This is a genomic window from Pseudarthrobacter sulfonivorans (assembly GCF_024391045.1).
GTDB classification, from domain to species: Bacteria; Actinomycetota; Actinomycetes; order Actinomycetales; family Micrococcaceae; genus Arthrobacter; species Arthrobacter sulfonivorans_B.
Genome location: NZ_JANFCZ010000013.1, coordinates 1 through 56,278, shown reverse-complemented (window position 1 = coordinate 56,278; position 56,278 = coordinate 1). Strand labels below are relative to the sequence as shown.

General features: G+C 65.4%; 54 protein-coding genes and 3 tRNA genes (1 of these 57 cut by a window edge). 40 read left to right on the top strand and 17 right to left on the bottom strand.

Annotated elements, in window-relative coordinates; genetic code table 11:
- The 4 genes from NQJ30_RS10540 to NQJ30_RS10525 all read right to left on the bottom strand — a co-directional run.
- Positions 1 to 98, bottom strand: the 5' end (the start) of a protein-coding gene (locus NQJ30_RS10540; protein WP_255769867.1) for a C40 family peptidase. Its footprint begins 1,378 nt before the window's first position; 98 of the gene's 1,476 nt are visible here — the first part of the coding sequence; the start codon lies at positions 96 to 98; its stop codon lies off the left edge, out of view.
- Positions 99 to 297: 199 nt separating this feature from the next.
- Entirely contained in the window at positions 298 to 1,218 is a 921-nt protein-coding gene (locus NQJ30_RS10535) for a cation diffusion facilitator family transporter (protein ID WP_255769866.1), read from the bottom strand.
- A 9-nt stretch (positions 1,219 to 1,227) separates the two neighbouring features.
- On the bottom strand, positions 1,228 to 1,656 hold the full coding sequence (locus NQJ30_RS10530) for a metallopeptidase family protein (RefSeq protein WP_255769865.1): 429 nt from the start codon (positions 1,654 to 1,656) through the stop codon (positions 1,228 to 1,230).
- A gap of 40 nt (positions 1,657 to 1,696) precedes the next feature.
- Positions 1,697 to 2,656, bottom strand: a complete 960-nt coding sequence (locus NQJ30_RS10525) for a DMT family transporter (RefSeq protein ID WP_255769864.1) — start codon at positions 2,654 to 2,656, stop codon at positions 1,697 to 1,699.
- A 143-nt stretch (positions 2,657 to 2,799) separates the two neighbouring features.
- Between NQJ30_RS10525 and NQJ30_RS10520 the strand changes: the two genes are divergently transcribed.
- Positions 2,800 to 3,513: a DsbA family protein gene (locus NQJ30_RS10520; protein WP_255769862.1), complete on the top strand. Its 714-nt coding sequence runs from the start codon at positions 2,800 to 2,802 to the stop codon at positions 3,511 to 3,513.
- A gap of 31 nt (positions 3,514 to 3,544) precedes the next feature.
- On the opposite strand, the gene NQJ30_RS10515 is transcribed toward NQJ30_RS10520, so the two are convergent.
- On the bottom strand, positions 3,545 to 4,564 hold the full coding sequence (locus NQJ30_RS10515) for a PHP domain-containing protein (RefSeq protein ID WP_255769861.1): 1,020 nt from the start codon (positions 4,562 to 4,564) through the stop codon (positions 3,545 to 3,547).
- Positions 4,565 to 4,731: 167 nt separating this feature from the next.
- On the opposite strand from NQJ30_RS10515, the gene NQJ30_RS10510 reads away from it, so the two are divergent.
- From NQJ30_RS10510 to NQJ30_RS10475, 8 genes are all read left to right on the top strand, one after another.
- Positions 4,732 to 4,804 (top strand) — tRNA-Glu (locus NQJ30_RS10510).
- Between the two features lie 91 nt (positions 4,805 to 4,895).
- Positions 4,896 to 4,969: transfer RNA gene (locus NQJ30_RS10505), tRNA-Asp, on the top strand.
- 48 nt (positions 4,970 to 5,017) lie between these two features.
- A tRNA-Phe gene (locus tag NQJ30_RS10500) sits at positions 5,018 to 5,093 on the top strand.
- 239 nt (positions 5,094 to 5,332) lie between these two features.
- Positions 5,333 to 5,860, top strand: a complete 528-nt coding sequence (locus NQJ30_RS10495; protein WP_255769860.1) for an Asp23/Gls24 family envelope stress response protein — start codon at positions 5,333 to 5,335, stop codon at positions 5,858 to 5,860.
- Positions 5,857 to 6,048, top strand: a complete 192-nt coding sequence (locus tag NQJ30_RS10490; protein WP_131133405.1) for a hypothetical protein — start codon at positions 5,857 to 5,859, stop codon at positions 6,046 to 6,048. Before NQJ30_RS10495 ends, NQJ30_RS10490 begins: the two co-directional genes overlap by 4 nt.
- Entirely contained in the window at positions 6,045 to 6,425 is a 381-nt protein-coding gene (locus NQJ30_RS10485) for a hypothetical protein (protein ID WP_255769859.1), read from the top strand. The genes NQJ30_RS10490 and NQJ30_RS10485 overlap by 4 nt, the downstream gene beginning before the upstream one ends.
- A gap of 74 nt (positions 6,426 to 6,499) precedes the next feature.
- Positions 6,500 to 7,069: a DUF6286 domain-containing protein gene (locus NQJ30_RS10480; RefSeq protein ID WP_255769919.1), complete on the top strand. Its 570-nt coding sequence runs from the start codon at positions 6,500 to 6,502 to the stop codon at positions 7,067 to 7,069.
- Positions 7,066 to 7,677, top strand: a complete 612-nt coding sequence (locus NQJ30_RS10475; protein ID WP_255769858.1) for a hypothetical protein — start codon at positions 7,066 to 7,068, stop codon at positions 7,675 to 7,677. Before NQJ30_RS10480 ends, NQJ30_RS10475 begins: the two co-directional genes overlap by 4 nt.
- 13 nt (positions 7,678 to 7,690) lie before the next feature.
- Here NQJ30_RS10475 and NQJ30_RS10470 read toward each other — a convergent pair whose 3' ends face one another.
- Positions 7,691 to 9,511: a glycoside hydrolase family 13 protein gene (locus tag NQJ30_RS10470; protein ID WP_374113244.1), complete on the bottom strand. Its 1,821-nt coding sequence runs from the start codon at positions 9,509 to 9,511 to the stop codon at positions 7,691 to 7,693.
- A gap of 123 nt (positions 9,512 to 9,634) precedes the next feature.
- Between NQJ30_RS10470 and NQJ30_RS10465 the strand changes: the two genes are divergently transcribed.
- The 5 genes from NQJ30_RS10465 (at position 9,635) to NQJ30_RS10445 (ending at position 14,273) form a co-directional block, all read left to right on the top strand.
- A complete protein-coding gene (locus NQJ30_RS10465) occupies positions 9,635 to 10,918 on the top strand; it encodes an ABC transporter substrate-binding protein (protein ID WP_255769857.1) in 1,284 nt (427 codons plus the stop codon).
- Between the two features lie 6 nt (positions 10,919 to 10,924).
- Complete coding sequence (locus NQJ30_RS10460; protein WP_255769856.1) at positions 10,925 to 11,962, top strand: carbohydrate ABC transporter permease; 1,038 nt, start codon at positions 10,925 to 10,927, stop codon at positions 11,960 to 11,962.
- On the top strand, positions 11,959 to 12,855 hold the full coding sequence (locus tag NQJ30_RS10455; protein WP_255769855.1) for a carbohydrate ABC transporter permease: 897 nt from the start codon (positions 11,959 to 11,961) through the stop codon (positions 12,853 to 12,855). The genes NQJ30_RS10460 and NQJ30_RS10455 overlap by 4 nt, the downstream gene beginning before the upstream one ends.
- Positions 12,852 to 13,121: a hypothetical protein gene (locus tag NQJ30_RS10450; protein ID WP_255769854.1), complete on the top strand. Its 270-nt coding sequence runs from the start codon at positions 12,852 to 12,854 to the stop codon at positions 13,119 to 13,121. Before NQJ30_RS10455 ends, NQJ30_RS10450 begins: the two co-directional genes overlap by 4 nt.
- Positions 13,122 to 13,220: 99 nt before the next feature.
- On the top strand, positions 13,221 to 14,273 hold the full coding sequence (locus NQJ30_RS10445) for a LacI family DNA-binding transcriptional regulator (RefSeq protein ID WP_255769853.1): 1,053 nt from the start codon (positions 13,221 to 13,223) through the stop codon (positions 14,271 to 14,273).
- Between the two features lie 37 nt (positions 14,274 to 14,310).
- Here NQJ30_RS10445 and NQJ30_RS10440 read toward each other — a convergent pair whose 3' ends face one another.
- The 3 genes from NQJ30_RS10440 to NQJ30_RS10430 all read right to left on the bottom strand — a co-directional run bounded on the left by NQJ30_RS10440 (position 14,311) and on the right by NQJ30_RS10430 (position 18,031).
- Positions 14,311 to 15,246, bottom strand: a complete 936-nt coding sequence (locus tag NQJ30_RS10440; protein ID WP_255769852.1) for a hypothetical protein — start codon at positions 15,244 to 15,246, stop codon at positions 14,311 to 14,313.
- A 34-nt stretch (positions 15,247 to 15,280) separates the two neighbouring features.
- Positions 15,281 to 16,087, bottom strand: coding sequence for an exodeoxyribonuclease III (locus tag NQJ30_RS10435; RefSeq protein ID WP_255769851.1), 807 nt, complete (start codon positions 16,085 to 16,087; stop codon positions 15,281 to 15,283).
- Positions 16,088 to 16,162: 75 nt separating this feature from the next.
- On the bottom strand, positions 16,163 to 18,031 hold the full coding sequence (locus NQJ30_RS10430) for an AMP-binding protein (protein WP_255769850.1): 1,869 nt from the start codon (positions 18,029 to 18,031) through the stop codon (positions 16,163 to 16,165).
- A 161-nt stretch (positions 18,032 to 18,192) separates the two neighbouring features.
- On the opposite strand from NQJ30_RS10430, the gene NQJ30_RS10425 reads away from it, so the two are divergent.
- Positions 18,193 to 19,326, top strand: a complete 1,134-nt coding sequence (locus tag NQJ30_RS10425; protein WP_255769917.1) for an acyl-CoA dehydrogenase family protein — start codon at positions 18,193 to 18,195, stop codon at positions 19,324 to 19,326.
- A gap of 100 nt (positions 19,327 to 19,426) precedes the next feature.
- Here NQJ30_RS10425 and NQJ30_RS10420 read toward each other — a convergent pair whose 3' ends face one another.
- The 4 genes from NQJ30_RS10420 to NQJ30_RS10405 all read right to left on the bottom strand — a co-directional run bounded on the left by NQJ30_RS10420 (position 19,427) and on the right by NQJ30_RS10405 (position 22,514).
- Entirely contained in the window at positions 19,427 to 19,630 is a 204-nt protein-coding gene (locus NQJ30_RS10420; RefSeq protein WP_013599688.1) for a cold-shock protein, read from the bottom strand.
- Positions 19,631 to 19,881: 251 nt separating this feature from the next.
- Positions 19,882 to 21,066 (bottom strand): acetyl-CoA acetyltransferase, encoded by a 1,185-nt coding sequence (locus tag NQJ30_RS10415; protein WP_255769849.1) that lies wholly within the window; start codon positions 21,064 to 21,066, stop codon positions 19,882 to 19,884.
- Positions 21,063 to 21,770 (bottom strand): CoA transferase subunit B, encoded by a 708-nt coding sequence (locus NQJ30_RS10410; protein ID WP_255769848.1) that lies wholly within the window; start codon positions 21,768 to 21,770, stop codon positions 21,063 to 21,065. Before NQJ30_RS10410 ends, NQJ30_RS10415 begins: the two co-directional genes overlap by 4 nt.
- 27 nt (positions 21,771 to 21,797) lie before the next feature.
- Complete coding sequence (locus NQJ30_RS10405) at positions 21,798 to 22,514, bottom strand: CoA transferase subunit A (protein ID WP_255769847.1); 717 nt, start codon at positions 22,512 to 22,514, stop codon at positions 21,798 to 21,800.
- A gap of 186 nt (positions 22,515 to 22,700) precedes the next feature.
- Here NQJ30_RS10405 and NQJ30_RS10400 point away from each other — a divergent pair, with 186 nt between their 5' ends.
- From NQJ30_RS10400 to NQJ30_RS10380, 5 genes are all read left to right on the top strand, one after another.
- Positions 22,701 to 23,501, top strand: a complete 801-nt coding sequence (locus NQJ30_RS10400; protein ID WP_255769846.1) for an IclR family transcriptional regulator — start codon at positions 22,701 to 22,703, stop codon at positions 23,499 to 23,501.
- 93 nt (positions 23,502 to 23,594) lie between these two features.
- Entirely contained in the window at positions 23,595 to 25,094 is a 1,500-nt protein-coding gene (locus tag NQJ30_RS10395; RefSeq protein ID WP_255769845.1) for a CoA-acylating methylmalonate-semialdehyde dehydrogenase, read from the top strand.
- The gene (locus tag NQJ30_RS10390; RefSeq protein ID WP_255769844.1) at positions 25,094 to 26,182 is read left to right on the top strand and encodes an enoyl-CoA hydratase/isomerase family protein; all 1,089 of its coding nucleotides are present in this window, start codon (positions 25,094 to 25,096) and stop codon (positions 26,180 to 26,182) included. Before NQJ30_RS10395 ends, NQJ30_RS10390 begins: the two co-directional genes overlap by 1 nt.
- The gene (mmsB, locus tag NQJ30_RS10385) at positions 26,175 to 27,098 is read left to right on the top strand and encodes a 3-hydroxyisobutyrate dehydrogenase (protein WP_255769843.1); all 924 of its coding nucleotides are present in this window, start codon (positions 26,175 to 26,177) and stop codon (positions 27,096 to 27,098) included. The genes NQJ30_RS10390 and mmsB overlap by 8 nt, the downstream gene beginning before the upstream one ends.
- Positions 27,099 to 27,143: 45 nt before the next feature.
- Positions 27,144 to 27,923, top strand: a complete 780-nt coding sequence (locus NQJ30_RS10380) for an enoyl-CoA hydratase (RefSeq protein ID WP_255769842.1) — start codon at positions 27,144 to 27,146, stop codon at positions 27,921 to 27,923.
- 98 nt (positions 27,924 to 28,021) lie between these two features.
- Here the strand turns inward: NQJ30_RS10380 and NQJ30_RS10375 are convergent, their stop codons facing one another.
- The 3 genes from NQJ30_RS10375 to NQJ30_RS10365 all read right to left on the bottom strand — a co-directional run bounded on the left by NQJ30_RS10375 (position 28,022) and on the right by NQJ30_RS10365 (position 30,535).
- Positions 28,022 to 28,528, bottom strand: a complete 507-nt coding sequence (locus NQJ30_RS10375; protein ID WP_255769841.1) for a MarR family winged helix-turn-helix transcriptional regulator — start codon at positions 28,526 to 28,528, stop codon at positions 28,022 to 28,024.
- Between the two features lie 102 nt (positions 28,529 to 28,630).
- Entirely contained in the window at positions 28,631 to 29,452 is an 822-nt protein-coding gene (nadE, locus tag NQJ30_RS10370; protein ID WP_255769840.1) for an ammonia-dependent NAD(+) synthetase, read from the bottom strand.
- Between the two features lie 66 nt (positions 29,453 to 29,518).
- Positions 29,519 to 30,535 carry a LacI family DNA-binding transcriptional regulator gene (locus tag NQJ30_RS10365; RefSeq protein ID WP_255769916.1) on the bottom strand — a complete coding sequence of 339 codons (1,017 nt, stop codon included), beginning with the start codon at positions 30,533 to 30,535 and terminating at the stop codon, positions 29,519 to 29,521.
- Between the two features lie 217 nt (positions 30,536 to 30,752).
- On the opposite strand from NQJ30_RS10365, the gene NQJ30_RS10360 reads away from it, so the two are divergent.
- The 19 genes from NQJ30_RS10360 (at position 30,753) to NQJ30_RS10270 (ending at position 54,470) form a co-directional block, all read left to right on the top strand.
- The gene (locus NQJ30_RS10360) at positions 30,753 to 31,613 is read left to right on the top strand and encodes a sugar phosphate isomerase/epimerase family protein (RefSeq protein ID WP_255769839.1); all 861 of its coding nucleotides are present in this window, start codon (positions 30,753 to 30,755) and stop codon (positions 31,611 to 31,613) included.
- Positions 31,610 to 32,623, top strand: a complete 1,014-nt coding sequence (locus NQJ30_RS10355) for a Gfo/Idh/MocA family protein (RefSeq protein WP_255769838.1) — start codon at positions 31,610 to 31,612, stop codon at positions 32,621 to 32,623. The genes NQJ30_RS10360 and NQJ30_RS10355 overlap by 4 nt, the downstream gene beginning before the upstream one ends.
- Positions 32,624 to 32,838: 215 nt before the next feature.
- Positions 32,839 to 34,368, top strand: coding sequence for an ABC transporter substrate-binding protein (locus tag NQJ30_RS10350; RefSeq protein WP_255769837.1), 1,530 nt, complete (start codon positions 32,839 to 32,841; stop codon positions 34,366 to 34,368).
- A 96-nt stretch (positions 34,369 to 34,464) separates the two neighbouring features.
- Complete coding sequence (locus tag NQJ30_RS10345; RefSeq protein ID WP_255769836.1) at positions 34,465 to 35,406, top strand: ABC transporter permease; 942 nt, start codon at positions 34,465 to 34,467, stop codon at positions 35,404 to 35,406.
- On the top strand, positions 35,403 to 37,250 hold the full coding sequence (locus tag NQJ30_RS10340) for a dipeptide/oligopeptide/nickel ABC transporter permease/ATP-binding protein (protein WP_255769835.1): 1,848 nt from the start codon (positions 35,403 to 35,405) through the stop codon (positions 37,248 to 37,250). Before NQJ30_RS10345 ends, NQJ30_RS10340 begins: the two co-directional genes overlap by 4 nt.
- Positions 37,247 to 38,158, top strand: coding sequence for an ATP-binding cassette domain-containing protein (locus NQJ30_RS10335; RefSeq protein WP_308215188.1), 912 nt, complete (start codon positions 37,247 to 37,249; stop codon positions 38,156 to 38,158). The genes NQJ30_RS10340 and NQJ30_RS10335 overlap by 4 nt, the downstream gene beginning before the upstream one ends.
- Positions 38,159 to 38,206: 48 nt before the next feature.
- Positions 38,207 to 39,076: a sugar phosphate isomerase/epimerase family protein gene (locus NQJ30_RS10330; protein WP_255769834.1), complete on the top strand. Its 870-nt coding sequence runs from the start codon at positions 38,207 to 38,209 to the stop codon at positions 39,074 to 39,076.
- Between the two features lie 43 nt (positions 39,077 to 39,119).
- Positions 39,120 to 40,286, top strand: a complete 1,167-nt coding sequence (locus NQJ30_RS10325; protein WP_255769833.1) for a Gfo/Idh/MocA family protein — start codon at positions 39,120 to 39,122, stop codon at positions 40,284 to 40,286.
- 106 nt (positions 40,287 to 40,392) lie between these two features.
- Positions 40,393 to 41,451 carry a LacI family DNA-binding transcriptional regulator gene (locus NQJ30_RS10320; protein WP_255769832.1) on the top strand — a complete coding sequence of 353 codons (1,059 nt, stop codon included), beginning with the start codon at positions 40,393 to 40,395 and terminating at the stop codon, positions 41,449 to 41,451.
- 86 nt (positions 41,452 to 41,537) lie between these two features.
- Positions 41,538 to 42,944: a glucuronate isomerase gene (uxaC, locus tag NQJ30_RS10315; protein WP_255769831.1), complete on the top strand. Its 1,407-nt coding sequence runs from the start codon at positions 41,538 to 41,540 to the stop codon at positions 42,942 to 42,944.
- A complete protein-coding gene (locus tag NQJ30_RS10310) occupies positions 42,941 to 44,383 on the top strand; it encodes a mannitol dehydrogenase family protein (RefSeq protein WP_255769830.1) in 1,443 nt (480 codons plus the stop codon). The genes uxaC and NQJ30_RS10310 overlap by 4 nt, the downstream gene beginning before the upstream one ends.
- 322 nt (positions 44,384 to 44,705) lie before the next feature.
- Positions 44,706 to 46,124, top strand: a complete 1,419-nt coding sequence (gene uidB / locus NQJ30_RS10305; RefSeq protein WP_255769829.1) for a glucuronide transporter — start codon at positions 44,706 to 44,708, stop codon at positions 46,122 to 46,124.
- Positions 46,125 to 46,169: 45 nt separating this feature from the next.
- Positions 46,170 to 47,399 carry a D-mannonate dehydratase ManD gene (manD, locus tag NQJ30_RS10300; protein ID WP_255769828.1) on the top strand — a complete coding sequence of 410 codons (1,230 nt, stop codon included), beginning with the start codon at positions 46,170 to 46,172 and terminating at the stop codon, positions 47,397 to 47,399.
- The gene (locus NQJ30_RS10295; RefSeq protein ID WP_255769827.1) at positions 47,389 to 49,749 is read left to right on the top strand and encodes a gluconokinase, GntK/IdnK-type; all 2,361 of its coding nucleotides are present in this window, start codon (positions 47,389 to 47,391) and stop codon (positions 49,747 to 49,749) included. The genes manD and NQJ30_RS10295 overlap by 11 nt, the downstream gene beginning before the upstream one ends.
- Positions 49,750 to 49,880: 131 nt before the next feature.
- Positions 49,881 to 51,158, top strand: coding sequence for an FAD-dependent oxidoreductase (locus NQJ30_RS10290; protein WP_255769826.1), 1,278 nt, complete (start codon positions 49,881 to 49,883; stop codon positions 51,156 to 51,158).
- Positions 51,159 to 51,168: 10 nt separating this feature from the next.
- Entirely contained in the window at positions 51,169 to 51,741 is a 573-nt protein-coding gene (gene pyrE, locus NQJ30_RS10285) for an orotate phosphoribosyltransferase (protein ID WP_255769825.1), read from the top strand.
- A 105-nt stretch (positions 51,742 to 51,846) separates the two neighbouring features.
- Complete coding sequence (locus tag NQJ30_RS10280) at positions 51,847 to 52,605, top strand: GAF and ANTAR domain-containing protein (RefSeq protein ID WP_255769824.1); 759 nt, start codon at positions 51,847 to 51,849, stop codon at positions 52,603 to 52,605.
- A gap of 94 nt (positions 52,606 to 52,699) precedes the next feature.
- On the top strand, positions 52,700 to 53,338 hold the full coding sequence (locus tag NQJ30_RS10275) for a hypothetical protein (RefSeq protein ID WP_255769823.1): 639 nt from the start codon (positions 52,700 to 52,702) through the stop codon (positions 53,336 to 53,338).
- 82 nt (positions 53,339 to 53,420) lie between these two features.
- Positions 53,421 to 54,470 (top strand): alpha/beta fold hydrolase, encoded by a 1,050-nt coding sequence (locus NQJ30_RS10270; RefSeq protein WP_255769822.1) that lies wholly within the window; start codon positions 53,421 to 53,423, stop codon positions 54,468 to 54,470.
- Here the strand turns inward: NQJ30_RS10270 and NQJ30_RS10265 are convergent.
- Positions 54,467 to 55,297 carry an HAD-IIA family hydrolase gene (locus NQJ30_RS10265; RefSeq protein ID WP_255769821.1) on the bottom strand — a complete coding sequence of 277 codons (831 nt, stop codon included), beginning with the start codon at positions 55,295 to 55,297 and terminating at the stop codon, positions 54,467 to 54,469. The two genes, NQJ30_RS10270 and NQJ30_RS10265, sit on opposite strands and share 4 nt — an antisense overlap.
- 52 nt (positions 55,298 to 55,349) lie before the next feature.
- Here NQJ30_RS10265 and NQJ30_RS10260 point away from each other — a divergent pair, with 52 nt between their 5' ends.
- Complete coding sequence (locus NQJ30_RS10260; RefSeq protein ID WP_374113243.1) at positions 55,350 to 56,042, top strand: TrmH family RNA methyltransferase; 693 nt, start codon at positions 55,350 to 55,352, stop codon at positions 56,040 to 56,042.
- Positions 56,043 to 56,278: the final 236 nt, after the last annotated feature.

The window sequence follows — 56,278 nt, the reverse complement described above, 5'->3', positions numbered from 1 at the left end:
GCGGAGGGCGATGCCTGTGCGGGGAGGGCTAGTGTTCCGGAAAGAACGACGGCGGTACACAGCACGAGGGCCTTCAGGCCGGACCCGGACAAACCCATTCGCAGAACCTCGCAGGACAGTAAGGCTGGGGAGCGAGGTCTGGTGGCGGCACAACGGCCCCTCTGCTGATCTCCCAGCAGTCAGAGGCTACGTGACATGTTGCACTTTAGCAACAGGAGTCACATCAATAACATAAACAACAAGAGTGTGATTCCGGCGTATCCCGGGTCGGCGTGTCGGGTCACCGCTGCTTGGCCGTCAGGCGTGCTGGTGGGATTCGTGTTCGGAGTGACTGGCCGGTTCGAGTTGGAAGGTGCAATGCTCGGTGTCGAAGTGGGAGCCCAGGCAGGCGGTGAGTTTGTCCAGCACCTGGTCTGCGCCCCGGGCGTTCAGCACTCCGTCCTCCACCACCACGTGGGCGGAAAACACCGGCACGCCCGAGGTGATGGTCCAGATGTGGATGTCGTGGACGTCCACCACGCCGTCGACGCTGAGGATGTGCTCACGGATCATCTGCACCTCAACACCCTTGGGAGTGGCCTCCAGAAGCACGTCCACCACATCGCGGAGCAGGCTCCAGGCCCGTGGCAGGATCATCAGGGCGATCAGGACCGACGCGATGGTGTCGGCTGCCTGGAAGCCGGTGAACATGATGATCAGGGCCGCGGCAATGACGGCGACGGAGCCCAGCAGGTCGCCGAGCACTTCAAGATATGCGCCCCGCACATTCAGGCTGTCCTGGTGCGCGCCGTGCAGGATGAGCAGCGAGACCAGGTTGGCCACCCCGCCCAGGATGGCAGCGAACAGCATGATGTCCGTGTGGACTTCGGGCGTTGCTCCGATCCGCCGGATGGCCTCGGTGAAAATGACCACGGAAATGACAATCAGGATCAGGGCGTTGGCCAGGGCGGCCAGGACCTCCGCCCGCTGGTAACCGTAGGTGCGCTGGTCGCTGGCAGGCCGTCCGGCGATCCAGGCCGCCAGCAGCGCGATGGTCACGCCCGCCGCGTCGGACAGCATGTGGCCGGCGTCGGCCAGCAGCGCCAGCGAGCCGGACAGGGCCGCGCCCACCACCTGGACCAGGACAACGGTCAGGGTGATGGCGAGGACGGCGATGAGCCGCTTGCGGTGCCGGCCAGTCGCCGTGATTCCGTGCGTGTGGGTGTGGTCGTGTCCCATGATTACAGGCTAGTCCCAGCCAAGCTCGTGCAGCCGGTGGTCGTCGATGCCGAAGTGATGGGCGATCTCGTGGACCACCGTGACGGCGACTTCCTGGATCACCTCGTCCCGGGTTGCGCAGATCTCCAGGATGGGCCGGCGGAAGATGGTGATCCGGTCCGGCAGAGACCCAGCATCCCACCACGAATCCCGCTCCGTCAGCGGGACGCCCTCATAGAGGCCCAGCAGGACAGTGTCCGGGTCTTCGCCGGGGGCCGGGACGTAGTCATCCTCGACAAAGACGGCCACGTTGTCCATGGCGGCGGCAAGCTTTGGCGGGATCAGGCCGAGGGCGTCGGTGACGGCAGCCTCGAAGTCATCCGCGGACATGCCGAAGGGAAGCGGCTCGTGCGGGCCCTCCGGGATGATGGGCAGTCCGGGCGGTAAATTGGCGGGCATCTCCCGACTGTAGCGCGGAATTCAGGCCGGCCGCCCGCGCTCAACGTCGGACCACGATGCCGGGCCGGCGGCGGGTCAGGCCCACGCCCAGTAAGCAAACCACACCGCCCACCAGGCCCCACACCGACGGAACCTCACTGAGCAGCAGCCACGAAATCAGGATGGTGGTCCCGGGCACCAGATAGGTGGTGGCAGCCAGCTTCCCGGCGTCGATCAGCGACAACGCGTAGGCCCAGGTGGTGAAGGCAATGGCCGTGGGAAAGACACCGAGATACACCAGTCCCAGCGTTGCGGAGACGGGTGCCGCCTGGACTTCAGCCGCCAGCTGTCCGCCAAAGGGCAGGCAGCAGATGGCGCCCACCATGATGCCAAACCACGTGGCCTGCGCTGCCGGAATCTTCCGCAGCACGGGCTTCTGGATGATCACGCTGACGGCGGCGAGCACAGCGGCAAGGAGGCACAGCAGCACACCCGCAACATCCGCCGTCGAACGTTCACCGGAAGCCGGCCCGGACCCGAGCGCAATCAGCGCCACCCCGCCGAACGCCACCAGGCTCCCGATGATCAGCCAGCGCGGAAAGCCTTCCTTCAGGAACAGGCCGGCCATGATGGCCACGAGGATGGGGTTGACGTTGATCAAAAGGGCCGCGGTGCCGGCGTCCAGGAGGTGCTCGGCGGCGTTCAGGGCCACGTTGTAGCCGCCGAACCACATCACGCCGTAGCCCAGGATGGGCCACCATCCACGCCCCTGCGGCAGTGCCCTGCCCCTCGCCAGTTGCGGCACCACCAGCGCACCGAGCACGACGGCGGCAACCGCCAACCTGCCCAGTGTCAGGGAACCGGGGGAAAAGTTTGGACCGATGGCCCGGATGCCCACGAATGCCGATGCCCACAACACCACGGTGACCAGGACAGCGGCGATTCCGCGTGCGCTGATGCGGCCCGATCGGGTGGGACGTGCGTCGGACGGGGCGGAACTGGTAGGGGAAGTTGAAGCCATGCTGCCAATCTAGCCCGCTGCAACCTTCGGGGCTGGCGGAAATCGGACACCTCTCAGCGGGTGCCTGCCGTGGGCGGGGGCCCGTAATGGCACAGTGGCCCGTAATGACACGGTGGCCGCGTGGCTCGGTTAGGATGCGTTGCATGCTCACAGCCACACCTTCCCGCGGATCCGCGCCGGATCCGGCCAAACGGATCCGCCTGGTCATCTGGATCCTGCTCGGTGTCATCGTGGTGGCCGGTGGTGCCTGGTACGCGGTACTGACGATGAGCAAGCCCGCGCCCGCGCCTGCAGCGGTGCCCGGGACAACCGCGGGTGCCGCGGGCGCTGAACAGCTGGTCCGCGCGGACAGCCACCGGCTCACCACGCCGGCTGTCGAAAAGGCGCAGCTGGTGGAGTTTCTGGACTTTGAGTGCCCGTCCTGCGGTTCGGTCCATCCGGTGGTGGAGGAGCTAAAGGCCGAGTTCGGCGACCGGATTACCTTCGTGAACCGGCATTTCCCGCTCTCTGCCCACCCCAATTCCGGCCAGGCGGCGCTCGCCGCCGAGGCCGCAAGCCAGCAGGGCAAATATCAGGAAATGGCCAACAGGCTTTTCGAGACCCAGGCCCGGTGGGCCGGGCAGCAGCAGTCCCAGGCGCCGCTGTTCCGCACGTACGCGGAGGAACTCGGGCTGGACCTGGGACGGTTCGACGCAGCCGTGGCTGACCAGCAGACGGAGGAGCGGGTCCTGGCAGATATTACCGACGGCGAGGCCTTGGGTGTGACGGGGACCCCCACCTTCTTCCTCAACGGGGAGAAGCTGAAGCTCACCACCAAGGCGGACTTCCGGCAGAAGCTCGCCGACGCCGTGAAATAAGTCCGGCTGCCCGCCGCCCCGGCCCCATGGCCTAAGACTTTCCGGCCCATTCCAGAAGCCGGTCAAGCGGCCAGGTAGTCACGATGCGATCTGCCGGCACCTCGTTCAGGGCGGCGCGGGCTGCGCCGTACTGGAGGAAGTCGAGCTGTCCGGGGGCGTGGGCGTCGCTGTCGATGGAGAACAGGCACCCGGCGTCCAGGGCCAGCTGGATGAGGTTGTCCGGCGGGTCCTGCCTTTCGGGCCGCGAGTTGATCTCGACGGCCACGTTATTTTCCGCGCAGGCGGCGAATACCGCCTTGGCATCGAACTCGGACTGCGGCCGGGTGCCCCGCGAACCTTCCACCAGGCGGCCGGTGCAGTGACCCAGCACGTTGGTGTGCGGATCGGTGATGCCGCCGAGCATCCTCTTCGTCATTGTGGCCCGGTCCGCGCGGAGTTTGGAGTGGACGCTGGCCACCACGATGTCCAGCCGGTCCAGCATTTCCGGCGTCTGGTCCAGCTCGCCGGATTCCAGGATGTCCACCTCGATGCCGGCCAGGAGCCTGAAGCCGTTCGTGTTTTCGCTGTTGAGCCCGGCCACCACGTCGAGCTGCTCGGTGAGCCGCTCGGCGCTGAGTCCGTTGGCGATGGTCAGGTTCGGGGAATGGTCCGTCAGGGCCAGGTATTCGCGGCCCAGCACCTGCGCGGCCGCAGCCATCAGCGGGATGGGGGACCCGCCGTCGGACCAGTCACTGTGGCTGTGGAGGTCGCCGCGCAGGGCCTCGCGAAGATAGGCGCCGCCGTCGTCCAGCGGTTCGTGCCCGCGTTCGCGGAGATCTGCGAGGTAGTCCGGCACCTCGCCGTCCACCGCCTGCCGGACCACCTGGTAGGTCCTGTCGCCAATACCTTTCATGCTCTTGAGCCTGCCGTCCCGGGCACGCGCTGCAACCTCATCGGGTGCCAGGTTGGCGATGACGCCGGCCGCTTTCCGGAAGGCCTGGACCTTGAAGGTGGCAGCGCGCCCGCGCTCCAGCCAGAAGGCGATTTCGTTGAGTGCGGCGACGGCATCCATTGGTCCATCTTCGCGTGTTCCGCGCCATTCGTAGAGGCCTTCGGCGCCGATTTTGGATTATTCCGTCCAAGGCCCTATAGTTTTAGAGTCCAGTTCGGAGAAACACCAAACGACAAAGACTGACGGCCTCGGCCCGAAGCCTTTTCTTTTGTTCCGAACGGGTTCTGGCCCCCATCGTCTAGCGGCCTAGGACACCGCCCTTTCACGGCGGCGGCACGGGTTCGAATCCCGTTGGGGGTACGCAAGGAACTGGTCAAACAGACTGAAAATGTCTGGTAGGCTGGAGGCCTTGAAAAAACGCGGTAGCGATACTGCGAAGCAAGAAAAGCAAGGCCCTGTAGCGCAGTTGGTTAGCGCGCCGCCCTGTCACGGCGGAGGTCGCGGGTTCAAGTCCCGTCAGGGTCGCTCTGGTTGTCGGAAGAGATTTCGGCGGTCATGGTGACATGTCACCTAGGCTCTGTAGCTCAGTTGGTAGAGCGTTCGACTGAAAATCGAAAGGTCACCGGATCGACGCCGGTCGGAGCCACCACTGGGAAGCATCAGTTCTTCGGAGCTGGTGCTTTTCTTCTTTAACCCGGCCCCTTCTTTAAGCGGGTCCGGGGGATTTCCCCCTCGGATGGACTTTTCCCCGGCGCCTGCGACGGGGAAATGCCCAGCTGGAAGGGATTAGTGGGCCGACGAGCCGTTCAGACCGCTCCCGCCCGGAATTTCCAACAGGTTGTCCCGGCCAGGGGATAGGGTTGGAAACAAGAGAAGGGGAAGTGCCTGATGGAATACCAGAACCCACAACCCGAAGCGACCGGCCACCAGCCTGCCGCCAGTCAGTTTGCGGCCAGTCAGCCCACTGCCAGCCAGCCTGTCGCCCTGTCGCCTGTGCCCCCGTCACCCGGCCCGTCACCTGTGCCCGGCCATGGCCGCACGGTGATCGCTGAAACTGCCGTGGCCAAAGTCGCCGGCATTGCCGCACGCGCCGTGCCCGGCGTCTATTCACTTGGCTCCGTTCCGTCACGGGCGCTGGGCGCCATCCGGGATGCCGTGGGCAGTTCGGATCATGCCGCGGGTGTCCGGGCCGAGGTTGGGGAGACCCAGGTGGCGGTGGACATCAGCCTCGTGGCCTCGTACGGAACCCCTCTGCACTCCCTTGCCGACCAGGTCCGGGCATCGGTGTACCGTGCCGTCGAGGAACTCGTTGGCCTGCAGGTCATCGAAGTGAACGTCGAAATCACCGACGTCTACGTGGCGCCCCCGGCCAAGGCCGCAGCCCCGGTGGCAACCGAGAGGGAGGCAGTGCTGTGAACCTGACCGTTGTGGGCATTGCCGTCGGCGCTTTCGTGGCGTTTATGTCCTTCCAATTCGGGCTGTGGGGCTTCCTGGTTTCACTGCTCTTTATGGCCATCGGGGCCCTGCTGGGCCGTGCTGCAGAGGGGAAACTGGACCTGCGCGGCGTCCTGGATGCAATCATCGGCCGGCGCTCCTCATCATGACCGCAGCCGCACCTTCCGTTCCTGCGCCGGGGCTGAACGGTCATAACCGGATCAGCACGCAGGCCCTGACCAGCCTTGCCAAAGCTGCGGCCGCCGAGGCACTCGGGGTGGAAGCCCACGATGTGCGGGCGGACTGGTCGGACGACGACGGCCTGCTGGCTCTGGCGCTTGTCTCACCTATCAGGATTCCGCCACTGACTGCGGTGCTGCGGGACGCGGGCAGGGTGGCCGCTTTTGGCGGACCCATCTGGGACCGGACGGTGGAGGCCAAAAGCAGGATCCTGTCCACGGTCACAGTGCTGAGCGGTGCCCGCCTGAGCAGGGTGGACATCCGGATAAGTGGCGTCAAGCCAAGCGAGGGAGGCCGGGTCCAGTGAGCCACAAGGTGGTGGATGAGTACACAGCGGGCACCGGGGAGGGCGCGCCGGCGTCCGACGAGCGTCAGTTGGATATGCGCAAGGTGGTGTACCGGGAGACGCATTCTTCGCGGGCCGCGGTGTCCGTGGTGGCGGCGGCGCTGGTGATGGGTCTCGCAGGCTACGGTCTGCTCGAATCGGCCGTGCACGCCATTGGGCAACCGGCGTGGCTGATTGAACCCCAACTGGCTGCCGAACGCATTGTTGCCCTGCCCGCCGGCGTGCCCCCGCTCCTGCTCGGTGCCGGCGGCGCCGTGATCGCCATGGCGGGCCTGTTCTTTCTGCTTAATGCTGTGCTGCCCGGCCGGCGGGCCCGCCACGTGCTGAACGGCGGCGACTCCCCGACCGCCGTGGTGGTGGACGACGAAGTCATCGCCTCGGCCCTGGCCCGCAGCGCCCGGCTGGCCGCCAACGTCACTCCGGAACAGGTCATGGTGGTGGTTTCGCAGCGCCAGGTCATCGTAAATGTCCGGCCCACCTCAGGAGTTCCGGTGACGGAGCAGGCAGTGCTCGCCGCCGTCGAAGAGGAACTCCGGGCGATGGCGCCGGAACCTCTGCCGGAAGTCCGCGTGAACATCTCCACCGCAGGGGTGATTGGCGCATGACCAGCACACCGTCCCTGCTCAACCGGATCCTGCTCGGAATCCTCGGACTCAAACTGCTCGCGGTGGGCATCCTCCTGGTCCTGCTGGCCACCGTGCCCGCCGTGGGCACGTGGTGGCACGGCTGGTCGGGCGCCGCCTGGAACGGGCTGAACCAAGCCTTCGACAGCACCCGGTTTCCCGGCCGGCCCGAAAGCTGGCTGTGGATCATGATGGCCATTGCCCTGGTGATCCTGATTTGCCTCATGGTTGCCTGGCTGGCCCAGCAGGGCAAAGGCCGGGGAAACCTGCTGGTCGCCGAATTCGATCCCGGCGCGGTCCCCGGAGACGTGCGGATCAGCGGGGGAGTCGCGGAGCAGGCGCTAAAGCATGCTTTGGCGGAACGGCCGGACCTCGCCGGAGCCACGGTGGCCACCTACGACGTCCACGGTACCCCGGCGCTCAAGATCAGGCTTCAACCGCGCCAGGGAGTGGCGCCGCACCTGTTAGCCGCAGAGGTTGCTGACCTCGTGGCGGCCCTGGATGCAGTGGTGGGAAAGCCCACGCCCGCCCTGATCCACATCGGTGCCGGGGCCAGGACACGGTTCAGCCGGGCCGAGCGCGTCCGGTAGCCGGGGCGCTGGGCTAGTTGCGGGTCAGGTAGGCCGCACAGTTCGGCGGTATCGCGTCAATGGCCTCGGCCGCCGGCAACCCGCTCTGGAGCGCCACCGCATACCCAGACGGGACCGGCGCCGCCCCTGAACCCATATTGCTGAGGATCAGGACGCTGCCGTTCTCAAAGGCCAGTACCCCGTTTGCCGGGTGATGGACCCCGGCCCACCGGAAAGTTCCGTTTCCCAGGCCGTTGGACGAGCGGAACGCCAGAGCTGAGCGGTACAGCTCCAGGGTGGACCCGGCGACGCCGTCCTGCCGGTCGGCAGCGAGGTCCCTGAACGACTCCGGCTGGGGCAGCCACGGGGAGGCAGGAGCCCCGGCGTCACCATCGCGGGCACTGGTGAAAGCCTCCGCGAAGCCATAGCCCGGTTCCTCCGCCTTCCAGGGGAGCGGAACCCGGCAGCCGTCGCGGCCCACTTCCACGCCGTTGGTCCGGAAGAACGTGGGATCCTGTCGGGCTTCGTCCGGCAGCGTGGTGTGCTCAGGGAGGCCGAGCTCCTCGCCCTGGTAGATGTAGGCCGAGCCCGGCAACGCCAGTGACACCATGGCAGCCGCGCGGGCGCGTGCCAGTCCCAGGGCGGCGTCCGGCTGTTCATCGGCGGCGGCAATGCCCTTCGGGAAAGTGGTGGGATCCGCCAGGCCGAACCGGGTGGTGTGGCGGACGGTGTCGTGGTTACTCAACACCCAGGTGGAGGGCGCCCCGACGGTCGCGTCGGCACGGAGGGAATCCTCGATGGCTTCGGCCATGCGCTCCGCGTCCCACCCGGCAAGGAGGAAGTCGAAGTTGAAGGCCTGCTGCATTTCGTCTTGACGGACATACCTGGCCAAGCGTTCGGCCGGTTCCACCCACGCTTCCGCCACCAGCATCCGATCGCCGTCATAGGCGGCGAGGACGCGGTTCCAGTCGCGGTAGATGTCATGAACGCCGTCCTGGTCGAAGAACGGCGACGGCGGATACTGCGGGGACACGGCCCGGTGGGGCTCCTGGGCATCGGTGTGTCCGCCGGGGGCATCGCCCGGCGGCGTACGTCGCTTGTCGGAGGCCTCCCCGGAGCCTTCCACCATGGCGGCCACGCCTTCCCAGTCCGGCAGGCCCGCTTCCTTGACCAGTCCGTGGGCAACGTCCACGCGGAAGCCGTCCACGCCGCGGTCCAGCCAGAAACGCAGCACGGACCGCATCTCTTCCTTGACCTCGGTGTTCTCCCAATTCAGGTCCGGCTGCTTCGTGTCAAACAGGTGGAGGTACCACTGGCCCGGCCTGCCGGCGACGCCGGTGATCCTGGTCCAGGCAGGGCCGCCAAAAATGGATTTCCAGTTGTTCGGGGCAACATCGCCGAGTCCTGAACCGGGAACGGAATCCTTGCCGGACCGGAACATGTAGCGGTCCCGGGCAGGTGATCCGGGGGCGTCCGCCAGTGCCTCACGGAACCAGACATGTTCGTCCGACGTGTGGTTTGGCACCAGGTCAACGATGACTCTTAGGCCCAGGCCGTGAGCCTGCTGCAGCATCTCGTCGAAGTCAGCCAATGCCCCGAAGAGCGGGTCCACCTGGCGGTAGTCCGCGACGTCGTAGCCGGCGTCCGCCTGAGGCGATTTGTAGAAGGGTGAGAGCCAGACGGCATCAACGCCAAGCCGTTTGAGATAGGGCAAGCGTGCCGTCACACCCTTGAGGTCCCCCATTCCGTCGCCGTTGGCATCCGCGAACGAGCGTGGGTAGATCTGGTAGATGACGGCGCTGGTCCACCAGGCCTGAGCGGAGGAATCTGCATGCGGGGCGGGGCGGTCTGCCAAAAATATCCTTTCCGTAAACATTGCGTGTAAACGCTTGCATTCTATGCAGCAACCTTACTAGTGTGATGCTCACCACTCAACCGCACTGCCGATTTGCTCGAAACTCAGCGAGGAGTCTCCTACATGAAATCCCCTAAGTTCCTATTACCCGCCGCCGGCGCCGCCATCCTGGCACTCACGCTCTCCGCCTGTGGAGGCGGCGGAGGCGGCACAGGCGGTGGCGGCAGCGATGCCGAACAGGGCCTCGACGGCCGTGGGCCCATCACTTACGTCCAGGGCAAGGACAACAGCAACGTTGTCCGCCCGCTGATCGATAAGTGGAACGCCGCCCACCCGAATGAGAAGGTCACGTTCAAGGAGCAGACGGACCAGGCCGACCAGCAGCACGACGACATCGTCCAGCACTTCCAGGCGAAGGACGCCGGCTACGACGTCGTTGACGTGGACGTTGTTTGGACAGCCGAGTTCGCTGCCAAGGGTTGGCTGCAGCCACTCAAGGACAAGATGGCGATCGACACCGGCGCCATGCTGAAGCCGACGGTCGAGAGCGCCACCTATAAGGGAACGCTGTACGCGGCGCCCCAGACCTCCGACGGCGCCATACTCTACTACCGCAAGGATTTGGTTCCCACCCCGCCTAAGACCTGGGACGAAATGATGGGCATGTGCTCCATCGCCAAGGCAAACAACATTGGCTGCTTCGCGGGCCAGTTCAGCAAATACGAGGGCCTGACAGTCAATGCCTCCGAAGCCATCAACTCCTCGGGGGGCTCCGTGCTGGACAAGGACGGCAAGCCCAGCTTGAACACCCCTGAAGCCAAGACAGGGCTGGAAAACCTGGCGAAGGCATATGCCGACGGCAACATTCCCAAGGAAGCCATCACCTACAAGGAGGAAGAGAGCCGGCAGGCCTTCCAGGACGGCAAGCTGCTGTTCCTGCGCAACTGGCCTTACGTCTACAACCTGGCCGTCACGGAAGGATCCTCCAAGGTCAAGGACGTCCTGGGCATGACTGCCCTGCCGGGCAAGAGCGGACCGGGCGCCTCCTCGCTGGGCGGCCACAACCTGGCGGTCAGTGTCTACTCGAAGAACAAGGCCACCGCCCTGGACTTCCTGAAGTTCATGACCTCCGAAGAAACTGAGAAGTTCTACGCCACCCAGGGCTCGCTGGCCCCGGTCCTGGGATCGCTGTACGACGACGCGCAACTGGTCGCCAAGCTGCCGTACCTCCCGGTGTTGAAGACGTCCATCGAGAATGCCGTGCCGCGTCCGGTGACGCCTTTCTACCCGGCGGTCACCAAGGCCATCCAGGAAAATGCCTACTCTGCCATCAAGGGGGAGAAAACCGTGGAATCTGCATTGTCAGACATGCAAAAGTCCATCGAATCCGCTAGCGCGGGACAGTAGCCAGTCATGGCAACCGAATTGGGCCCGACGCCGGTAAAGTCACCGGCGTCGGGCGGTACCCCGGTCCATCACGCACCCAAAGGGGTGGGTGAGGACAACAAGATCCTGAGCCAGGGCAAATGGGCCACCTGGCTGCTTGCTCCGACCATCATCGCCCTGGCCGTGGTGATCGTTTACCCGATTATCAGCGCCATCGTGATGTCCTTCCAGAAGGACGCCGGGCTGGACCCGGTCACCGGGCTGTTCACCGCCGGCGGGCCGGCCGGCTTCCAAAACTACGTCAACTGGCTTGCCCAGCAGTGCGCGGCACCCGGCGGCGGGACGGTGGCATGCCCGCCCGGAACCCTCGGCGGCCAGTTCTGGTCCGCGACGGCCACCACGTTCTTCTTCACCATCATCACCGTGACTTTGGAGACGGTCCTCGGTTTCTGGATGGCCCTCATCATGGCCCGGACGTTCCGCGGCCGCAGCCTGGTCCGCGCAGCGGTCCTGGTTCCCTGGGCCATCCCCACTGCCGTCACTGCCAAGCTGTGGCTGTTCATCTTTGCCTTCGAAGGCATCGCCAACAAGCTCTTCAACACCACCATCCTGTGGACCGGCAGCGAATGGCCGGCCAAATGGGCTGTGATCATCGCCGACGTCTGGAAGACCACGCCCTTCATGGCGCTGCTCATCCTCGCCGGCCTGCAGATGATTCCGGCCGAAGTCTACGAGGCCGCCAAGGTTGACGGTGCCAGCACCTGGCAGCGGTTCCGGATGATCACTCTTCCGCTGGTCAAACCGGCGCTCATGGTGGCCGTCCTCTTCCGCACACTGGACGCACTGCGGATGTTCGACCTTCCGTACATCCTCACAGGCGGGGCAAACAACACCACCACGCTGTCCATCCTGGTCATCAACCAGATCAGGCAAGGGTTCAACGCGGCGGCGGCATTGTCCACGATCACCTTCATCATCATTTTCCTGGTTGCGTTTATCTTCGTGCGCTTCCTGGGTGCAAACGTTGTGGAACAAAGCGGAGCCACCGGTAAGGGGAAGAAATGAGCGCCGCCACAGCCAGCCCCGCCCTGCGGGCGCAGCAGGACAAGGGCCGGAAGGCCTCCCAGAACAGGGAAAAATGGGCGCAGGGACGCACCTACATCAGCGCCGTCGTCGTCCTGATCTGGTGCCTGGCACCGGCCTACTGGATGGTGGTCACCGCGTTCCGGGAAGTCGGATTCACCTACGACACCTCGATCCTGCCGACCCACGTCACGCTGGACAACTTTAAGACGGCGTTCGACACCTCGTTCGGCAACCACTTCGGGCAGGCGCTTCTTAACAGCGTGTTCATCGGCGGCGTGGTCACCGTGGTGTCCCTGCTGATCGGTGTTTTCGCAGCCTATGCCCTCGCCCGGCTGAACTTCCGGTTCAAGTACCTGGTGCTGGGCTTCATCCTGGGCGCATCGATGTTCCCGGGCGTCGCCCTCATCACGCCGCTCTTCCAGCTGTTCACCAACATCGGCTGGATGGGCACCTACCAGGCGCTGATCATCCCGAACATTTCCTTTGTGCTGCCCCTGACGGTGTACACGATGACTTCCTTCTTCCGCGAAATGCCGTGGGAACTGGAGGAATCGGCACGCGTTGACGGTTGCACGCAGGGCAAGGCGTTCCGGAAGGTGATCCTGCCCTTGGCGGCACCGGCCATCTTCACGACGGCCATCCTGGCGTTCATCTCCTCCTGGAACGAGTTCCTGATCGCCAGCCAGCTGTCCAGCGACGCGACCCAGCCGGTTACTGTTGCCATCGCCAGCTTCGCGGGGGCCCAGCCCAACCAGATTCCGTACACGGCCATCATGGCCGCCGGAACCATCGTCACCATTCCGCTGGTGATTCTGGTCCTGGTCTTCCAGCGCAAGATTGTTGCCGGCCTCACCGCGGGCGCCGTCAAGTGAAAGCCGGTTCCGCGGAGGGCCAGCAGAATCACGGACTGGTCCGCAGCCAGGACCGGCGGGCCCGCTCCGGCGAGGATTTCGACATCATCATCGGATTCCTGGGCTTCTGGGCGGTGGTGTTGCTGGTAGTCACCGTCTGGATGGAGGTGACAGCCCAGCCGGCCTTGGGCTGGGCGTTGGGCCTGCTGGCCATGCTTGTGGCGCTTTATGGCATGGTCCGGCTCCGCCGGCGCCTGCCCGCGAGGACCGCCACGCGTAAGAAATAGGGGATGATCGAGAGCTCAGGGCTGGGCAGAATAGACTGCCTCTTTGCCGCCGGAACAGCCGCGCGGCAAGGATCTGCCAACAGCTGGCAAGGGGAAACCGTGGCACGCAGTACGGAGAGGTCGCAACGCGGCGGCCACAGCGGCGTCTCCATTGAGGACGTGGCCGCAGCCGCGGGAGTTTCCACTGCAACAGTGTCAAGGGCAGTGCGCGGGCTGCCCAGGGTTTCCCCCGCCACCCGGGAGAAGATCCTCGGGGTGGCGGAATCCCTGGGCTACGTGGCATCCTCGTCGGCCTCAGGGCTGGCCACCGGCCGCACCAAAACCATCGGTGTTTTGGCGCCGTTCGTGAGCAGGTGGTTCTTCTCCAAGGCCATCGAGGGTGCGGACCGGGAGCTCCACGCCCGTCAGTACAATCTGTCGCTCTTCAACCTGGGCGGGCACGGCAGCAACCGGGAGCGCCTCTTCAGCAAGACAATGGTGTACAAACAGATCGACGCCCTGCTGGTCCTGTGTATGGCCCTCACCCCCGACGAGACGGACCACCTGCAGAAGATCGACATACCGCTGATCGTTGTTGGCGGTCACGTGGAGGAGTGCGCTTACATCGGGATCGACGACTACGGCGCGTCGTCCACGGCCGTCCGGCATCTGATCGACCTCGGCCACCGTGATATTGCGCTGCTGCACGGCGACGACGAAACGGACCTCAATTTCGACGTGCCCCGCGTGCGGATCCTGGCCTTTAAGGAAGTGATGGCCGAAGCCGGCCTGCCCATCCGTCCGGAGTGGGACGAATGGGGGGACTTCACCGTCCGCAGCGGCCAGGAGGCCTTCCGGCGCCTCTGGGGCAGGCCCGGTCCCAAGCCCACCGCCATCTTCTGCGCCAGCGATGAGATGGCCATGGGCGTGATTTTCGAAGCCGCCCGGGCAGGTGTGCGCGTGCCGGAGGAGTTGTCGGTGGTGGGCATCGACGATCACGATTTCGCCGATGCCGTGGGCCTCACCACCGTGCGGCAGCGGCCGGATGAGCAGGCTGAGCTTGCCACCAAGATGCTTCTGGACGAACTGAACGGGATGGCGGGGGCGGTGCGCTCGGTCGTCGCGCCGCACCAGCTCATCGTCAGGGGTACGACGGCGCCGCCTCCTTCCTGAGGCAGCGAACCCCCAGCCGGGGTTTCGGGAGCTCCGGTCAGGAGGCGCGGGCGAGCTGGCGGATCGGGATCCAGCGGGAAGCGAGCCGCCGGTAGGCCGCTGCGGCTCCGGTCATGTCGCCCTCGGCGAGGCATTCGATGCCCAACCTGATGTCCATCGGAGACTCGTCCGGGTAGACCTTGTCCGCCACTGCGCCGTAGTCGAGCTCCACCATGGAATTGACGTGGAACATCTCCAGCCACTCGGTCAGCTGGGCAAGGTCGTCCAGCATGTCCAGGTCCGGGGCTGCCAGGGCCAGGTTGGCCACGGCGTAGCGTGCCCGCTCCATGGCGTCGGTGATGGGGGTCCACACTCTGACGGTGAGGATACGGCCGCCCGATTCGACGACGTCCTTGTGGTCGCCCTCGGCAAAGAGCGAGAACCAGCTGAACGGGATGCCCCACGTGGACGCGCGGGTATGCACCCGGATGCTGCCGTCCCGGGCCTTGACCTGGTCGATCCGTTCCTGGTGTTTGTCCCGCTGTTCCTCCGGAATCAGCATCTCGGCCAGCGGGCCGTGGATCCCTTCCATCAGCGCATTGGCGGCGAGGCCGGCGCGCAGGACCAGCTGGCTCGGACAGTAGAGCAACACACGCCCGGGGCCGGCGCTGCGGGACTGACCGCCCGTGCCGGCGGCAGCACCGGCGTCGGCTGTTCCTGCCTGCGGTGCGGGGTGCGGCGTCGCGCCGGGGGCGCTGGTCACCCGGACCAGGTCCGTCCGTCCGGTGGGGAAGGGGTCACCCCCGGCGCGCGTAATCCGGCCCAGCGAGGCGAGCAGTTCGGCGTTTTCGACGGCGGCGCGGGAGGCTGCCCGGGCGCCGGCGGCACGGATGGCTTCCCGCTGCCCTTCAGGGAAGGCTTCCAACGGTTCGTAGACGCGGAGCGTTGAGGAGAATGGCAGGCCGGCCTGCCCCCGGTAGAGGTTTCCCGTCACCGCAGTCTCTCTTCCATGGCCCCGGCGGCGGTCATCAGTCAGCCAGTTCCACAATGACGGGGGCGTGGTCCGATGCGCCTTTGCCCTTGCGCTCCTCGCGGTCGATCGATGCGCCCGTGACCCGTGCAGCCAGAGCGGGTGAGCCCAGCACAAAGTCAATGCGCATGCCTTCCTTCTTCGGGAACCGCAACTGCGTGTAGTCCCAGTAGGTGTACACGCCCGGCCCGGGCGTGTACTCGCGCGCCAGGTCCTTGAACCCGGCCTCCTCGAAGGCATGGAACGCCGCGCGTTCCGGCGGGCTGACGTGGGTAAGCCTGTTATTGACGAAAAGGTCAATGTCCCAGACGTCGTCGTCGAACGGGGCGATGTTCCAGTCGCCCATGAGGGCCACCTGCGCGGCCGGGTCCGAGGCGACCAGGCCCTGGGCATGATCCTTGAGGGATTCGAGCCATTTGATCTTGTACGGCATGTGTTCGTCGTCGAGGGAGCGGCCGTTGGGCACGTACAGGCTCCAGACCCGCACGCCGCCGCACGTGGCTGCCATGGCGCGGGCTTCCTGGACGGGGTCCTTGCCTTCCTTTCCGAAGGCGGGCTGGTCCAGGAACGTGCGCTCGACGTCTTCCAGGCCCACCCGGGATGCGATGGCCACACCGTTCCACTGGCTCACTCCGAAGTGGGCCACCTCGTAACCCATGCGCTCGAAGAGTTCCCACGGGAAGTTCTCGTCCTTGCATTTGGTCTCCTGGATGGCCAGGACATCACAGTCGCTGCGCTGCAGCCAGGCTTCGACACGGTCGGCGCGGGCACGGAGGGAGTTCACATTCCAGGTAGCAATCTTCACAGTCCCTAACTTACCTTGGCCGCACTGGTGCGGGGAAAGCCCTGCCACGCCGCCCGCCCCCGCAGCTTCAGCCTTTCAGCCCTTCAACCCGGGGAAGTCTGCGTCGGAATACTCGATGCCATAACCGGCGGCCCCGTTGGCCGTGTCCTGCTGCGCTTCGTCCGTTCCGGCAGGCTTCGTGGTGCCGGTGCCAGCGCCGGTGCCGGTACTGGTGCCAACGCCAGCGTCGGTGCTGGTACCAGTGCCGTGCCTGGCTTGCTCGCGATGCCGCAACTCCACCCGGCGGATCTTGCCCGATATGGTCTTGGGCAGCGCCGCGAATTCGAGCCTTCGGATCCGCTTGAACGGTGCCAGATGTTCACGGCAGTACCGCAGGATGTCCTCCGCCAACTCCGGCCCCGGCTCCAGTCCCGCCACCAGGACTACGTAAGCCTTCGGCAGCGAAAGTTTAAGCGCGTCCGGCGAGGGCACCACCGCGGCCTCGGCCACTGCGGGATGTTCCAGGAGCACGCTCTCCAGTTCGAACGGTGAGAGCCGGTAGTCCGAGGACTTGAAGACGTCATCATCCCGGCCCACATAGGTGATGGTTCCCCGCTTGTCCCGGCTGGCCATGTCGCCCGTGTGGTAGTAACCGCCGCGGAACGCATCCGCGGTCTTCGCAGCGTCGCCGTAGTAGGACTTCATCAGGCCCACAGGCCGGTGGTCAAGGCGGAGGCACAGCTCGCCGTCGTCCGCTTCCTCCCCGGTGATTGGGTCCACCAGCACCACGTCGTAGCCGGGCAACGGCTGGCCCATGGCACCGATGGTGACCGGCTGACCCGGCGTGTTGGCCACCTGGACAGTACTTTCGGTCTGGCCGAAGCCGTCGCGGATTGTCTGGCCCCAGGCGCGCTGCACCTGGTCGATCACTTCCGCGTTCAGCGGCTCGCCGGCCGAGACAACCTTCACCGGAGGGGTCCTTAGCAGCTTCAGATCCGCCTGGATCAGCATGCGCCACACCGTGGGCGGGGCGCAGAAGCTGGTGACACCTTCACGGTCCATCTGCTCCATGAGGGCGCGGGCGTCGAAGCGCTCGTAGTTGTACACAAAAACGCACGCCTCCGCGATCCAGGGGGCAAAAAAGTTGGACCACGCGTGTTTGCCCCAGCCTGGGGAAGCGACGTTCAGGTGAACGTCACCCGGTTCCAGGCCGATCCAGTACATCGTGGACAGGTGCCCCACCGGATACGACGTGTGCGTGTGCTCCACGAGCTTGGCCTTGGACGTGGTGCCGGACGTGAAGTACAGCAGGAGGGTCTCATCCGCCCTGGTGGGGGCGCCGGGTTCGAAAGTGGCGGGCGCCGTCGTCGAATCTGCATACTGGAGCACCGGCGTGGTGTTCCCCGGCGAGGATACGCCGGCTGCCGTTGGTGCGGCTGCCGTAGTTGGTGCGGCTGCACGGCCGATCTCAATCAGGCGGTAGTTGCCGGGCACGCCGGCGAACTTGCCGATGTTTGCATGTCCGACGGCGGCCCAGCGCGCCTCGCCGCGCTCCACGCGTTCGGCCAGGTCTGCCGGGCCCATGAGGGTGGTGGTGGGGATCAGGACAATGCCGAGTTTGATCCCCGCAAGCATCAGTTCCCACAGCTCCACCTGGTTGCCCAGCATCACAATCATCCGGTCGCCCCGCCGCACCCCCTCGCTTCGCAGCCAGTTGGCCACCTGGTTCGACCGGACGGTGAGGTCGGCGAAACTGCGGCGGGTAGCCGAGCCGTCCTGTTCCACGATCACGAGGGCGGGGTTGTTGGCCTTGAGGGGATCGGCGGCGATCTGATCGAACCAGTCGAGGGCAAAATTGAACTCCGAAAACTGTGGCCACCGGAATTCCCGCCGGGCGCGGTGGTAGTCGGAACGGAGTGCCAGCAGGTGGTCCCGTGCTTCCCGGAATTCATCGGTCACTGACAAGGAGAGACCTTTCGCCACGTGATGCGCATCACTAATACCGAACCCTTTGCAATATACTAGGACATCCAAGAGTTTGGAAGACTGAAGGGACGTAGGCCGTGCAGCCGCCAAAACATGAGCTTGATGTGACAGACCTCCCGCCGTTTCCCGATGCCGACCTGATGTACATTGTGGACCTCCTGCCGGCCGCCGAACGCGAGCGGTACCTCGACACCCGGGCGTTTCTTCAATCCACGGTACGGCCAGCGTCCATCGACTACTGGAACCGCGAGGAGTTCCCCTTCGGGCTGGTGGCGGAACTGGGCAAGCGCGGGCTGGGGCAACTGCAGACCGACGGCACGTCGAAGCTGTTCAAGGGCCTGATGTATGTGGAGGTGGCCCGGGCGGACGTCTCACTCTCCGCCCTCGTCGGAATCCACAACGAACTGATCGTGGGCATGATCGATGCGCTGGGCTCCGAGGAGCAGAAGCAGCGCTGGCTGCCCGGCCTGGGCGCGTTGACCCAGTTGGGTGCGTTTGCCCTGACCGAACCGGAGCACGGCTCGGACATTGCCGGCGGCCTCGAGACGACAGCACGGCTGGAGGCCGGTGAGTGGGTCATTGACGGGGCCAAACGATGGATCGGCTCGGGCACCATCGCCGACTTTGCCCTGGTGTGGGCCAGGGACCAAGCGGACGGCCAGATCAAAGGCTTCATTGTGGAGACCGACCGTGCCGGATACAGGGCCACCAAGATCGCCAACAAGATCGGCCTGCGGATCATGCAAAACGCCCACATTGTGCTGGATAACGTCAGGATTCCCGAGTCCAACCTGCTGCCGGGTGCCACGGACTTCGCCAAGGCCAACGAACTCCTGCGGGATTCCCGGGCCTGGGTGGGCTGGCAGGGGGCCGGTATCCAGCTGGCCGCGTTCGACATCGCCCGGGCCTATGCACTGGAACGCCGGCAGTTCGGCAAGGAGCTGGCCCGCTTCCAGCTGGTCCAGCAGCAGCTGGCAGAGATCCTGGGCAACGCGTCCGCATCACTGGCGCTGATGGCGCAGCTCGCCCGGATCCAAACGGACGGAAAACTGGAGATGGCGCAGGCTGCCATGGCGAAATCCACCTGCACCCGGCTGGCGCGCTCCTCGGTTGCCATGGGACGGTCCCTGCTGGGCGGCAACGGGATTAGCGCCGACTATGAAATGGGCAAGCTTTTCGGTGACGCGGAAATCCTTTATACCTATGAAGGCAGCTACGAAATCAATTCGCTGATCGTGGGCCGTGCCGTCACGGGTAAATCCGCGTTCGTTTAGTACGGCGAACGAAAGCACCTGCATTACTAAGCACTATTCCCTTAACAAAAAACTGCCCTGGCCATGCTTCACAGCATGGCCAGGGCAGTTAATCAGAACCTTACAGCGGGCGAATGTTCTCTGCCTGCGGGCCCTTGGGACCTTGGGTCACATCGAATTCGACTTTCTGGTTCTCGTCCAGGGAGCGGTAGCCGCTGCTGGCGATTGCGGAGTAGTGCGCGAAAACATCGGCGGATCCGTCGTCCGGAGCGATGAAGCCAAAGCCCTTTTCAGCGTTGAACCATTTAACTGTGCCTGTTGCCATTGCTAACTTCCTTTGTAACCCTTTTCTGGTCCTGCTCGGACGGCAGGCAGACGCGGAAACTGTGGTCCGCACTCTCAAACCTAGGGGCTGCGCCGTGGCCGTGCAATAGCTACGGTCCCTAACTGTCACTCCTGTTATTGAAATGGTGCCTTTGTTCTCGGGCCCAAATGGACCACCGCACAGCAACGCGGGGTCAGATACGGCCCGATAATCCCACCCGAAAGGCCCTCATCTGACCCCGCGTTGCGTTGTTAGACCGCTTCGAGGACGCTGACGTAGTTGGCGATGCCCACCCCGCCCATGTTCTGCACCGCGGCGCGCCGGGCCCCGTCGAGCTGCATGTCGCCGGCGGTTCCGGTGAGCTGCATGGCGGCAATGACGTGCTGGGACACGCCGGTGGCGCCGACGGGGTGGCCCTTGGCCTTGAGTCCGCCAGAGACGTTGATAGGCAGCTTCCCGTCCTTGAAGACCCAGCCCTCGGTGACGGCCCGTGCGCCCTGGCCGGGTTCTGTCAGGCCCATGGCCTCGTACATCAGCAGTTCGGCGATGGTGAAGCAGTCGTGGACTTCGGCGAAGTCCAGGTCGTCAAGCCCGACGCCGGCCATCGCCAGGGCGCGCTGCCAGGACGCGCGCGTGGCCGCGAAGGCCGTGGGGTCCCGGCGTTCGGCCGGGAAGAAGTCGTTGGCGTGGCCGAACCCGGCGAGCCGCACGGGCGCAGTTGCCCCGCCGGTGGGCGAGGTGGAAAGCACAACGGCTGCGGCGCCGTCGGACACGGGGGAGCAGTCGGTGCGGCGCAGTGGATCGGCGACCATGGGGTTTTTGTCCGAGACGGTGCGGCAGAATTCCTCGCCGAGGTCCTTGCGGAGCTGGGCGTAGGGGTTGTCCACGCCGTTGCGGTGGTTCTTCGCGGCGATGGTGCCGAGCACGTCGGAGACTGAGCGGTAGCGCTTTTCGTAGTGCTTGGCGACGTCGGCGAACAGGCCCGTGAATCCGGTGCTGGAGGCTTGGCCGGCCATGTCGTAGTCGGCACCCAGCAGGGCGGCGCCCACCACGTCGGCGCCGGCGTGGGTCATCTTTTCGGCACCGATTACCAGGACGGTCTTGGCCGTGCCGGCCAGCAGCGACTTGGTGCCCTGCTGGAACGCGGCCGAGCCGGAGGCGCAGGCGTTTTCCACCCGGGTGGCGGCGACGTTGGCGAGGTCGGGGGATACCTGCAGGGCCAGGGACGACGGGAAGGCCAGCGGCATCATGCCGGAGTTGAACTGGCCCAGGTAGATCTCGTCGATCTGGCCCGGCTCGATGCCGGCGTTGCTGATGGCTTCGGTGGCCACCTGGACGATCAGGGATTCGAGGGTCTCGTCGGTCAGTTTGCCGAAGCGGCTGTGGCCCCAGCCGGTGAGCAGGACGTCCTTGCCGAACTGTTGCTGCAGGCTCATGCCGTGGCTCCTTCCAGAGCGGATTCGTCGAGGCCGGCATCGAGGGCCACCGTGAAGGGGGCTTCCGTCTTCTCCCGGATTTCCTCCACCGTGACGCCGGGGGCCAGGCGGGTGAGCGTCAGCTGCCGCGCGCCGCCGTCGGCCGTTTCCTGTTCAGTCTTCACAAGGTCAAACACCGCGAGGTCGCTGATGATCCGGTCCACGCAGCTCAGGCCGGTGAGCGGCAGGGTGCACTCGGTGACGATCTTTGCCGTGCCGTCCTTGGCGTTGTGCTCGGTCAGGACCACCACGCGCGGGGTGCCGGCCACCAAGTCCATGGCGCCGCCCATGCCCTTGACCATCTTGCCGGGGATGGTCCAGTTGGCGAGGTCGCCGTTGCCGGAGACCTGCATGGCGCCCAGGATGGCCACCTTCACGTGGCCGCCGCGGATCATGCCGAAGGAGGTGGCGGAGTCGAAGATGCTGCCGCCGTCGAGCACGGTGACGGTCTGCTTGCCCGCGTTGATGAGGTCGGCGTCTTCGTCGCCCTCGTAGGGGAACGGGCCCATGCCGAGCAGCCCGTTTTCGCTCTGCAGGACCACGCGGACGCCCTCGGGCAGGTTGTTGGCCACCAGCGTGGGGATGCCGATCCCCAGGTTCACGTAGTCGCCGTCGTTCAGTTCCTCGGCCGCAATCGCAGCCATTTCATCCCTGGTCCAGGCCATGGGGTTCTCCTTAGGTAGCTGTAGGGGTTACGCGGATGCCAGTTCGGGGCGGGGGCGGACGGTGCGCTGTTCGATGTCCTTGACGCGGCCGCTCGCCTGGACCAGGTGCTGGACGTAAACGCCCGGCGTGACGATGTGGTTGGGATCCAGGTCGCCGGGAGCCACGATCACTTCGGCTTCGGCGACGGTGACGGCGCCGGCGGTGGCAACCACGGGGTTGAAGTTCCGGGCCGTGTAGCGGTAGATCAGGTTCCCGTCCGTGTCCGCGGTGTGCGCGTGGACAAGCGCGACGTCGGCGCGGATGGCGCGCTCCTGGACGTACGTTTCGCCGTCGAACTCCGCGAGCGGCTTGCCTTCGGCCACGAGGGTGCCCACCCCGGTCTTGGTGTAGAAGGCGGGAATCCCGGCGCCGCCGGCGCGGAGGCGTTCGGCGAGGGTGCCCTGCGGAGTGAATTCCACTTCGAGTTGGCCGGCAAGGTACTGCTCGGCGAAGAGCTTGTTTTCGCCAACGTAGGAGGCGATGACCTTGCGGACCTGGCCGGCTTCGATCAGGATGCCCAGGCCTTTGCCGTCCACGCCCATGTTGTTGGACACGACGGTCAGTTCGCGGACGCCGGAGTCGCGGACCGCCTCGATCAGGTCCGCCGGAATGCCGCTCAGGCCGAAACCGCCCACGGCCAGCGTCATGCCGTCCCGGAGCAGATCCTGCAGGACAGTGCCGGCGTTGGATACAAGTTTGGACATTCCATCTCCTCGTCATCGAGTGGTCAGAGCCTGCGGGGTTATCCACTTTGTGGACAACGGGCCTGATGTAGGAGCCTAGGGATCTCGCGGAAGGCGGTCAATCACCTTGACCGCCGAGAACCGCGGATATTTCACAGCGTGGACGGTAGGCTCAGGGGTGTCCACATTGTGGAGGAATTCTTTTTAATGGAGGCCCAAGTGGTGAGTCCGGTCCAGGGAACACAGGTGGTAGGGCGGGTGGCATCGCTGCTGCGCCTGGTCGGCAGGAAGCCGGAGGGCAGCTCACTGGCCGGCCTGGTCCGCGAATCCGGTCTGACCCGGCCCACGGTCCACAGGCTCCTGATGTCCCTGGCTGCCGAGGGGCTCCTGGATCGCGACGCCCGCAGCGGCAACTGGATCCTGGGGCCGGAGATGTTCCTGCTGGGCTCGGTGGCGGCTGCCCGCTTCCCGTTTGAAGACATTGCCAGGCCCAGCCTCCGGCGGCTGGCCGAAGAGACGGGGGAAAGCGCCTTTTACTCCATCCGCCGGGGCCAGGAGGCCGTCTGCGTCCTGCGCGAGGAAGGCAGTTTTCCGGTGCGCTCGTTCGTCCTGCATGAGGGTGTCCGGTTCCCGCTGGGGGTGGCGTCAGCCGGGACCGCCATGATGGCCTTCCTTCCGGACGAGGAACAGGCGGCCATCCTGTCGAACTGGGACCAGCACGCGGGAACCTTTACCACGGGCCACCGCAAGGACGTGGTCGCCGGCAACCTCGAGCGGACCCGGTTGCACGGCTATGCCGTGAATCCCGGCTTGGTCCTCGAAGGCAGCTGGGGGATGGGGGCGGCCGTGTTTGACCAGCAGGGGCGCCCCGTCGGCGCGCTGTCGCTGACCGGCATCGAGCCCCGGTTCCGCCCGGAACGGCAGGAGTTCCTGGGCAAACTGCTTCTGGAGGAAGCCCACCGGATGAGCGCCAAGCTGCCAGCGGAAAGGCCGGTTCACGTCCTTTAAGGCAAGACGGGCCAACCCGACCGCCCCCTAGAAATTAGTAGGAAGTCCGAGTAGATTCGGGTGCAAAGATGACCCCATGCAAAGGAGCATTCGATGGTGCACGAGCTTTCCCACTACGTCGGCGGCCAGCGGGTGGACGGCACCTCCGCACGTTTCAGCGACGTCTATGACCCCTGCACAGGCCAGGTGCAGGCCAGGCTTCCGCTGGCCAGCAAAGAGGAAGTGGCCAACGCGGTGGCCAACGCCGAGAAGGGCCAGCTTGAGTGGGCTGCCATGAACCCGCAGCGCCGCGGCCGGATCCTGCTCAAGTTTGTGGACCTGGTCAACGAGAACATGGACGAGCTGGCCACCCTGCTGTCCTCCGAGCACGGCAAGACCTTCCCAGATGCCAAGGGCGACATCCAGCGCGGCATCGAGGTGGTGGAGTTTTCGGCCAACGCCCCGCACCTGCTGAAGGGTGAGTTTTCGGACAGCGCCGGGCAGGGCATCGATGTCCATTCCCTGCGCCAGCCCTTGGGCGTGGTGGCCGGCATCACCCCCTTCAACTTTCCCGCCATGATTCCGCTGTGGAAGTCCGGCCCCGCGCTCGCCGCCGGCAACGCCTTCATCCTCAAACCGTCGGAGCGCGACCCGTCGGTGCCGCTGAGGCTGGCCGAACTGTACAGCGAAGCCGGGCTTCCGGACGGTGTGTTCAATGTGGTCAACGGGGACAAGGAAGCCGTGGACGCCCTCCTGGAGGACCCGCGCGTCAAGGCCATCGGCTTTGTGGGCTCCACCCCGATCGCCCAGTACATCTACGCGACGGCTGCCGCACATGGCAAGCGCGCACAATGCTTCGGCGGCGCGAAAAACCATATGGTGATCATGCCCGACGCCGATCTTGAGATGGCTGCCGACGCTCTGATCGGTGCCGGGTACGGTTCCGCCGGCGAACGCTGCATGGCCATCTCCGTCGCCGTGCCCGTGGGCCAGGAAACCGCCGATGCGCTGGTGGCCAAGCTGGCCGAACGCGTCAAGGGCCTCAAAGTGGGCCCCAGCATGGACAAAGACTCCGACTTCGGCCCCGTGGTGGCGGCCTCCGCGAAGGACCGGATCGAAGGCTACATCCAGTCCGGCGTGGACGAAGGCGCCACCCTCGTCGCGGACGGACGCGGCCTCACCGTGGACGGCTACGACGACGGCTTCTGGGTTGGCCCCACACTCTTCGACAACGTCACCAAGGACATGAAGATCTACAAGGAAGAGATCTTCGGCCCGGTCCTGAGCGTCCTCCGCGCAGCCGATTACGACGAGGCGCTTAGGCTCTGCTCCGAGCACGAGTTCGGCAACGGCGTCGCCATCTTCACCCGCGACGGGGACGCCGCCCGTGACTTCGCAAGCCGGGTGGAGGTGGGCATGGTGGGCATCAATGTCCCCATCCCCGTACCCATCGCGTATTACACGTTCGGCGGCTGGAAAGCGTCCGGGTTCGGGGACCTCAACCAGCACGGCGCGGACGCATTCCGGTTCTACACCAAGACCAAAACGGTCACCACCCGCTGGCCCTCCGGCATCCGCCAGGGCGCCAGCTTCGTGATGCCGGCCGGCAGCTGATGGCCGCCGGAACGGCAGCAGGGACTGCAGGAGCCGCCGAAACCGCCGAGGTCCTCTTTGAACGCCGCGGCCACCTGGGCGTCGTTACCCTCAACCGGCCCAAAGCCGTCAACGCGCTGAACAGCGGGATGGTCGAGGCCATGTTCGAGCAGCTCACCGCCTGGGCTGACGACGATGCCGTGGCCACCGTCCTGGTCCGCGGCGCCGGTGACCGCGGCCTCTGCGCGGGCGGGGACATCGTGGCCATCTACCGGGACATGCTGGCGGGAGGCAGCGCCACGGCCGATTTCTGGGCGACGGAATACCGGCTGAACCTGCTCATTGCCGAGTATCCCAAACCGTATGTCGCCTTCATGGACGGCCTGGTGCTCGGCGGCGGTGTGGGGATTTCGGCGCACGGCTCGGTCCGCCTTGTCACCGAGCGCACTCGCACCGGCATGCCGGAAACCACCATCGGTTTTGTGCCCGACGTCGGCGGCACGCTCCTGCTGTCCCGCTCGCCGGGGGAGTCCGGGACGCACGCTGCCCTTACCGGCGCCCACCTAAGCGGAGCCGACGCCCTCTTCCTCGGGCTCGCGGACCACTTTGTGCCGTCCGCCAGCCTCCCCGCACTCGCCGAAGCGCTGGAAAGTTCGACGGCCGATGCCGCCGTCGCGCGTTTTGCCCAGGAGCCGCCGGCCTCGGCGCTGGCGGCGCAGCGCGGGTGGATCGATGCTGCCTATGCGTCGGACGACGCCGAAGAAATAGTCCGCCGGCTTCGGGCCGCGGGCGGTGAAGCGGCGGACGCCGCAGCCACCATCGAAGCGAAGTCGCCCACCGCCGTGAAGCTCACGCTCGAATCGCTGCGGCGCGTGCGCGGACTCCCGCTCGCGGAAACCCTGGCGCAGGAATACCGGGTGGGACTCCGGTCCCTTGCAGGCCCGGACTTCCGCGAAGGCATCCGCGCCCAGGTGGTGGACAAGGACCGCAACCCGCAGTGGAAACCGGCGTCCCTCGCCGAGGTGACCGCTGACGACGTCGAGCGCTACTTTGCGCCGATGGGCGCCCGTGAGCTGCAACTTCGTTCAAAGGAGTCCGACCATGTCTGACAGCACAGTTTCCGGCACCATCGCTTTCCTGGGCCTGGGCCACATGGGCGGTCCCATGGCAGCCAACCTGATCAAGGCCGGTCACAGCGTGGTGGGCTACGATCCCGTGCCGGCCGCCGTTGAGGCAGCCACAGGACACGGAATCCCCATGGCTGCCACGGCTGCCGAAGCAGCGGCCGGCGCCGCTGTGGTGCTCACCATGCTGCCCAGCGGACAGCACGTCCTGGACGCCTACCGCGGTGTGAGCGGCCAACCCGGCCTGCTGGAGGTGGCGGCGCCGGACACCATGTTCCTGGACTGTTCCACCATCAACGTCGACGAGGCCCGCGAAGCCGCTGCGATCGCGTTGGAGGCCGGGCACCGCTCCGTGGACGCGCCAGTTTCCGGCGGAGTGGTGGGCGCCGAAGCCGGCACCGTGACATTTATGGTCGGGGCCCTGCCCGACGACTTCGAGACAGTGAAGCCCATCCTGGAGCTGATGGGTAAACGCATTGTGCACTGCGGAGACCATGGCGCGGGACAGGCGGCGAAGGTCTGCAACAACATGATCCTGGGTGTGTCCATGATCGCCGTCAGCGAGGCCTTTGTGCTCGGCGAAAAACTTGGCCTGACGCACCAGGCGCTGTTCGACGTCGCCGCCAACGCCTCCGGCCAGTGCTGGGCGCTGACCACCAACTGTCCGGTTCCCGGACCCGTCCCCAGCAGCCCGGCCAACCGCGACTACCAGCCGGGATTCGCCGGCGCGCTGATGGCCAAGGACCTGCGGCTCGCCCTCAATGCGCTGGAAAGCACGGGAGTGGCTGCGCAGATGGGGCCGCTGGCCTCGAAGATTTACGACGAGTTCGCGGCGGGTGGCGGCGCGGGGCGCGACTTCTCGGGCATCATCACGGACATCAGGGACAAGTCCGCCACGTAGCGTTGGAAGTTCACGTCATTACTGAGACACACAAAGGGGCACGGCTTGGCGCAGCAGTACAAAAACATTTTGGTGGAAACTCGTGGCCGGGTGGGTCTGGTGACGCTTAACCGGCCCCAGGCGCTCAACGCGCTGAACAAGGCCACCATGGAGGAGATCGTCGCCGCTGTTACCGCCATGGACACCGACCCGGCCGTGGGTGCCGTGGTGATCACGGGCTCGGAGAAGGCCTTCGCCGCGGGGGCAGATATCAAGGAAATGTCAGCCAAGGGCTACATGGATATGTATGCCGAGGACTGGTTCCGGGGATGGGAAAGCTTGACCCGGCTGCGGATCCCCGTCGTGGCAGCAGTATCCGGCTTCGCCCTGGGCGGCGGCTGCGAGCTGGCCCTGATGTGCGATGTGATCATTGCCGGCGACAATGCAAAGTTCGGGCAGCCGGAAATCAACCTCGGCGTCATCCCGGGAATGGGCGGCTCACAGCGGCTGACCCGCGCCGTTGGCAAAGCCAAGGCCATGGACATGGTCCTCACCGGACGCATGATGGACGCCGCGGAGGCAGAACGCGCGGGACTCGTCTCACGGGTGGCCCCCGCCGCGTCCGTGGTGGAGGAGGCGCTGAAGGCTGCTGAAGTGATCGCGTCCAAGTCCAAGCCGGCGGCGATGCTGGCCAAGGAAGCCGTGAACGCTGCCTTTGAGCTGGGCCTCGCGCAGGGTCTGCTGTTTGAGCGCCGGGTGTTCCACTCGCTGTTCGCCACGGAGGACCAGAAGGAAGGGATGGCCGCGTTCAGCGAAAAGCGGCAGCCGGAGTTCAAGCACCGCTGACCATCGAGTGCTCCGTAGCGGCCGTTTTTAGGGGTCAAAAGGGCCGCTACGGAGCAATCGATCCAAACCGGGCTCTGGCGGGCGCGGGGGCCAAGACCTCAGTCTGTGAAGTCACCGGCGGCCTTGCGGAAATCGCCCAGCACCCGGAGCAGGTGCTCCACGTCGTCGTCCGCGAAACCGGACTTGCCGAACACCTCGGCGTTGAGCGCCGCCGTCGAACGCTTTGCCAGGGTGCGGCCCTCCGAGGTGAGCTCGATCAGGGTGGTGCGCCCGTCCGTGGGGTGCGGGCTGCGTTCCACCAGGCCCGCCTGCTCCAAACGGTCGACGGCGTTGGTCACCGAGGTGGGATGCACCTGCAGGAGCGCACTGGCTTTGTTCATGGGCAGCGCGCCGCTGCGGGCGAAGCTCAGCAGCGCGAGCAGCTCATAGCGTGCGAAGGTCAGCCCGAACGGTTTGAGGACGGCCTCGATCCGGCCCAGCAGGATCTGCTGGGTCCGCATGATGGCTGTGATGGCAGCCATCGGTGCCGCGACGTCGCCCCAGCCGTGGCGTTCCCAGTTCTGCCGGGCCTCCGCGATCGGGTCGCGGGGGAGCGGAGTTCCCAAGAGTCCTCCTGATTGCCGGGGTCCGAGAGGTGGCCGCGTGACACACCTCACCAGCAATATACTAGGACTTCCAAGGGTATGGAAGGCGGGGCCGGTCTCTCCCTACTTCCACCAGGTGTCGAAGATAGTGACCGGCACGGTGCGCTTGTGCCGGGTGCGCAGGTACTTTTGTTCGATCAGTTCGGCCGCGGCCTCCGGAATGTCCCGGCCCTCAAGGTAGTCATCGATCTGGTCGTAGGAGATGCCAAGTTCGTCCTCGTCGGTGCGGCCGGGCCTGTCATCGAGAAGGTCTGCCGTAGGCACCTTCTCCCAGACCCGGGCGGGCGCACCCAGCTCGGCCAGGAGCTCACGGTTCTGGCGTTTGTTCAGGCCGAACAGGGGCAGGATGTCCGCGCCGCCGTCGCCGAATTTGGTGAAGAAGCCGGTTACTGACTCGGCGCCGTGGTCCGTGCCGATGACCAGGTAATTGTGTTCGCCGGCGAGCGCGTACTGGGCGATCATCCGGGTGCGGGCCTTGGTGTTGCCCTTGTGGAAGTCGGAGATTTCGGCGCCCACGGTCTTCTCGAACTCGTCCTCGAAGCCATCCACGGCGGCGGAGATGTTGAAGGTCCACTCAGTCTTGGCCTGGATGAAGTCGAGGGCGGCCTGGGCGTCATCCTCGTCGTGCTGGACGCCGTACGGCAGGCGGACGGCCACGAAGTTCGCCTCGACGCCCTCGGACTCAAGCTCCTCCACGGCCAGCTGGGCCAGGCGCCCGGCGAGGGAGGAATCCAAGCCGCCGGAGATGCCCAGCACAAAGCCCTTCGTCTTGGTTGCCCGGAGGTACTCCTTCAGGAAACCCACCCGCTTGCGCACCTCCCCGGCAGGATCGATCCGGGGCTGCACGCCCATTTCTTCGATGATGGTGGCCTGGAGTTCGCGCATGTGATCCAGCCTAGCCAGCGCTGTCAACAACGCTCAACTGTGTCCCCGCGCCACGGGCTTTCGGCTCTACACTGCCGGCGGCACCGGACCGGTGGAACCGCGCACCGTGAGGTGCGTGGGCATGAGGGAGCGGCTGCGGCTGCCCCCGCCGGCGAGCGGGTTCAACTGGGCCAACAGCATGGACACGGACACGCGGCCCGCCTCCTCGATGGGGGAGGCCATGGTGGTCAGCGGGGGATTGCAGAAGTCCGCGCCGAAGATGTCGTCGCAGCCCACCACGCTCATGTCCTCCGGCACCCGGATACCGCGTTCGCGCAGCCGCTGCAGCATGCCGATGGCGATGAGGTCGTTAAAGGCGATGCACGCCGACACGCCCGAGTGGACCGCGGCGTCGGCGGCTGCGGCACCCGATTGTGTCTTGGGGGCAAAGGGGCCGAGCCGGCGCACCTCTACCCCGCGGTCTTCGGCGGCCGCGGCCAGCGCGTTCCAGCGCAGGGTGCTGGACTGCGACGTCAGGGGCCCGGCCATGTACGCAATGCGGGTGTGGCCGAGCGAGATGAGGTGGTCCAGGGCCTGGCTGGTGGCCGAGGGCGTATCAATGACCACTGCCGGCACCCCGGCAACGTCGCGGTTGATGGTGACAATCGGGATCTTTGCGGCCGCGGCCAGGAGCGCCTCGTCACTGAGCCTGGAGGCCGTCACAATGATGCCGTCAGCGCTTTTGCGCAGCTGCTCCATGCTGCTGGCCTCCACTTCGTCCGACTCCTCGGTGTCCACCAGCAACTGGGTATAGCCGGCGGCTTTGAGCTGGAGCTGCGTGCCCCGGATCAGGTCGAAGTAGAAGGGATTGGTGATATCAGGCACCAGGACCCCGACGGCGCCGGTGCGCCCCGAGCTGAGGGCCTTCGCCTGGCTGTTGGGAGTGTAGTTCAGCTCCGCGGCGGCCGCTTCGATGCGGGCGCGCGTACGGATGTTGACCCGGTCCGGGGTGGAAAGCGCGCGGGAAACGGTGGACGCGGCCACCCCGCAGATGGCGGCGATGTCATGAATGGTGGCAGGACGCTCTGTTCCGGCTGCTTGCATCGCCATGGCGTTCCTCTCTGAACGGGACAATACGGGCACTGTGACGATAGCCACAGCCCTGATGCTCCTAGATTGCCACAGGATGTCAACATTTGGCAATCGGTTGTCATGGATTGCGCGCGTGTCTAGACTTAGTGCAGAACTTTGTGAAGCAAGTCACCCCGCACCGGAGCGGCACCTAGGCCCCCGGCCCGCGGGCAACCCTAAGGAGATCCCTGTGACCGAAACATCCAGCGCACCCGCCCCCACCGTGTGGCAACTCTCGGGATTCGGCGACGAAGTGGATCCGGATCCCGCGGTCCAGGCCGCCGTAATGCTGGCCCTCGGTGCCAGCTACATCGAGGTCCGCAGCGCCTGGGGAGTGAACGTCTCTGAGCTGACACCCGAGCAGGTTGCCGAACTCAAGGAAATCCTGGACGCCAAGGGCCTGAAGGTCTCCGCCGTGGCAAGCCCCATCGGCAAGGTGGACATCGGGCTCCCGGTGGAGCACGAGGTGGAACGCCTGCGCCAGATCATCTCCGTGGCGAAGGGCCTGGATGCCAAGTACATCCGCATCTTCTCCTTCTACCGCAGTGAAGCCCAGACGCCCGAGGAAATCCGCGACGACGTCATCACCCGCATGCGCGCACTAGCCGACGAAGCCGAAAGCGCCGGCGTCGTGCTCCTGCACGAGAACGAGAAGGACATCTACGGCGATACGCCCCAGCGGGTCCTGGACATCATGGAATCGGTTGACTCCCCGGCACTGCGCGTCGCGTGGGATAACGCCAACTTCGTCCAGGTGGGCGTCCGGCCCTACACGGACGGCTACGCCATGCTCCGCCCGTACCTCGAGTACCTGCAGGTCAAGGATGCCATCATGGCCACCGGAGAGGTGGTGCCCTCCGGCCAGGGTGACGGCGAACTGGACGCCACCATCGCGGCCCTGAAGGCAGATGGCTACGCGGGCTTCGCGTCGCTGGAGCCGCACCTGGCCATCCAGCACGAACTGGGCGGCTTCTCCGGCCCGGTCGCCTTCGGCACCGCAGCGCGGGCCTTTGCCTCGCTCGCCGCCAAAAACGGAATCGAACTTTCATGACCGGCCTCAAGGCCGCGGTCATCGGCTGCGGAGACGTTTCGGCCGTCCACTTCGAGGCCATCGCCAAGCTCGACGGCGCCGCGCTGGCCGCCGTCTGTGACACGGATCCGGGCCGCCTTGCCGCCGCAGTGGCGGCCTTCGGCGTTCCGGGATTCGCGGATCACGCCAGCCTCATCGAGGCGATCGGACCGGACGTTGTCCACATCACCACACCGCACAACACCCATGCAGCGATCGCCACTGACTGCCTGGAGCGGGGAGTCAACGTGATCGTGGAGAAGCCGCTGGCGCACACGCTTGAGGAGGGGCGCCGGCTGGTGGCCGCAGCCGCCTCCAGCCCGGCGAAGACCGCCGTCTGCTTCCAGAACCGCTACAACTCCACCGCCCAGGCCATGCATGCGTTGCTGTCCTCGGGTGAACTGGGCGCCGTGCTGGGGGCTTCGGCCACCGTGTTCTGGCACCGTGATGCGGACTATTACCGCAGCCGGCCCTGGCGCGGCACCTGGGCGGGCGGTGGCGGCGGGCTCATGATGAACCAGGCCATCCACACCGTTGACCTGCTGCAGTGGCTGGTAGGTGATGTTGTGTCGCTGTCCGGTAATGCGGCCACCAGGTTCCTCGGTGAAACCATCGAGGTGGAGGACACGGCGGAATTTGTGGCGGAACATGCCGGCGGGGTCCGAAGCGCCTTTTATGCCACCCTGGCCAACGCCGTCAATGCGCCGGTCACCCTGGATATCGTCACGGAGAACGCCACCCTCAGCCTGCGCGGGGACCTGACCGTCAGTTACGCGGACGGCCGGGTGGAGGTGGTGCCCGAGCGAGTGGTGGAGTCCGGCGGGCGTGCCTACTGGGGCGTCTCGCATGAACTGCTCATCAGCGACTTCTACGCGCGCCTTGGTGAGCCCGGCCCGTTCTGGATCAACCCTGCAGAGGCCGGGAAGTCCCTGCGGATCGTGAAGGAGATCTACCGCCAGAGCTACCCGGACGCAGTGGAGCGGGTTTCCTGAGCCGGTTTTGCGGCCTGCGCAACCGCTAAAGCAACCGATTGGGGCTCGAAACAAACTTTGAGCAATGCCTGCTGAAATCTTAACTCTGCAACATTTTTGACAATCGGTTGCCAAAGTTGGCAATCATGCGTACTCTGAATCTCGAAGGCCGGTGTGGCACACGCCACACCGGCCGAGTTAGCCACTCCCTCGTTCCATAGATTCAGGAGCCAACAATGAAGTTAGGTCCCAAGGCGGCAGCAGCCGCCATCATCGTCAGCGCAGGTCTCGCGCTGACAGCCTGCGGCGGCGGTGCCGGCGGTGCTGGCGCACCGGCAGCCAAAACGACGTCTCTGACGATCGGTGCCCTCTCGGATGTCCGTTCCTGGGATCCGTCCCAGGCCCACGTGGGACACACCCTGCAGCCTTACCAAGCCGCCTACGACTCCCTTCTCCTGCGCGAACCGGACGGCAAGCTCAGCCCCATGCTGGCCACCGACTGGAAGTACAACGACACCAACACCAAGCTCACGCTGGACCTCCGCACCGACGTGACCTTCAGCGACGGAGCAAAATTCGACGCCGAGGCCGCCAAGGCAAACCTGGACAACTTCAAGAAGGCCAACGGACCGCAGATGGCCCAGCTGGCCGCGGTGACCGACGTCGCAGTGGTTGATGCCGACACCATCGAGCTCAACCTCGCCCAACCGGATCCCTCCCTGGAGTACTACCTCAGCCAGGCAGCCGGCCTGATGGGCAGCCCCAAGGCACTCGGCAGCGAAGGCATCAAGACCGAGCCGGTGGGCAGCGGACCGTACGTGATGGACAAGGCTGCCACGGTCAAGGATTCGCAGGCCGTCTTCACTGCACGCAAGGACTACTGGAACAAGGACATCCAGAAGTTCGAGAAGGTCACTTTCAAAATCCTCACCGACGTGACCGCCCGCACCAACGCGCTGGTGTCCGGCCAGGTTGACGCCACCATCCTGGACCCGAAGAACGGCAAGCAGGCGGATGGAGCCAAGATGAAGCTCGTCGCCAGCCAGGTTGACTGGCAGGGTTTGCTGCTCCTGGACCGTGACGGCACCAAGAACCCCGCACTGGCCAACGTCAAGGTCCGCCAGGCCATCAACTACGCCTTTGACCGCAAGACCATCGTGGACCAGGTCCTCCTCGGCCAAGGCACCCCCACGTCCCAGCCCTTCGGCCCGGCCAGCGGCGCAACCACCGACGCACTCGAGAACTACTACTCTTACGATCCGGCAAAGGCCAAGGCGCTCTTGAAGGAAGCCGGCTACGAAACGGGTGTCACGATTGACGTACCGGCTGTTCCCGGCTTCGAAACCCAGCTTGCTGTGGTCAAGCAGCAGCTCAGCGACATCGGCATCACCCTGAACGTCGGTGCCGCGATCACCCTGGCTACCTACACCTCCGACATCGCGGCACAAAAATACACCAGCATCTTCTTCTCCCTCTTCCAGGGCGAGCCGTGGGTTGCCACCAACCAGATCATCTCCACCAAGGCGCTCTACAACCCGTTCAAGAACACCACCCCCGAGCTGCAGGCCAAGATCGATGCGGTAGAAAAGGGCGGTAAGGACGCTGCCAAGCTGGCCCAGGAAGTCAACAAGTACGTGGTGGAGCAGGCCTGGTTTGCCCCGCTGTACCGCGTGAACCAGATGTACTACACCAACGCCAAGATCACCGTTGACCCGCAGGTCCAGCAGGCCGTCCCATCCATCTACAACTACGCTCCGGCCAAGTAGCACCGAGCGAATCAGCCTCCGCTTCCAGGAGCCGGCCCCACAGCCGGCTCCCGGAAGCGGACGGCCCCTTCCACCGCCACTCCAACGGAGCCAGCAATGATCACCTTCATCCTTAAACGCCTCGGCAGCGGGCTTGTTGTCCTGTTGGCTGTGTCGCTTCTTGTTTACTCCCTGTTGTACGTGTCCAGCGGCAGCATCGCACGGAACATCCTGGGGGATACCGCTACCCCTGAGCAGCTGGCGCTCAAAAACACCGAACTCGGGCTCGACCAGCCGTTCTTTGTCCGCTACTTCGGCTGGCTCAGCGGCGCTGCACGCGGCGACCTGGGCAGTTCCTGGTTCACTTCCGAGCCCGTGGCCAACGCGCTCGCCAGCCGCATTCCCGTCACCATGACCATGGTCTTCGCCGCCATGCTGCTGATCGCCATCATCGCAACCCTCATCGGAGTGGCCGCCGCCGTCAAGCGCGGTTGGGTGGACCGCGTGGTCCAGATTGGCGCCATCATTGGCGACTCCATCCCCGGCTTTGTGATTGGCATCATCCTCGTCTTCTTCCTGGCCATCTCGCTCGGACTCTTCCCGGCCACCAGCACCATCGCCCCCGGAGTCGGAGCAGATGCCTGGGTCCTTTCCCTGACACTGCCGGTCATCGCCCTGCTGATCAACGGCGTCACCGGCGGTGCGCAGCAGATCCGCAGCGCCGTGATCAAGCAGTTGGAGCGCGACTACGTCCGGACCCTGCGCAGCCGCGGCATCAGCGAACGCGAAGTCCTCTTCAAACACGTCCTGCGCAGCTCAGCCCCGGCAGGTCTGACCGTGCTCAGCCTGCAGCTGATCGGCATGCTCGGCGGTGTGGTCATCATCGAATCCATCTTCGCGCTCCCCGGCATGGGCCCGTTGGCCGTCGCCGCCACTGCCCAGAGCGACCAGCCAGTGGTCATGGGCGTCGTTATGTACACCGTCGTCGTTGTGATTGTCGTCAACCTCATTGTTGACCTGCTCAACGGCTGGCTTAACCCGAAGGTGCGTGCCTCGTGACCGAGTCCGTCGAAACCTCAGCGCTGACTCCCGCACCCGGAACCGGCCAGACCGGTACCGTGGTCCGGTCCACCGTCCTGCGGCGCCTCTTCAAGAACCCGCTGGGCATTGTCGCCATGGTGATTCTGCTGGCGATGGCAGTGCTGGCAGCGTTCGCGCCCCTTATCGCCCCGTTCGATGAGAACTTCGCCAACATCGCCAAGACCCTGGCTGCCCCGGACGCTGTCAACATCCTGGGTACGGACAGCTCGGGACGCGATGTGTGGAGCCGCCTGCTCTTCGGTGCGCAGCTTACGCTGACCTCCGCGCTGCTGTGCGCGGTGGTGGCCATCGCCATCGGCCTGCCCGCAGGCTTGATCGCCGGCTACTACGCCGGCAAATTCGAGGCCGTCTCCAACTGGGTCGTCAGCATCCTGATGAGCCTCCCGGGCCTGATCGTCCTGCTGACCATCCGCGCGGCGTTCGGCCCCTCGGTTTGGATCGCCATGATCGCCTTCGGTGTCCTGATCAGTCCGTCCTACTTCCGGTTGACCCGCTCAGCGGTCCAGTCGGTTCGCAACGAACTCTATGTGGATGCCGCCCGCGTCTCCGGCCTCTCGGACCTGCGCATCATCACCCGCCACATCTTCTCCGTGGTCCGCGCCCCCATCATCATCCAGACCGCCGCGATCGCCGGTGTTGCCATCGCCATCCAGTCCGGCCTGGAGTTCCTGGGCCTGGGGGATCCCGCCAAGGCAACGTGGGGCGTGATGCTGTCTGAAGGCTTCAAGAACGTCTACCTCACCCCGTCGCTGCTGTTCTGGCCGGCGTTCGCCATGGCATTGACCATCGGCGCCCTGGTCCTGCTGGGAAACGCCATCCGTGACGCACTGGAAGATGGGGAGAAAATCAAGCACCGCCGGAAGAAGATCCACACGGCAGAGGACGCAGCTGCGGCCAGCGCCGCCAAGGCAGCGCGCAAGACCGTTGCCGCCGTCGAAGCCGGAACCGAACACCACCTGGTCAAGGTCACCAACCTCGGCGTCGGCTATCCGCAGGCTGACGGTTCCATCAAGAAAGTTGTCGACGACGTCTCGTTCCATGTGGACCGCGGCGAAATCCTCGGCATCGTGGGGGAGTCTGGGTCCGGCAAATCCCAGACAGCGTTCTCCATCCTGGGCCTGCTGCCCGATACGGCCCGCATCGTGGCCGGTGCTATCCAGTTCGACGGTAACTACACGGTGGCGCCGGGCGAAGACAAAGTGAACCAGGACAGGCTGTCCAAGCTGCGCGGCAAACGGATCTCCTACATCCCGCAGGAACCCATGTCCAACCTGGACCCGGCCTTCACCATCGGCTACCAGCTGGTCACGCCCTTGGTCCGCGTCCTGGGAATTTCCAAGGCGGAAGCCACCGATCGGGCCATGAAGCTGCTCTCCGACGTCGGCATCGTCAACCCCGAGCGGACCTTCAAGGCCTACCCGCACGAGGTTTCCGGCGGCATGGCCCAGCGTGTGCTCATCGCCGGGGCCATCAGCTGCGAACCGGACCTCATCATTGCGGACGAGCCCACCACCGCCCTGGACGTGACCGTCCAGGCCGACGTGCTGGACCTCATCCGGGACCTCCAGCGCCGCCTCGGCGTCGGCGTCATCATGGTGACCCACAACTTCGGTGTGGTGGCTGACCTCTGTGACCGCGTGGTGGTCATGCAGAACGGACGCCTGGTCGAAGAAGGCCCCGTGCGGGACATCCTGCGCGATCCGAAGGAAAGCTACACCCAGACCCTGCTGGCTTCCATGCTGGAAGGCAAGGAACCCATGACCATGCTGGTGCCCGCAAAGTCGAAGGAGAACGCACGGTGACCGAAACTGCAGCTCTTAACTCCAACACCGCGGAATCCGCCCCGGCACGCAACGGTCTCCTGCGCGTGGAAGACCTCGTGGTGGACTACACAGGCAAGGGCTTCCGGGCCAGGAAGTTCCGCGCCCTAACGGACATCAACATCAGCATCGGCCAGGGGGAGACCCTGGGCCTGGTGGGGGAGTCCGGCTCCGGCAAGACCACCCTGGGCCGCGCGGTCCTGGGCCTGGCACCGGTAGGCGGCGGCAGGATCACTTTCGAAGGCCAGGACATCAGCCACGCCACCCGGAAACAGCGCCGGGTCCTGAGCCGCGACATGCAGGTGGTGTTCCAGGATCCCTACACGTCCCTTAACCCGGCACTGGAGATCGGCGATATCCTCGCCGAGCCCCTGGGTGTGCAGGGCATGGAGTCCGCGGCGGCCAGGAAGCGCGTGAAGGAACTCCTGGACCAGGTTGGCCTGCCGTCCGACGCCATCCACCGGCTCCCGCGCGAGTTCAGCGGCGGCCAGCGCCAGCGCGTGGCGATCGCCCGGGCCCTGGCACTATCTCCCAAGCTCATTGTCTGCGATGAGCCGGTCAGTGCACTGGACCTTTCCACCCAGGCCCGGGTCCTGGATCTCTTCCTGCAGATCCAGAAGGACACCGGCGTTTCCTACCTGTTTGTCTCGCACGACCTTGACGTGGTCCGCCACATCAGCCACCGTGTGGCCGTGATGTACCGTGGAGAGATCGTGGAGCAGGGGCCGGCAGAGGTTGTCACGCGCAACCCCGAGCACCCTTATACCCAGCGATTGCTTCTCGCTTCTCCGGTGCCCGATCCGGACCGCCAGGAGAAACGCCGCGCCGACCGCCACCGGCTGCTCGAAGAACAGCGGCAGCAGGCCGAACAGGCGGGCGTCCCCGCGTAGGGCTCGTCCTAAACCACACTCAACAGCGACAACGATGGAGGACTAAACATGGCCAACACAGCCAAAATTGGCGTACAGGCAATGATGCTGAGGGACAGCTTCACCGAGATCGGGGCCTTCGAAACGCTCCGCAAGGTCAGCAGCATCGGCTACAACGCCGTCGAGATCTCCCAGATCCCGATGACGCCGGAGAATGTGGCCGAATTGGACCGCTCCCGCACCGAACTGGGCATGGACATCGCCGCACTGTCCGTGGCCATGGAGACTCCCAAGGGCCGCCCGGGCGATTCGCTGGCAGAGCACTTCGACAAGATCGTGGAGGACGCCAAGAAACTGGACTCGAAGCTGCTGCGGATCGGCATGCTGCCGTTCCCGGCGATGAAGTCGATCGGCGCCGTGGTCGATTTCGCCAAGCAGGCCAACGAATATGCCGAGCGGCTGCAGGAGCAGGGCCTGAGCCTGTACTACCACAACCACCACATTGAGTTCGCGAAGTTCGACGGCAAGTACATGCTGGACATCATTGCGGAGAACTCCCCGGCCATGGGCATGGAAATCGATGTGCACTGGGTCCAGCGCGGCGGCCTGGACCCGGTCCGCACGCTGGAAAAATACGCCGGCCGCACCGCCATGGTCCACCTGAAGGACTACCGGATCGGCGAACTGCCCGAGTCTTCCTTTGAGCTGCTGGACAACGGCGACATCATGGGCTTCATGCGGGAATTCAAGGACGTGGTGCAGTTCGCCGAAGTGGGCGAAGGCAACCTGGACTTCGCGTCCATCATCCCGGCCGCCCAGGCTGCCGGCGCACAGTACCTGCTGGTGGAGCAGGATGAACTCTACGGGCGCACCGTTTGGGAAGCGCTGCAGACCTCCTACGACAACCTCGTCGCGCTGGGCCAGTCCCACCTCTTCTAACCTGTTCCCAGACCAAGCACCAGAGAAAACGGAGATTCATTTCATGAGCAAGAAAGTACGCCTTGGCATCATCGGCCTCGGCCAGCAGGGCGGCGCCTACGCCAAGTTCATCACAGACGGCCTGGTCCCGAACATGGAGATCGGCGCCATCTGCGACATCGATCCGGCCAAGAAGGAACTGGCCGCTGCGACGTACCCGAATGCGCCGTTCTACGACGACTACATCGCCATGCTGGAAAGCGGCGACGTCGACGCCGTCGTCACCTGCGTCCCGCACTTCCTGCACCCCGAGATGGGCATCGAGACGCTCAAGCGCAACATCCACGCACTGGTGGAGAAGCCGGCCGGTGTGTACACCAAACAGGTCAGGGAACTGAACGAATTCGCCGCCACCAAGCCGGAACTGACCTTCGGGATCATGTTCAACCAGCGCAACAACCCGCTGTACCAGAAGCTCAAGGAAATCGTCGAGAACGGCGAGATCGGTGCCATCCGCCGCACCAACTGGATCATCACCAACTGGTGGCGGCCGCAGGGCTACTACAACTCCAGCGAATGGCGTGCAACGTGGGGCGGCGAGGGCGGCGGCGTCCTGGTCAACCAGGCCCCGCACCAGCTGGACCTCTGGCAGTGGATCTGCGGCGTGCCCAAGTCGGTCTACTCGAAGGTGGCTTTCGGCTTCAGGCGGGACATCGCCGTCGAGGATGAAGTGACCGCAGTGGTTGACTACGGCGACGGTGCCACCGGCGTCTTCGTCACCGCCACGCACGACCTCACCGGCACTGACCGCTTCGAAATCCTGGGCGACCAGGGCAAGATCGTGGTCGAAGGCAGCAAGACCGCCACCGTGACCCGCCTGAAGAAGCCCGAGCGTGAACTCAGCGATGGTATGGGCATGGACGATGTCCGTAAGCTCTTTATGGGTGAGCTGAACCCGGAGGAGTACTACACCACCGAGGTCATCGAGTTTGAGTCCGCGTGGGGTGCCCAGCACTCCGGTGTGCTGGAGAACTTCGCTGCCAACATCCTGGACGGCACGCCGCTGCTCGCTCCGGGATCGGATGGCATCAACGGCGTGTGCCTGGCCAACGCCATCCACCTGTCCGCCTGGACCGGCAAGGAAGTTGGCCTGGACTTCGATGAGAACGAGTTCCTGGCGGAGCTCAACAAGCGCATCGCCGAGGAAGGCAAGTTCCCGCAGCGCGCCTGACCTCCCGCCCCGCCAGCCCGACTGAGTCGCAGTTGATGCTGTTTTGAGCCGTCAAAACGACATCAACTGCGACCTGGTTGGGCTGTTTCATCGCTAGGATGGGGCGGTGACTGAACCCCAGACCCCGGATGCCGCCACACCTGCCCCTGCAGCCAAAAAGCACGGCCGGGACGGAAAATCCAACGCGACGATCTACGACATCGCGAGGGTTGCCGGCGTGAACGCTTCCACGGTTTCGCGGGCGCTCAGCAAGCCCGGCCGAGTCAGTCCCAAAACGCAGAAGCTGATCGAGGACGCCGCGGCCGAGCTCAACTACCATGTGAACCCCTTCGCCCGCGCCCTTCCCACGGGCAAGACAAACACGTTCGGCCTGATCGTTGCGGACATCACCAACCCCACCTTCTTCGACATCATCCGCGGCGCCGAGACCACCGCAACCGAGCGTGACTATACGCTGGTCCTTGCCGAATCGGCCGAGTCCCCGGCGACCGAACTGACTGCCGCACGCCGCCTGATGGCCACCGTGGACGGCCTCATCCTGGCAAGCCCCCGCATGGACGATGACAACATCCGCGCCCTGGCCCGGGACAAACCCGTGGTGGTGATCAACCGCGAAGTCGAGGGAGTGCCCTGCGTGGTACCGGATGTGCACAAGGGACTCAGCGAGGCCGTCCGCAGCCTGGCCGGGAACGGGCACCACAAGGTCGCGTACGTGGCCGGCCCGCCCCAGTCCTGGATGTCCGAGCGGCGCTGGGAAGGTGTGCAGGCCGCCTGCGAGTGGTCCCGGCTTGAGGCGGTCCGGCTGGAGTCCAGCAAACCAACGGTCGACGGCGGCCGGCAGACGGCGCGTGATGTCCGCGCCAGCGGTGCCACTGCGGTACTGACCTACAACGACCTTCTGGCCATCGGGCTGATGCAGGAACTGCAGGCCGCGGGCATCACGGTGCCGGACCAGGTCAGCATCGTGGGCTTCGACGACATTTTCGGGGCGGACTTTACGACGCCGCCGCTCACCACGGTGCGTTCGCCGCTGGGGGAGTGCGGCGCGGGTGCCGCCACGCGCCTCCTGGACCTCCTGCACGGAACCGGCGAGCCGGCCGGCACTTTGAGTGTGGAGACGGAACTGGTGCTCCGCGGTTCCAGCGGCCGGATTCTGTCCGCCTGAGCAGCCGCTGAACGGGCGCACACCACGCGTTGGCAATTTTTGGCAACCGGTTGACAAAAGCAGGGGGCAAGCCCGACCATTGACCTATGTCACAGTCGATTGCTGCCAACCCAGACAGGCTCCTGCCCGCCGATCCAGGAACGCGCAGCATCGCGCGCGACCTGCTCCAGCGCGTCCAGGACCTCCCCATCATCTCCCCGCATGGCCACGTTGACGCCGCTGTCATCGAAAACAACACGCCCTTTCCTGACCCGGCGGCGCTGCTGGTCAGCCCGGACCACTACGTCACGCGCCTGATCCACGCCAACGGCGTACCCCTGGACAAGCTGCGCGCGGGCGGTGCCACCACACCCGAATCGAGGGACATCTGGCGTACGTTCGTGGAAGCCTGGCCGCTCTTCGAGGGCACGGCTTCCGGCTACTGGCTGCGCACCCAGTTCGACAGCGTCTTCAAACTGGGCGCGGACCTCGGCGACATGTCTGCCGAGGCCAGCTATAACGCCATCGCGGCCAAGCTCGTTGAGCCGGAATTCCGGCCGCGGCAGCTGTTCAAGGACTTCAACATCGAGGTCCTGGCCACCACGGACGATCCCCTGGACAACCTCGCCAGCCACAAGGCAATCGCCGAGGACCCCACCTTTGACGGCCGTGTCCTGCCGACGTTCCGCCCGGACCAGTACCTGAACATCGCGCACCCCGCCTGGAGCGCCAACGTGGACCGCCTGATCGACGCCGCGGGCGACGGCGCCACCGGCTACGGTGCCTACATCACGGCCCTCGAGAACCGCCGCCGCTACTTCGTGGAACACGGCGCAGTCTCCGCCGATCACGGCGTATCCACCCCCGCGACGCTGAAGCTGGACCGTGCGGAGGCCGAGCGGATCTTCGAACTCGCCCGGGCCGGCAAAGCCACGGCCGAGGACCGCAACACCTTCGAAGCCCACATGATGTACCAGATGGCCCGGATGTCCGTGGAGGACGGCTTGGTCATGACCATCCACCCGGGCTCCTTCCGGAACCACCACACGCCCACGTTCGAGGCCTTTGGCGCCGACACCGGCCACGACATTCCGTTCGCCGTAAACTACACCGACGGTGTCCGCGACCTCCTGCAGGACTTCGGTACAGCCAAGGACTTCCACCTGGTGCTGTTCACCCTGGACGAGACTGTGTTCTCCCGCGAACTGGCGCCGCTGGCCGGGTTCTACCCGTCCGTCTACCTGGGCGCCCCCTGGTGGTTCCTTGACGCCCCTGACGCGATGCTCCGCTTCCGCTCCGCCGTCACCGAAACCGCGGGGTTCTCCCGCTCCTCAGGTTTCATCGACGACACCCGCGCCTTCTGCTCCATTCCTGCCCGCCACGATGCGTCCCGCCGGATCGAGGCCTCGTTCCTGGCGCGCCTCGTCGCCGAGCACCGTGTCAGCGAAGACCGCGCCCACGAACTCATTGTGGACATCGTCGATTCGTCCCCGCGAAGGGTTTTCAAACTGTGACCACCGAACAGACCAGCGCCGAACAGACCAGCGAAGCCCCCGGCACTGCGGCCAGCCTTCCCCAGCTGAACCGCACGCTGCACGCAGCCCCCAAACCGCCGGTCCGGATCGTCCACCTTGGCCTCGGGGCCTTCCACCGCTCGCACCAGGCGTGGTACACCAGCCAGGCCGGCGACGCCGCGGACTGGGGCATCGCGTCCTTCACCGGCCGGCGCCCCGACGCTGCCGTGGCTCTTGCCGAGCAGGACGGACTGTTCACGCTGGTGGAGCGCGCTGACAGCGGCGACTCATTCGCCGTCGTCGGAAGCATCGTTGAAGCGGTGGACGGTGCGGACGTGCAGCGGCTCGCGGAACTCGTGGCAGCGCCGGCAACGGCCATGGTTACGCTGACCGTCACCGAAGCCGCGTACCGCCTGGGTGCCGACGGCAAGCTGGATACCGGGGCGGCCGACGTCGCCGCGGACCTTGAGCTGCTGGGTTCAGGCAGCGGAAACCCGTCGACGCCGCTGGGCCGTTTGGTCCTCGCCCTCGCTGCCCGCAAGGCCGCCGGAGCCGGTCCGATTGCGGTGGTCTGTTGCGACAACCTCGCCAACAACGGCACCGTAGCTCACAACGCCGTGACCGGCCTCGCCGCTGCCTGGGACGCGGACCTCGCGGCCTGGGTTGAGGCGAACGTCAGCTTTGTCAGCACATCCGTGGACCGCATCACGCCGCGCACCACGGAAGCCGACATCGCCGTCGTCGAAGCCGCCTGCGGGTACCACGACGACTCTCCGGTAGTCGCAGAGCCTTTCACCAACTGGGTGCTCAGCGGCGACTTCCCCGCCGGCCGCCCGCGCTGGGAAGATGCCGGGGCGGTCTTCGTAGACCACATTGAACCGTTCGAGAACCGCAAGCTCTGGCTCCTGAACGGCGCCCATTCCCTGCTGGCGTACGCCGGCCAGCTCCGCGGCCACACCACAGTGGCCGAAGCGCTTGCGGACCCGGAGTGCCGAAAGGCCGTGGAAAGCTTTTGGGACGAGGCCGAGGCCAACCTGTCCGGGGCGGCCGCCGCAGGAGCCGACCTGCAGATCCCGGCCTACCGTGACGCCCTGCTGGCCCGCTTCAGCAACGCACGGATTGCCCACCACCTGGCCCAGATCGCCATGGATGGCAGCACTAAGCTGCGCATGCGGGCAGTTCCGGTCCTGCTGGCCGAACGCGGCCAGGGACGGTCCGGAGCCGCTGCCGCCTTGATGATTGCGGCCTGGATGGATTTCAGCGCCGCAGCTGAGACGTTCCATGACCCGCTCGCGGCCGAGGTGGCTGAGGCCAACAAGCTGGACGGCACGGAGCGTGTGCGGGCCCTGCTGGGGCTGGTTGATCCCGCCCTGGCGGCCGACCACGCCGTGGTGGAGCTGGTTGCCGGCCTGCTCGGTGCGTTCGCGGCAAGCTCCTAAGCCGGGCTCCCGCCGGCCCGCCCGCGGGCGACTCGGTTCAGTTTCACAACGCCGTCTGGCAACAGCACTGCCCGGTCCGGGAAACACGGACCGGGCAGTGCTGTTTTTGCTGAGCGGCGGATTCATGAAATTTCAACAGAAATTAATGGCAACCGCTTGCCATTTGATTGCCAAGTGACTAGGATTACAGTCAACGAGTTACAGGTGGCGGCACTCCCGTCCAATGTGGATTTCCGGTTGAGGCCTGGCCCAAGATTCACCGCTGCATAGCATTTCAATAATTCGCCGGCCCCCATGGCGGCAAGGGTAAAGGAGCCCAATCATGAAAAAGCTAAACAAGCTCAGCATCGTCGGCTACGGGGCCGGGGACGCCGCAAACAACCTCGCTTTCACCACGGCAACCATGTTCCTGCTGGTCTACTACACGGATGTTGCCGGTATCTCCGCAGCGGCCGCCGGAACCCTGCTGCTGGTGGTACGCCTGTTCGACGCCTTCGCCGATGTCTTTGCCGGCCGGCTCGTGGACCGGACCTACAGCAAGCGCTTCGGAAAGTTCCGGCCGTTCATCATGTTCGGCTCCATTCCGCTGCTCCTGTTGAGCATGGCGGTGTTCTCCGTCCCGCAGATCGGCGAATCCGGCGCTCTGCTGTACGCCTACGTCACCTACGCGGCCCTGGGCCTGGCCTACAGCCTCGTGAACATTCCGTACGGCTCCCTGGCCGGTGCCATGACGCAGGACCCGGGGGAGCGCGCCAAACTTGGTTCGGCCCGCATGGTGGGCGGCCTGCTGGTGGGTTCGGCCCTCGGCATCTTCGTGGCCCCGCTCATCAAGCCTGGTGCTGACCTGCAGTCCACCTTCACCACCATCACGCTCGTCTTTGTGGTCATCGGAACTGCCCTGTACTTCTTCACGGCACTGACCGCCAAGGAGCGAGTCCACCGGGCAGTGCCGAATGTTTCGGTCAAGCAGAGCATCGAAACCCTTAAGGGCAACAAGCCCCTCCTGATGCTATGCATCAGCTCCTTCTTCTTCCTCTCCGGCTACCTGGCGCTGACGTCGGTGCAGCTGTACTACCTGCGCGATGTCCTGGGACGCCTCGACCTGTACCCGGTCCTGTCCATTATCCAGCTGGTCCTGACCTTCGTCCTGGCAGCGTTTATGCCCAAGCTGGTCCGCAGCATCGGCAAGAAGGCCATCTACATCTACTCCTCCCTGGTCACCGTGGCCGGCGGCGTGGTCATCTTCTTCACCCCGGCCAGCCAGGCCATGATCGGCTTCGGCGGCCTTGTGCTCAGCCTTGTCGGTGTCCTGGCCATGAGCATCGTGGTGTGGGCCCTCGAAGCCGACACTGTTGAGTACGGCGAATGGAAGACCGGTGTCCGCACCGAGGGCATCACCTACGCCCTGTTCTCCTTCACCCGGAAGTCCGGCCAGGCCGTGGGCGGCGCCCTTGCCGCCTACGCACTTGCCCTGGGCGGCTACAAGTCCGGCGGAGTAACGCAGACCCCGGACGCCGTGTTCGGTATCCAGATTGCCGCAGGTGCACTCCCGGCCGTATTGACTATCCTTGCCGTATTGGTAATGACCAAGTACACGCTGACTGATGCCAAGCACGCGGAAATCCTCGCCGAGATCCAGGCCCGCCGCACCAAAACGGCGTATGCCGGCACCCCGGCTGAGGCCGGCCAGCCAGCTGATGCCGCCGCCCCCGCTCATGCCAGCACGCCCGCTGGCCGATAAGTCCCTACACGACCAACTGACCTGAAGTCCCCGAAAGGATCTGCCGTGAAAATCATTGCCGCTGAGGTGTTCGTGACCAGCCCGTCCCGTAACTTCGTGACCCTGCGCATCACAACGGACGATGGAGTCACCGGCATCGGTGACGCCACGCTCAATGGCCGCGAACTGGCTGTCGCCGCCTACCTCAAGGAGCATGTTGCCCAACTGCTGATCGGCAAGGACCCGCACAAGATCGAGGACACCTGGCAGTTCCTGTACCGCAGCTCCTACTGGCGCCGCGGCCCGGTGACCATGGCAGCCATCGCCGCCGTTGACATGGCCCTGTGGGACATCAAGGGCAAGGTGGCCAACATGCCGGTCTACCAGCTCCTCGGCGGTGCTTCACGCAACGGCCTGCGCGCCTACGGCCACGCTTCAGGCTCGGACATCGAGTCGCTGTTCGATTCCGTCCGCGAGCACCTGGAACTAGGCTACAAGTCCGTCCGCATCCAGACCGCCGTCCCGGGCATCAAGGCCGTCTACGGTGTTGCCGCCCAGGCGCAGGCCTCCGGCGAACGCTATGACTACGAGCCCGCCGGCCGCGGCGCGTTCCCAGTGGAAGAGGACTGGGACACCCGCGCCTACCTGCGCCACCTGCCCACCGTCTTCGAAGCCGTGCGCAACGAGTTCGGCCCGGAACTGCCCCTGCTGCATGACGGGCACCACCGCATGACCCCTATCCAGGCCGCCAAGCTCGGCAAGGCCCTGGAACCGTACGACCTCTTCTGGCTCGAGGACTGCACCCCGGCCGAAAACCAGGAAGCCCTCCGCCTGGTCCGCCAGCACACCACCACCCCGCTGGCCATCGGTGAAATCTTCAACACCGTGTACGACTACCAGACCATCATCAAGGAACAGCTGATCGACTACGTCCGCGCAGCCTCCACCCACTTCGGCGGCATCTCCCCGCTGAAGAAGGTCATGGACTTCGCCGCCCAGTACCAGATCAAGTCCGGCTTCCACGGCCCCACCGACATCTCCCCGGTGGGCTTCGCCGCCCAGCTGCACGTGGGCCTGGCCATCCACAACTACGGCATCCAGGAATACATGCAGCACTCGGACAAGACCAACGAGGTCTTCGAGCAGTCCATGACGTTTGTGGACGGCTACCTGCACCCGGGCGACAAGCCCGGCATCGGCGTCGAATTCAACGAGGAAGCCGCAGCGGCCTACCCGTACCAGCAGGCCTACCTGCCGTATAACCGCCTCGTCGACGGCACCGTCCATGACTGGTGAGGCACGGCTGGTGATCACCAACCAGTCAGACGCTGCAAAGCGGGGACCGCGCGTCATCGTCATGGGCGTTTCGGGCTCGGGGAAAACCACCATCGGTGACCTGGTGGCCCGGGAACTCGATGTCCCGTTCCTCGATGGCGATTCCCTCCACCCGGTGGAGAACGTCGCCAAGATGGCCGCCGGCACCCCCTTGACGGATGAGGACCGCTGGCCGTGGCTCGCCACGGTGGGATCCAAGCTGGCAGAGGCCGGGGACTCCGGCCTGGTGCTGGCGTGCTCGGCCCTGCGTCGCAGCTACCGGGACGCCATCCGCGCCAAGGCGCCGGACACCATTTTCCTGCACCTGCACGGCAGCAAAGAAGTACTGAAGGCCCGCACTGAAGGCCGTTCCGGCCACTTCATGCCGCCTGCATTGCTTGAATCGCAGCTGGCCACCCTCGAAGCGCTGGAATCGGATGAAGCCGGCATCGTGGTGGACATCGCCGGACCCGTGGACACCGTGGTGACCGACGCGCTGGCGGGGATCGCCGCCGCCGCGCCCGCCGCAGGCGGAAGCTCCACTGCCGGACGCCCTGAAGCAACCGGTGCCGCGGGCACCCAGGGCCGCCAGTTCGACGTCGACCTCCAGGCTGCGCCGTACAACCTGGACGACGCCGCGGTGGAGTGGGTGAACTCCACCCTCGAGTCGATGAGCCTTGAAGAGAAGATCGGCCAGCTCTTCATCAACCACAACAACGACTACTCCCCGGAGTACCTCGACGGTGTCCTGGAGAACTACCACGTGGGCGGCATGCGCTACCGGCCCGGCCCCTCGGGTGCCGTGCAGGAGCACATCCGCTACGCGCAGTCCAAGTCCAAGGTGCCGCTGCTGGTGGCGTCCAACCCCGAAATGGGCGGCGCCGGCAGCTGCGACGACGGCACGTTTGTGTCCACGCACCTGCAGGCAGGATCGCACCCGGACAAGTCCATCGCCCGCAGAATGGGCCAGGTGGCCGGTGTGGAAACCGCCGCGCTGGGTTGCAACTGGGCCTTCGCGCCGATCGTGGACATCCACTACAACTGGCGGAACACGGTCATTTCCACGCGGTCCTTCGGCAACACCCCGGAGATCGTGGTGGAGCGGGCAAAGGAGTACTTCGACGGCATCAGCGAGTCCCCGACCGCCTGCGCCATGAAGCACTTCCCGGGCGACGGCGTGGACGAACGCGACCAGCACGTGGTCACGTCCTACAACACCTTCGGCTACGACGAGTGGAACAAGACCTACGGACACGTGTACCGCGAAATGATCGGGCACGGCGTGCAGTCGATCATGATCGGTCACATCGGTGCGCCCGAACTGTCCCGGCACTTCCGCCCGGGCCTGGCGGACAAGGACATCAAGCCGGCAACCCTGGCGCCCGAACTGCTGCAGGATCTGCTCCGCGGCGAGCTGGGCTTCAACGGGCTGATCCTCACGGACGCCTCGCAGATGATCGGGCTCACCCAGGCCATGAAGCGCAAGGACCTGGTCCCGGCCACCATCGCAGCGGGCTGTGACATGTTCCTGTTCTTCCGCAACCCCGCGGAGGATTTCCAGTACATGCTGGACGGTTACAAGTCCGGCATCATCACCGAGCAGCGCCTGCACGACGCCCTGCGCCGCATCCTCGCGCTGAAGGCCTCCCTAGGCCTGCACAGCAAGGACCGCGGCGAACTGGTTCCGCCGGCTGAGGCACTGGCCAAAATCGGCAGCGCCGAGCACCGGGCCGTTGCCGCCGAGGTGGCGGACAAGACCGTCACCCTGGTCAAGGACACCGCGAACAACCTGCCCATCGCGCCGGAAACGCACAAGCGGATCCGCCTGTACGGCATCTCGGGGGAGTCGGACTTCACCCGGATGGACCCGCTGGCCTACCTGGACAAGGTCAAGGAGGAGCTGGAAACAGCCGGCTTCGAGGTGCACCTGTTCAAGACCGCCGCGCAGCGTGAAGCGGCGGGGGAGACCGGCATCAACTTCATGTCCGTCATCTCCGAGGAAGCCACTGGGGACTATGCGGACAAGTACGATGCCGCGTTCGTCTTCGCCAACGTCAAGGGATTCGCCCAAGAAGCGGCCATCCGCATCAAGTGGTCCACCCCCATGGCGGCGGAAATCCCGTGGTACGTCACTGAGGTTCCCACGGTGCTGGTTTCACTGAACCAGCCCAACCACCTCATCGACGTGCCGATGGTCAAGACCGCCATCCACACCCACGCCGATTCGGTGGAGGCCATCCGCGCCACCATCGAAAAGATCATGGGCAAGTCCGAGTTCCAGGGGACGTTCAACGAGAACGTCTTCTGCGACTCCTTCGACACCCGGCTGTAGCCACAGGCGCCCACGGGGCGCAGCCGGCCTGGGGACGCAAATGGCCCGGGGACCCCTGATTGAGGGTGTCCCCGGGCCATTTCCTTGCCCGGACTATATGCGGGTCAACGGCTCCGGCGTACCGTAAGGGCATGGAGCGAACGGGGTGCGCTGTTGTGGGCGGAGGCCCGGCGGGCATGATGCTGGGACTGCTCCTTGCCCGGGCTGGTGTGCATGTCACTGTCCTGGAAAAACATGCCGACTTCCTGCGGGATTTCCGCGGCGACACCGTCCATGCGTCCACGGTCCGGCTGATTGACGAGCTGGGACTCGGCGACGGATTCCGCAAACTGCCGCAGAGCCGGCTGAGCAGCGTCGCCTTGCCTGTCCCGGGCGCCGGGCTGGTCACGGTGGGCGATTTTGCGTCCTTGAAGCCGCCGTACAACTACATCGCCATGATGCCGCAGTGGGACTTCCTGAACTTCCTGGCCACGGAGGCCGAGCGTGAACCGACCTTCACCCTCCTCCTGGAACACGAAGCCACGTCCTTAATGTTCGACGGCGGCCGCGTCGCCGGCGTCCGCTACCGGACGAGCGACGGCATCGAAGGCGCCCTCCACGCGGAGCTTGTGGTGGGCACCGACGGGCGCCATTCCGTGCTCCGCCGCGGCGCGGGACTGCAACCGAAGGAGTACCCCGTGCCCTTCGACGCGTGGTGGTTCAGGCTGCCGCGGCATGCTTCGGAAAAGGGCGCGGTGGCGGGAATCGTCCCCGCGTTCCGGGACCGCGAAGCATTGATTTCCCTGTTCCGTGACGACTACTACCAGATGGCGTATCTGGGTCCGAAGGGGATGGACACACAGATCCGCGCCGAGGGGGTGGAACGGTTCAGGGAACGCATTGCGGGGCTGCGGCCGGACCTGGCCGACCGGGTGGACTCGATCCGTTCGGTGGACGATCTGCACTGGCTGGACGTGCGGCTGGACCGGCTGAAGCGGTGGTACATTGACGGGCTGCTGTGTATTGGGGACGCCGCCCATGCCATGTCCCCGGCCGGAGGCGTGGGCATCAACCTGGCCATCCAGGACGCCGTCGCGGCAGCGGCCCGGCTGGCTCCGGCGCTCCTGCAGGGGCGCGTACGGATGAAGGATCTCGCCGCGGTGCAGCGGCGGCGCACGATGCCCACCGTTGTGGTGCAAAGCATCCAACGCATCATGCATCAGACGGTTTTCATACCGTTGTTCGCCGGGACCAGAGCCGGAGTCCCCCCGTTGCTGCTCTTTGTGGTCCGGCACATTCCACCGGCACGGCGGCTGCTGCCCCGGATGATCGCCTTCGGGCCCCGTCCCGAACACGCCCCCGACTTCGCACGCCGCGTCCCGTCGGAGGCAAGGGCAGGGGTGCGTCGTCACAAAGGCGGAAACCACTAAACTGGGGACCATGACTTCCCTTCCTGATGCCGCTGCCGCACGTGCCCGCCTCCTTGAACTGATCCAGGAACTAGCCGTGGTCCGCGGCAAGGTCACGCTGTCCAGCGGCGCCGAGGCCGACTACTACATCGACTTGCGCCGCATCACGCTGCACCACGAAGCAGCCAAATTGGTGGGTCAGGTCATGTTGGCATTGGCGGACGACGCCGGGATTGACTTTGAGTGCGCGGGTGGCCTGACCATGGGTGCTGACCCCGTGGGAACCGCGCTGATGCACGCCGCCGTTGATGCCGGCCGTCCGGTGGACGCTTTTGTGGTCCGCAAGGCACAGAAGTCCTATGGCATGGGCCGCCAGGTTGAAGGACCGTCCGTTGAGGGACGCAAAGTCCTGGTGCTCGAGGATACGTCCACCACCGGCGGGTCCGCGCTGACCGCCGTCGAAGGTGTCCGTAAAGCCGGCGGCAACGTGGTGGCCGTGGCTGTCATCGTCGACCGGGACACCGGGGCCAAGGAAAAGATCGAAGCCGAGACCGGGGTTCCGTACCTGTTTGCCTTCGGCAAGGATGAGCTGGGACTTTCCTAACGGTACATTCCTGGCGGTCCGGAGGCCGGGAAGTCAGGGCGCAGCCGCCAGCGGGGCCGGTATAATTCACTCAGGCCTTTTCGCACCAACTGGAGAATGCGCACCATGCTTGCACACGAATCACCCTTGAACACCACCGAACAGGTACAGAACCTCATCCTGGAGAGTGCGGATTTCGAGGAATTCCTCAATGAGCTGGCCAGGTTTTCGGCACACCAAATGGCAGGTGACGGCGATGACGCACTGTGCGGAATCACCCTCCTCCGCGACCGCAAGGCGGCCACCATCGGCTGGAGCAGCGACGACGCCCGCGACGTGGACGAAATCCAGTACTCGCTGGCGCAGGGTCCCTGCCTGACGGCGGCCGAAGAGCAACGCGAAGTCAACGTGCCGGACCTGTTCGAGGAGGACCGCTGGGGGCCGGCCTACGCCGATGCTGTGGCGTCCCACGGGCTCCGCTCAGTCCTTTCGCTGCCCTTCAACCTCCAGGGCGACGCGCGGGCCGCCTTGAACCTGTACTCGGATGTGCCGCACAAGTTCGACGAACGTGCCGCCGCCAAGGCCCGGGGATTCACCAGGGAGATCTCCCAGGCCCTGCGGCTGGCTGTCAGGTTTGCGCTCCACAGCGACGCCGCCACCAACCTCCGTGCCACGCTGGAGTCCCGCACCATCATCGACATCGCGATCGGCGTGGTGATGGCACAGAACAGGTGCAGCCAGGACGTCGCCGTGCAGATCCTGACGGACGCCTCCAGCAACAGCAACACCAAGCTGCGCGATATCGCCAAGGCCCTCGTGGACTCCGTGGGCGGAACCGGCACCCGCACCCACTACCAGCAGCCCGGCGAAGCGCGCGCGGGCTGACGCCAGCCGCCCGCGCTTGTGCCGGGTTCATCCGAGGGCTACGCTTACGGAGGTTGAGCCGTCGGCCATAGACACCCCTTTATTTGGAGTACCTATGGAGAACCCTTTTAATGGCACCGTTAATGGTGCTGCTGGCCTGAACGCCGCCACCAGCCGTGACGATCACTCAGACACCGTCAGGATTGACGTCCTCGGAAGCGTGGACCAGGCATCACGGCCAGCCCTCGTGCACATGATCCAAAAGCTCCGCAACCTTGGCATCCAGTCCCACGTCAGCGTAAATCTTTCCCAGGCCGCCAGAGTGGAATCAACGGCGCTGGCCGGTCTGCGCAAGGACCTGAACTCGATGGAAGGCGCTCCCGGCATTTCCGGCGGTGGGGTTTCCCTGACACTTACCGGGGCAGACCACGCGGACCGTATCGACGACGACACCGTAGTCCCGCTGCGGGAACCTGCTGATGTGCTGGAGGCCGAATTTGGCGCTGCCTTTGAGGCGGACAGCCACGAGGCCAAGGAACCGGCGCCGGCGTCGCAGGTTTTCCTCCCGCTCGAGGACTACTCCGACGACGAACTCTTCGCCGCCAGCGACGAAGTCTTCTCCCTGCTTGACGACCCCCAGGCCGTGGGCGGCGCGGACCTGCTTGGCCGGTATAACGACATCGGCGAGGAAATTCTGCGCCGGACCCCGGTCAGTGAGCTCGTGAACCCGGCGGAGCGGCAAGCCGCAAGCTGATGCCCCCTCGCCCCCTGCCGGCGGCCGGGCCAAGGTAAACCCGGGTTGCGGGTGCGGGTTCGCCTGTGGCTACGGTAGAGATGTGCCGTACAGGGAGGGACCAGAACCGCAGGAGCCGTCAGGGCGGCCGGGATCCCGGCAAGCCCGGCTGCTGGCCAATGCCGCTGCCCTCAAGCGGTTTTCGCGCCGCGGGTTCCTGGCCGGAACGGGCGCATCAGCTGTCCTCGCAGCGGACATGCTCTTCACCCGCCGGGTCCAGGCGGAGCGGCGGGTCAACAGGATCCTCCAGGTCCCGGATGACTTTGCCGACGCCTACTATCCGAATGCCAGCTGGTTCCTCTTTCCCGGTTTCAAGACTAGCTGGGAGGAAGCGCAGTGGATCCTGAACGCCCTTCGCGGTTCGCTGAACAAGCGCGGCCGGCTCGCCGCCGTCGGATATTCCAACCTGGGGCTGGACATCGACCAGGTGGTCAGCACCGTCGTCGACCACGTCCGCGCGAACAACCTCACCAAACTCTACTTCTACGGCCACAGCTTCGGCGGCATGGTGGCCGCCCAGGTGGCCGCGCAGCTCAAGGAAGTCCACGGCGTGGAGGTGGCGTTCATCCTCCTGGATTCCAGCCCGTTCAGCCGGAGCGACGTGCTGGACGAGAGCTGGTTCGACGGCGTGGTGTTCCTTTACGAGCGCGGATTCCGCTTCCCCTCGGTGCTCCGAGGCAGCTACGAGCTGGGGGAGCGGGTCATCCACAAGGACGAACGGACCTGGCGGCAGATCTTCGACCAGACCATGGAACAGCTCTCACCCATCGCCCCGTCCAGTGTCCTGATCCAGTCCGAGTCGGCGTACATCTACCACTTTGACGGGAACGCGTACGCGGACAAGCTCGGCGGCACACGCATGGCCTACATCGGGAACCCCAAAGACCGGACGGTGCTGTACGAGTCGGCCCGGAACGCCTGGGCCGCAGCCTTTCCGGGGCACATGGTGTCCACGGACCTGCAGACCGACGGGGCTCTGCCGGCACACGCGAGCCCGGGCTGGAGCCCCCTCGTCTACCGGCCCATCGTGGACAAGCTCATGGACGAATTCTTCCCGCTGCCCCGGGGAGGATCGAGGGTGAGCGTCTTCTAAATCTGGTTCTTCAGGTCAGCCACGGAATTCAGCACCTGGTTGGGCCGGAACGGGTAGGCGGCAATATCACCGCGCTGAGTAATGCCGGACAGCACCAGGACCGTGTGCAGCCCGGCCTCCATCCCGGCAATGATGTCAGTGTCCATCCGGTCCCCGATCATCGCGGTGGTTTCGGAGTGGGCATCGATCTGGTTCATCGCGGAACGGAACATCATCGGATTCGGCTTGCCCACAATGTACGGTTCCCGGCCGGTGGCCTTGGTGATCAGTGCGGCGATGGCGCCCGTGGCCGGCATCGGCCCGTCCTTGGACGGACCGGTTGCGTCCGGGTTGGTGGCGATGAAGCGGGCCCCCGCCAGGATCAGGCGGATGGCCATAGTGATCGCTTCGAAGGAATACGTGCGGGTTTCGCCGAGCACCACAAAGTCCGGATCCTGGTCGGTGAGGATGAAGCCCGCCTCATGCAGCGCCGTGGTGAGCCCTGCCTCCCCGATGGTGTACGCACGGTTCCCGGACCCGGAACCACGCACCTGGTCCTTGAGGAACTGCGCCGTGGCCAGCGCGGACGTCCAGATGTTTTCCTCCGGAATCTCCAGCCCGGAGGCACGGAGCCGGGCCGCCAGGTCGCGGGGGGTGAAGATGGAGTTGTTGGTCAGCACCAGGAATCGCCTGGACGTGTCCACCCAGCGCTGGATCAGTTCCGCCGCGCCCGGGACGGCCTGGTTTTCGTGGACCAGCACGCCGTCCATATCCGTCAGCCAGCACTCAATCTCCTGGCCGCTGCGGTAAACCGCCGGGTTTCCCACTACCTGGTCTGCTTCTTGCACGATTACCTCCACCAGTGATGAATGCTCCAGTGCACCAGTCTAGTGTTGAGGGGTGATTCAAACGCCCGGGAACCCAGCCGAACCCCAACCGTCCTCTACACCCCAGCAACCGGAGGAGCCGTTGGAGCCCAAGGCGGAGGTGGGCGTCGGACCCTGGGAGGGCGAACTGCCCGAAGGCGACCACTGGGACCATGAGTTGCTGGCCGACGGGGACCGGCGCAACGTGGTGGACCAGTACAGGTACTGGAAGCACGACGCGATTGTGGCCGATCTTGACTCCAAACGGCACAACTTCCACATCGCCATCGAAAACTGGCAGCACGACATGAACATCGGCACGGTGGTGCGCACCGCCAACGCGTTCCTGGCCAAGGAAGTCCACATCATCGGACGACGCCGGTGGAACCGCCGCGGGGCCATGGTCACCGACCGCTACCAGCACGTCCGCCACCACCCCACCGTGGAAGACTTTGTGGCCTGGGCGCAGGGGGAGGGGCTCGCCATTATCGGCATCGACATCTTCCCGGATTCCGTGCCGCTGGAGACCTACGAGTTGCCCAGGGACTGCGTGCTCGTATTCGGCCAGGAAGGCCCGGGTCTTTCCGCGGAGGTCCACGAGGCTGCGCGGGACACCCTGTCCATCGAACAGTTCGGTTCCACCCGGTCCATCAACGCCGCCTCGGCCGCGGCCATCGCCATGCACGCGTGGATCCGCCGGCACGTGTTCAACCAGCCGGTGTCCTAACCCCACCCCCCCGCGAGATGGCTTGAGGATGACTGGCGCATCCACTTGGCCCGCAGGCCAGGCTTTAGCATGCCCACACTTCACGGCAGTCGCAGCGCCAGACACTGCCACGAGGTGCCATCTCGCGGGCGGGCGTAACCCGGAACACTATCTGTCCCGGAATGGCTAGGATGGTGGCTAGCCGTAAGAGGTCTACTCCAGGGTCACGCCCACAGACGAAAACTCAGCATAGGAGT

Excerpts from the sequence above, each read along its gene's own strand:
- NQJ30_RS10520 (WP_255769862.1), top strand. The coding sequence starts at position 2,800 with ATGCTCACAGCCACACCTTCCCGCGGATCCGCGCCGGATCCGGCCAAA.
- NQJ30_RS10525 (WP_255769864.1), bottom strand. The coding sequence starts at position 2,656 with ATGGCTTCAACTTCCCCTACCAGTTCCGCCCCGTCCGACGCACGTCCC.
- NQJ30_RS10495 (WP_255769860.1), top strand. The coding sequence starts at position 5,333 with ATGGAATACCAGAACCCACAACCCGAAGCGACCGGCCACCAGCCTGCC.
- NQJ30_RS10425 (WP_255769917.1), top strand. The coding sequence starts at position 18,193 with ATGTACATTGTGGACCTCCTGCCGGCCGCCGAACGCGAGCGGTACCTC.
- NQJ30_RS10295 (WP_255769827.1), top strand. The coding sequence starts at position 47,389 with ATGACTGGTGAGGCACGGCTGGTGATCACCAACCAGTCAGACGCTGCA.
- NQJ30_RS10275 (WP_255769823.1), top strand. The coding sequence starts at position 52,700 with ATGGAGAACCCTTTTAATGGCACCGTTAATGGTGCTGCTGGCCTGAAC.
- NQJ30_RS10405 (WP_255769847.1), bottom strand. The coding sequence starts at position 22,514 with ATGTCCAAACTTGTATCCAACGCCGGCACTGTCCTGCAGGATCTGCTC.
- NQJ30_RS10330 (WP_255769834.1), top strand. The coding sequence starts at position 38,207 with ATGGCCAACACAGCCAAAATTGGCGTACAGGCAATGATGCTGAGGGAC.
- pyrE (WP_255769825.1), top strand. The coding sequence starts at position 51,169 with ATGACTTCCCTTCCTGATGCCGCTGCCGCACGTGCCCGCCTCCTTGAA.
- mmsB (WP_255769843.1), top strand. The coding sequence starts at position 26,175 with ATGTCTGACAGCACAGTTTCCGGCACCATCGCTTTCCTGGGCCTGGGC.
- NQJ30_RS10415 (WP_255769849.1), bottom strand. The coding sequence starts at position 21,066 with ATGAGCCTGCAGCAACAGTTCGGCAAGGACGTCCTGCTCACCGGCTGG.
- NQJ30_RS10515 (WP_255769861.1), bottom strand. The coding sequence starts at position 4,564 with ATGGATGCCGTCGCCGCACTCAACGAAATCGCCTTCTGGCTGGAGCGC.
- uxaC (WP_255769831.1), top strand. The coding sequence starts at position 41,538 with ATGTCACAGTCGATTGCTGCCAACCCAGACAGGCTCCTGCCCGCCGAT.
- NQJ30_RS10290 (WP_255769826.1), top strand. The coding sequence starts at position 49,881 with ATGGAGCGAACGGGGTGCGCTGTTGTGGGCGGAGGCCCGGCGGGCATG.
- NQJ30_RS10475 (WP_255769858.1), top strand. The coding sequence starts at position 7,066 with ATGACCAGCACACCGTCCCTGCTCAACCGGATCCTGCTCGGAATCCTC.
- NQJ30_RS10400 (WP_255769846.1), top strand. The coding sequence starts at position 22,701 with ATGGAGGCCCAAGTGGTGAGTCCGGTCCAGGGAACACAGGTGGTAGGG.
- NQJ30_RS10395 (WP_255769845.1), top strand. The coding sequence starts at position 23,595 with ATGGTGCACGAGCTTTCCCACTACGTCGGCGGCCAGCGGGTGGACGGC.
- NQJ30_RS10365 (WP_255769916.1), bottom strand. The coding sequence starts at position 30,535 with ATGCAAGCAGCCGGAACAGAGCGTCCTGCCACCATTCATGACATCGCC.
- NQJ30_RS10350 (WP_255769837.1), top strand. The coding sequence starts at position 32,839 with ATGAAGTTAGGTCCCAAGGCGGCAGCAGCCGCCATCATCGTCAGCGCA.
- uidB (WP_255769829.1), top strand. The coding sequence starts at position 44,706 with ATGAAAAAGCTAAACAAGCTCAGCATCGTCGGCTACGGGGCCGGGGAC.
- NQJ30_RS10460 (WP_255769856.1), top strand. The coding sequence starts at position 10,925 with ATGGCAACCGAATTGGGCCCGACGCCGGTAAAGTCACCGGCGTCGGGC.
- NQJ30_RS10355 (WP_255769838.1), top strand. The coding sequence starts at position 31,610 with ATGACCGGCCTCAAGGCCGCGGTCATCGGCTGCGGAGACGTTTCGGCC.
- NQJ30_RS10535 (WP_255769866.1), bottom strand. The coding sequence starts at position 1,218 with ATGGGACACGACCACACCCACACGCACGGAATCACGGCGACTGGCCGG.
- NQJ30_RS10420 (WP_013599688.1), bottom strand. The coding sequence starts at position 19,630 with ATGGCAACAGGCACAGTTAAATGGTTCAACGCTGAAAAGGGCTTTGGC.
- NQJ30_RS10280 (WP_255769824.1), top strand. The coding sequence starts at position 51,847 with ATGCTTGCACACGAATCACCCTTGAACACCACCGAACAGGTACAGAAC.
- NQJ30_RS10480 (WP_255769919.1), top strand. The coding sequence starts at position 6,500 with ATGCGCAAGGTGGTGTACCGGGAGACGCATTCTTCGCGGGCCGCGGTG.
- NQJ30_RS10485 (WP_255769859.1), top strand. The coding sequence starts at position 6,045 with ATGACCGCAGCCGCACCTTCCGTTCCTGCGCCGGGGCTGAACGGTCAT.
- NQJ30_RS10390 (WP_255769844.1), top strand. The coding sequence starts at position 25,094 with ATGGCCGCCGGAACGGCAGCAGGGACTGCAGGAGCCGCCGAAACCGCC.
- NQJ30_RS10410 (WP_255769848.1), bottom strand. The coding sequence starts at position 21,770 with ATGGCCTGGACCAGGGATGAAATGGCTGCGATTGCGGCCGAGGAACTG.
- NQJ30_RS10325 (WP_255769833.1), top strand. The coding sequence starts at position 39,120 with ATGAGCAAGAAAGTACGCCTTGGCATCATCGGCCTCGGCCAGCAGGGC.
- NQJ30_RS10455 (WP_255769855.1), top strand. The coding sequence starts at position 11,959 with ATGAGCGCCGCCACAGCCAGCCCCGCCCTGCGGGCGCAGCAGGACAAG.
- NQJ30_RS10465 (WP_255769857.1), top strand. The coding sequence starts at position 9,635 with ATGAAATCCCCTAAGTTCCTATTACCCGCCGCCGGCGCCGCCATCCTG.
- nadE (WP_255769840.1), bottom strand. The coding sequence starts at position 29,452 with ATGCGCGAACTCCAGGCCACCATCATCGAAGAAATGGGCGTGCAGCCC.
- NQJ30_RS10530 (WP_255769865.1), bottom strand. The coding sequence starts at position 1,656 with ATGCCCGCCAATTTACCGCCCGGACTGCCCATCATCCCGGAGGGCCCG.
- NQJ30_RS10345 (WP_255769836.1), top strand. The coding sequence starts at position 34,465 with ATGATCACCTTCATCCTTAAACGCCTCGGCAGCGGGCTTGTTGTCCTG.